This window comes from Silanimonas lenta DSM 16282 (genome assembly GCF_000429065.1).
Classification (GTDB): domain Bacteria; phylum Pseudomonadota; class Gammaproteobacteria; order Xanthomonadales; family Xanthomonadaceae; genus Silanimonas; species Silanimonas lenta.
Window position 1 is genome coordinate 1 of record NZ_AUBD01000005.1, and the last position, 53,575, is coordinate 53,575.

The 53,575-nt window shown below is 72.4% G+C and carries 52 protein-coding genes and 3 pseudogenes; 25 read left to right on the forward strand and 30 right to left on the reverse strand.

The genetic code is table 11. The annotated features are described in order from the left end of the window. The 4 genes and pseudogenes from G408_RS0102585 to hslO all read right to left on the reverse strand — a co-directional run. A pseudogene (locus G408_RS0102585) lies at positions 1-286 on the reverse strand (transposase); the annotation flags it as partial. Between the two features lie 69 nt (positions 287-355). Then, a pseudogene (locus tag G408_RS15215) lies at positions 356-1,032 on the reverse strand (transposase); the annotation flags it as partial. A gap of 188 nt (positions 1,033-1,220) precedes the next feature. Next, a complete protein-coding gene (locus tag G408_RS12805) occupies positions 1,221-2,162 on the reverse strand; it encodes a hypothetical protein (RefSeq protein WP_051282538.1) in 942 nt (313 codons plus the stop codon). A gap of 84 nt (positions 2,163-2,246) precedes the next feature. Then, positions 2,247-3,137 (reverse strand): Hsp33 family molecular chaperone HslO, encoded by an 891-nt coding sequence (gene hslO / locus G408_RS0102605; protein ID WP_028769820.1) that lies wholly within the window; start codon positions 3,135-3,137, stop codon positions 2,247-2,249. Between the two features lie 106 nt (positions 3,138-3,243). Between hslO and mtgA the strand changes: the two genes are divergently transcribed. Continuing rightward, positions 3,244-3,993 (forward strand): monofunctional biosynthetic peptidoglycan transglycosylase, encoded by a 750-nt coding sequence (gene mtgA, locus G408_RS12810; protein WP_051282539.1) that lies wholly within the window; start codon positions 3,244-3,246, stop codon positions 3,991-3,993. On the opposite strand, the gene G408_RS0102615 is transcribed toward mtgA, so the two are convergent. Genes G408_RS0102615 through G408_RS0102625 form a run of 3 tightly spaced genes read right to left on the reverse strand, consistent with a single transcriptional unit; the run spans position 3,945 to position 5,353 of the window. Beyond that, positions 3,945-4,637 carry an aquaporin gene (locus tag G408_RS0102615; protein ID WP_028769821.1) on the reverse strand — a complete coding sequence of 231 codons (693 nt, stop codon included), beginning with the start codon at positions 4,635-4,637 and terminating at the stop codon, positions 3,945-3,947. The genes mtgA and G408_RS0102615 overlap by 49 nt on opposite strands. Next, positions 4,634-5,017, reverse strand: a complete 384-nt coding sequence (locus tag G408_RS0102620) for an arsenate reductase ArsC (RefSeq protein WP_028769822.1) — start codon at positions 5,015-5,017, stop codon at positions 4,634-4,636. The genes G408_RS0102615 and G408_RS0102620 overlap by 4 nt, the downstream gene beginning before the upstream one ends. Positions 5,018-5,035: 18 nt before the next feature. Continuing rightward, positions 5,036-5,353: an ArsR/SmtB family transcription factor gene (locus G408_RS0102625; protein ID WP_028769823.1), complete on the reverse strand. Its 318-nt coding sequence runs from the start codon at positions 5,351-5,353 to the stop codon at positions 5,036-5,038. Positions 5,354-5,415: 62 nt separating this feature from the next. Between G408_RS0102625 and G408_RS12815 the strand changes: the two genes are divergently transcribed. Together G408_RS12815 and G408_RS0102635 are read left to right on the forward strand one after the other, a co-directional pair. Further along, positions 5,416-6,399: a glycosyltransferase family 2 protein gene (locus tag G408_RS12815; RefSeq protein ID WP_051282540.1), complete on the forward strand. Its 984-nt coding sequence runs from the start codon at positions 5,416-5,418 to the stop codon at positions 6,397-6,399. Positions 6,400-6,452: 53 nt separating this feature from the next. Beyond that, positions 6,453-6,881, forward strand: a complete 429-nt coding sequence (locus G408_RS0102635; protein WP_028769824.1) for a CBS domain-containing protein — start codon at positions 6,453-6,455, stop codon at positions 6,879-6,881. A gap of 34 nt (positions 6,882-6,915) precedes the next feature. Here the strand turns inward: G408_RS0102635 and G408_RS0102640 are convergent, their stop codons facing one another. Together G408_RS0102640 and G408_RS14680 are read right to left on the reverse strand one after the other, a co-directional pair. After that, positions 6,916-7,920 carry a TIGR00266 family protein gene (locus tag G408_RS0102640; RefSeq protein WP_028769825.1) on the reverse strand — a complete coding sequence of 335 codons (1,005 nt, stop codon included), beginning with the start codon at positions 7,918-7,920 and terminating at the stop codon, positions 6,916-6,918. 31 nt (positions 7,921-7,951) lie between these two features. Next, complete coding sequence (locus tag G408_RS14680) at positions 7,952-8,650, reverse strand: DUF533 domain-containing protein (protein WP_051282541.1); 699 nt, start codon at positions 8,648-8,650, stop codon at positions 7,952-7,954. A 169-nt stretch (positions 8,651-8,819) separates the two neighbouring features. Between G408_RS14680 and G408_RS0102650 the strand changes: the two genes are divergently transcribed. Genes G408_RS0102650 through G408_RS12825 form a run of 6 tightly spaced genes read left to right on the forward strand, consistent with a single transcriptional unit; the run spans position 8,820 to position 14,506 of the window. Next, entirely contained in the window at positions 8,820-9,206 is a 387-nt protein-coding gene (locus tag G408_RS0102650) for a diacylglycerol kinase (RefSeq protein ID WP_028769826.1), read from the forward strand. Then, complete coding sequence (locus tag G408_RS0102655; RefSeq protein ID WP_028769827.1) at positions 9,203-10,405, forward strand: class I SAM-dependent rRNA methyltransferase; 1,203 nt, start codon at positions 9,203-9,205, stop codon at positions 10,403-10,405. The genes G408_RS0102650 and G408_RS0102655 overlap by 4 nt, the downstream gene beginning before the upstream one ends. A 16-nt stretch (positions 10,406-10,421) precedes the next feature. Beyond that, positions 10,422-12,254 (forward strand): EAL domain-containing protein, encoded by a 1,833-nt coding sequence (locus G408_RS0102660; RefSeq protein ID WP_028769828.1) that lies wholly within the window; start codon positions 10,422-10,424, stop codon positions 12,252-12,254. A 13-nt stretch (positions 12,255-12,267) separates the two neighbouring features. Continuing rightward, complete coding sequence (gene lgt / locus G408_RS0102665; RefSeq protein WP_028769829.1) at positions 12,268-13,143, forward strand: prolipoprotein diacylglyceryl transferase; 876 nt, start codon at positions 12,268-12,270, stop codon at positions 13,141-13,143. Next, complete coding sequence (locus G408_RS0102670; RefSeq protein ID WP_028769830.1) at positions 13,143-13,937, forward strand: thymidylate synthase; 795 nt, start codon at positions 13,143-13,145, stop codon at positions 13,935-13,937. Before lgt ends, G408_RS0102670 begins: the two co-directional genes overlap by 1 nt. A 23-nt stretch (positions 13,938-13,960) precedes the next feature. After that, positions 13,961-14,506 (forward strand): dihydrofolate reductase, encoded by a 546-nt coding sequence (locus G408_RS12825; RefSeq protein WP_211226644.1) that lies wholly within the window; start codon positions 13,961-13,963, stop codon positions 14,504-14,506. On the opposite strand, the pseudogene G408_RS12830 reads toward G408_RS12825, so the two are convergent. The 6 genes and pseudogenes from G408_RS12830 to lptD all read right to left on the reverse strand — a co-directional run. Next, positions 14,427-15,349: pseudogene (locus G408_RS12830) on the reverse strand (symmetrical bis(5'-nucleosyl)-tetraphosphatase); the annotation flags it as partial. The gene G408_RS12825 and the pseudogene G408_RS12830 overlap by 80 nt on opposite strands. Then, positions 15,349-15,729, reverse strand: coding sequence for a Co2+/Mg2+ efflux protein ApaG (apaG, locus tag G408_RS0102690; RefSeq protein WP_028769831.1), 381 nt, complete (start codon positions 15,727-15,729; stop codon positions 15,349-15,351). The gene apaG and the pseudogene G408_RS12830, both read right to left, overlap by 1 nt. Before the next feature lie 14 nt (positions 15,730-15,743). Further along, the gene (gene rsmA, locus G408_RS0102695; RefSeq protein WP_028769832.1) at positions 15,744-16,574 is read right to left on the reverse strand and encodes a 16S rRNA (adenine(1518)-N(6)/adenine(1519)-N(6))-dimethyltransferase RsmA; all 831 of its coding nucleotides are present in this window, start codon (positions 16,572-16,574) and stop codon (positions 15,744-15,746) included. Further along, positions 16,571-17,566: a 4-hydroxythreonine-4-phosphate dehydrogenase PdxA gene (pdxA, locus tag G408_RS12835; RefSeq protein ID WP_051282595.1), complete on the reverse strand. Its 996-nt coding sequence runs from the start codon at positions 17,564-17,566 to the stop codon at positions 16,571-16,573. The genes rsmA and pdxA overlap by 4 nt, the downstream gene beginning before the upstream one ends. A gap of 12 nt (positions 17,567-17,578) precedes the next feature. Next, on the reverse strand, positions 17,579-18,892 hold the full coding sequence (locus G408_RS0102705; protein WP_028769833.1) for a peptidylprolyl isomerase: 1,314 nt from the start codon (positions 18,890-18,892) through the stop codon (positions 17,579-17,581). Positions 18,893-18,930: 38 nt separating this feature from the next. Continuing rightward, positions 18,931-21,162 carry an LPS assembly protein LptD gene (gene lptD / locus G408_RS12840; protein ID WP_051282543.1) on the reverse strand — a complete coding sequence of 744 codons (2,232 nt, stop codon included), beginning with the start codon at positions 21,160-21,162 and terminating at the stop codon, positions 18,931-18,933. Between the two features lie 72 nt (positions 21,163-21,234). On the opposite strand from lptD, the gene msrB reads away from it, so the two are divergent. After that, positions 21,235-21,645 (forward strand): peptide-methionine (R)-S-oxide reductase MsrB, encoded by a 411-nt coding sequence (gene msrB / locus G408_RS0102715; protein ID WP_051282544.1) that lies wholly within the window; start codon positions 21,235-21,237, stop codon positions 21,643-21,645. A gap of 27 nt (positions 21,646-21,672) precedes the next feature. Here the strand turns inward: msrB and G408_RS0102720 are convergent, their stop codons facing one another. Genes G408_RS0102720 through G408_RS0102730 form a run of 3 tightly spaced genes read right to left on the reverse strand, consistent with a single transcriptional unit; the run spans position 21,673 to position 23,730 of the window. Continuing rightward, positions 21,673-22,584 (reverse strand): histone deacetylase family protein, encoded by a 912-nt coding sequence (locus tag G408_RS0102720; protein WP_028769835.1) that lies wholly within the window; start codon positions 22,582-22,584, stop codon positions 21,673-21,675. Continuing rightward, positions 22,584-23,135 carry a cob(I)yrinic acid a,c-diamide adenosyltransferase gene (locus G408_RS0102725; protein ID WP_028769836.1) on the reverse strand — a complete coding sequence of 184 codons (552 nt, stop codon included), beginning with the start codon at positions 23,133-23,135 and terminating at the stop codon, positions 22,584-22,586. Before G408_RS0102725 ends, G408_RS0102720 begins: the two co-directional genes overlap by 1 nt. Positions 23,136-23,142: 7 nt before the next feature. Then, positions 23,143-23,730, reverse strand: coding sequence for a hypothetical protein (locus G408_RS0102730; RefSeq protein WP_051282545.1), 588 nt, complete (start codon positions 23,728-23,730; stop codon positions 23,143-23,145). Between the two features lie 100 nt (positions 23,731-23,830). Between G408_RS0102730 and G408_RS0102735 the strand changes: the two genes are divergently transcribed. Further along, the gene (locus tag G408_RS0102735) at positions 23,831-25,033 is read left to right on the forward strand and encodes an FAD-dependent monooxygenase (RefSeq protein WP_037412038.1); all 1,203 of its coding nucleotides are present in this window, start codon (positions 23,831-23,833) and stop codon (positions 25,031-25,033) included. Next, positions 25,030-26,202: an FAD-dependent monooxygenase gene (locus tag G408_RS0102740; RefSeq protein ID WP_028769839.1), complete on the forward strand. Its 1,173-nt coding sequence runs from the start codon at positions 25,030-25,032 to the stop codon at positions 26,200-26,202. Before G408_RS0102735 ends, G408_RS0102740 begins: the two co-directional genes overlap by 4 nt. Before the next feature lie 16 nt (positions 26,203-26,218). On the opposite strand, the gene rlmM is transcribed toward G408_RS0102740, so the two are convergent. The 4 genes from rlmM to G408_RS0102760 are packed head-to-tail and all read right to left on the reverse strand — an operon-like array spanning position 26,219 to position 30,097. Continuing rightward, complete coding sequence (gene rlmM, locus G408_RS0102745; RefSeq protein ID WP_028769840.1) at positions 26,219-27,307, reverse strand: 23S rRNA (cytidine(2498)-2'-O)-methyltransferase RlmM; 1,089 nt, start codon at positions 27,305-27,307, stop codon at positions 26,219-26,221. Between the two features lie 11 nt (positions 27,308-27,318). Then, the gene (locus tag G408_RS0102750; protein ID WP_028769841.1) at positions 27,319-27,876 is read right to left on the reverse strand and encodes a nucleoside deaminase; all 558 of its coding nucleotides are present in this window, start codon (positions 27,874-27,876) and stop codon (positions 27,319-27,321) included. Then, complete coding sequence (locus G408_RS0102755; RefSeq protein ID WP_037412039.1) at positions 27,876-28,319, reverse strand: hypothetical protein; 444 nt, start codon at positions 28,317-28,319, stop codon at positions 27,876-27,878. The genes G408_RS0102750 and G408_RS0102755 overlap by 1 nt, the downstream gene beginning before the upstream one ends. Before the next feature lie 29 nt (positions 28,320-28,348). Beyond that, positions 28,349-30,097 (reverse strand): glutamine--tRNA ligase/YqeY domain fusion protein, encoded by a 1,749-nt coding sequence (locus G408_RS0102760; RefSeq protein WP_028769843.1) that lies wholly within the window; start codon positions 30,095-30,097, stop codon positions 28,349-28,351. A 189-nt stretch (positions 30,098-30,286) separates the two neighbouring features. Here G408_RS0102760 and G408_RS0102765 point away from each other — a divergent pair, with 189 nt between their 5' ends. From G408_RS0102765 to G408_RS12845, 3 genes are read left to right on the forward strand one after another with little or no spacing between them, the layout of a single operon-like run. Then, entirely contained in the window at positions 30,287-32,494 is a 2,208-nt protein-coding gene (locus G408_RS0102765; RefSeq protein WP_028769844.1) for a 7TM-DISM domain-containing protein, read from the forward strand. A 51-nt stretch (positions 32,495-32,545) separates the two neighbouring features. Beyond that, positions 32,546-33,187: a glutathione S-transferase family protein gene (locus G408_RS0102770; RefSeq protein ID WP_037412040.1), complete on the forward strand. Its 642-nt coding sequence runs from the start codon at positions 32,546-32,548 to the stop codon at positions 33,185-33,187. Further along, a complete protein-coding gene (locus G408_RS12845; protein ID WP_051282546.1) occupies positions 33,177-34,082 on the forward strand; it encodes a DMT family transporter in 906 nt (301 codons plus the stop codon). The genes G408_RS0102770 and G408_RS12845 overlap by 11 nt, the downstream gene beginning before the upstream one ends. On the opposite strand, the gene G408_RS14685 is transcribed toward G408_RS12845, so the two are convergent. Together G408_RS14685 and G408_RS0102785 are read right to left on the reverse strand one after the other, a co-directional pair. Further along, positions 34,052-34,771: a hypothetical protein gene (locus G408_RS14685; RefSeq protein WP_051282547.1), complete on the reverse strand. Its 720-nt coding sequence runs from the start codon at positions 34,769-34,771 to the stop codon at positions 34,052-34,054. The genes G408_RS12845 and G408_RS14685 overlap by 31 nt on opposite strands. Then, a complete protein-coding gene (locus tag G408_RS0102785) occupies positions 34,768-35,682 on the reverse strand; it encodes a LysR substrate-binding domain-containing protein (RefSeq protein WP_028769846.1) in 915 nt (304 codons plus the stop codon). The genes G408_RS14685 and G408_RS0102785 overlap by 4 nt, the downstream gene beginning before the upstream one ends. Before the next feature lie 167 nt (positions 35,683-35,849). On the opposite strand from G408_RS0102785, the gene ahpC reads away from it, so the two are divergent. From ahpC to G408_RS0102820, 7 genes are all read left to right on the forward strand, one after another. After that, positions 35,850-36,413 carry an alkyl hydroperoxide reductase subunit C gene (ahpC, locus tag G408_RS0102790; protein ID WP_028769847.1) on the forward strand — a complete coding sequence of 188 codons (564 nt, stop codon included), beginning with the start codon at positions 35,850-35,852 and terminating at the stop codon, positions 36,411-36,413. Between the two features lie 153 nt (positions 36,414-36,566). Beyond that, positions 36,567-38,162 carry an alkyl hydroperoxide reductase subunit F gene (gene ahpF / locus G408_RS0102795; protein ID WP_028769848.1) on the forward strand — a complete coding sequence of 532 codons (1,596 nt, stop codon included), beginning with the start codon at positions 36,567-36,569 and terminating at the stop codon, positions 38,160-38,162. Between the two features lie 87 nt (positions 38,163-38,249). Next, complete coding sequence (locus G408_RS12855) at positions 38,250-38,810, forward strand: Pycsar system effector family protein (RefSeq protein ID WP_051282548.1); 561 nt, start codon at positions 38,250-38,252, stop codon at positions 38,808-38,810. Next, the gene (prmC, locus tag G408_RS0102805; RefSeq protein WP_037412041.1) at positions 38,807-39,667 is read left to right on the forward strand and encodes a peptide chain release factor N(5)-glutamine methyltransferase; all 861 of its coding nucleotides are present in this window, start codon (positions 38,807-38,809) and stop codon (positions 39,665-39,667) included. The genes G408_RS12855 and prmC overlap by 4 nt, the downstream gene beginning before the upstream one ends. A gap of 33 nt (positions 39,668-39,700) precedes the next feature. Then, positions 39,701-40,918: a cation:proton antiporter gene (locus G408_RS0102810; protein WP_028769850.1), complete on the forward strand. Its 1,218-nt coding sequence runs from the start codon at positions 39,701-39,703 to the stop codon at positions 40,916-40,918. A 99-nt stretch (positions 40,919-41,017) separates the two neighbouring features. Then, positions 41,018-42,373: a metal-dependent hydrolase family protein gene (locus tag G408_RS12860; protein ID WP_211226639.1), complete on the forward strand. Its 1,356-nt coding sequence runs from the start codon at positions 41,018-41,020 to the stop codon at positions 42,371-42,373. Continuing rightward, positions 42,363-43,142 (forward strand): hypothetical protein, encoded by a 780-nt coding sequence (locus tag G408_RS0102820; protein WP_028769851.1) that lies wholly within the window; start codon positions 42,363-42,365, stop codon positions 43,140-43,142. Before G408_RS12860 ends, G408_RS0102820 begins: the two co-directional genes overlap by 11 nt. Positions 43,143-43,189: 47 nt before the next feature. Here the strand turns inward: G408_RS0102820 and dxs are convergent, their stop codons facing one another. The 3 genes from dxs to G408_RS12865 form a co-directional block, all read right to left on the reverse strand. Continuing rightward, a complete protein-coding gene (dxs, locus tag G408_RS0102825; RefSeq protein ID WP_037412043.1) occupies positions 43,190-45,097 on the reverse strand; it encodes a 1-deoxy-D-xylulose-5-phosphate synthase in 1,908 nt (635 codons plus the stop codon). 143 nt (positions 45,098-45,240) lie between these two features. Then, a complete protein-coding gene (locus tag G408_RS0102830; RefSeq protein ID WP_028769853.1) occupies positions 45,241-46,167 on the reverse strand; it encodes a hypothetical protein in 927 nt (308 codons plus the stop codon). A 120-nt stretch (positions 46,168-46,287) separates the two neighbouring features. Continuing rightward, on the reverse strand, positions 46,288-46,944 hold the full coding sequence (locus G408_RS12865; RefSeq protein WP_037412045.1) for an HNH endonuclease: 657 nt from the start codon (positions 46,942-46,944) through the stop codon (positions 46,288-46,290). Positions 46,945-47,036: 92 nt separating this feature from the next. Here G408_RS12865 and pip point away from each other — a divergent pair, with 92 nt between their 5' ends. Continuing rightward, positions 47,037-47,984 (forward strand): prolyl aminopeptidase, encoded by a 948-nt coding sequence (pip, locus tag G408_RS0102840; RefSeq protein ID WP_028769855.1) that lies wholly within the window; start codon positions 47,037-47,039, stop codon positions 47,982-47,984. A 3-nt stretch (positions 47,985-47,987) separates the two neighbouring features. Here pip and G408_RS0102845 read toward each other — a convergent pair whose 3' ends face one another. Genes G408_RS0102845 through G408_RS0102855 form a run of 3 tightly spaced genes read right to left on the reverse strand, consistent with a single transcriptional unit; the run spans position 47,988 to position 50,007 of the window. Beyond that, positions 47,988-48,545, reverse strand: coding sequence for an NUDIX hydrolase (locus tag G408_RS0102845; RefSeq protein ID WP_028769856.1), 558 nt, complete (start codon positions 48,543-48,545; stop codon positions 47,988-47,990). Further along, the gene (locus tag G408_RS0102850; RefSeq protein ID WP_051282549.1) at positions 48,542-49,444 is read right to left on the reverse strand and encodes a 5'-3' exonuclease; all 903 of its coding nucleotides are present in this window, start codon (positions 49,442-49,444) and stop codon (positions 48,542-48,544) included. Before G408_RS0102850 ends, G408_RS0102845 begins: the two co-directional genes overlap by 4 nt. Beyond that, positions 49,441-50,007 (reverse strand): nitroreductase family protein, encoded by a 567-nt coding sequence (locus G408_RS0102855; protein ID WP_028769858.1) that lies wholly within the window; start codon positions 50,005-50,007, stop codon positions 49,441-49,443. The genes G408_RS0102850 and G408_RS0102855 overlap by 4 nt, the downstream gene beginning before the upstream one ends. Positions 50,008-50,121: 114 nt before the next feature. Here G408_RS0102855 and G408_RS12870 point away from each other — a divergent pair, with 114 nt between their 5' ends. Both G408_RS12870 and G408_RS0102865 read left to right on the forward strand, forming a co-directional pair. Beyond that, positions 50,122-52,350, forward strand: coding sequence for a DUF1631 family protein (locus G408_RS12870; protein WP_051282550.1), 2,229 nt, complete (start codon positions 50,122-50,124; stop codon positions 52,348-52,350). Positions 52,351-52,445: 95 nt separating this feature from the next. Beyond that, entirely contained in the window at positions 52,446-53,531 is a 1,086-nt protein-coding gene (locus tag G408_RS0102865; RefSeq protein WP_028769859.1) for an NAD(P) transhydrogenase subunit alpha, read from the forward strand. Positions 53,532-53,575 lie beyond the last annotated feature (44 nt).

Below are 53,575 nucleotides of genomic sequence, written 5' to 3' on the forward strand. Positions count from 1 at the left end.
AGTGCGCGCCGTGCCGGCGCGCTCACCACTTTTTTGCGGTGATCTCCTTCATGACCTCGATCTCGAGGTCGCGCTCGGCCAGCAGCTTCTTGAGGCGGGCGTTTTCCTGCTGCAGGGTGCGCAGCTGCTTCACATCCGCCGCCTCCAGTTGCCCGTAGCGCTTCCGCCACAGGTACAGGGTCTGCTCGCTGACGCCGTGCTTCCTGGCCACTTCCGCCACGGGGGATCGGTCGGCCTCCCGCAGGATCTTGACCATCTGCTCTTCGGTGAATCGGGACTTACGCATGGGCTCCTCGTCTTCGTCGGGAGCCATCCTCTCAACTTTCAACTGGACCGAAAATCGCCAGGCAGGTCACAGGCACTTCAGTCGGCGCCCGTTGGCCAGCGCGTCGCTGACGAAATCCATGCTCCAGACCGCGTTGGGCGCCGTCGCAGACGCCAATGGCTGGCGCTCGCTGGACGGCCTGCGAGCCTTCTTGCGACGGCGCACGGCTAGGTTCGCTTCGCGATAGAGGCGGTAGACCTTCTTGTGGTTCACGGTCGGATACTCCGGGCGCAGCAGGTCGTGCAGGCGGCGATAGCCGAACCTGCGGCGCACCTGCGCCAGTTCGATGATGCGCGCCGACAGCGCCTGCGTCGCAGGCACCGGCTCGGGCGGATGGCGGAAGGCATCGCGGGACAGCCCCGCAAGGCGGCAGGCCCGGCGCTCGCTCAACGTCGTGAGTTCGAGCATGCGCCGGACCGCCTCGCGCTTGCGTTGCGGGGCTAGCGTTTTACCCCGAAGCCAACCTTGAGCGCTTCGATGTCCAGGTGCGCTTCAGCCAGCAGCCGCTTCAGGTGGTTGTTCTCCGACTCCAGCTCCTTCAGGCGCTTGGCGTCTTCGGCCTCCATACCGCCGTACTTGGCCCGCCAGGCGTAGAAGCTGGCCGGACTGAAGCCGTGTTGCCGGCCAAACTCCGACACCGCCATGCCGGCCTCGGCCTGCTTGATGAACCCGATGATCTGTTCCGTGGTGAAACGACTCTTGCGCATGTCCGTCCTCTCTGGGTGACGGACTTTACCTAGATTCGAGTGGTACGGCTCAGTGGGGGCAGGTCAACAACGAGCACCGACCCCATGACGCCCTCGGCGGAATGACCCCTGCCGAGTACCGCAATCACCAAGAGGCAAGAGACTCTACTTTCGAACTGTCCGCTTGACGGGAGAGGTTACGAGGTCACTCAGAGATCCTGCTGGTAGCGCACGTAGGGCACGCGGCCCTCTTCGCGCTCGTCGCCGGTCCGCGGGGTGATCGGGTTCTCGCCGGTGCTGAGCAGGTTCTGCGCGCCGACGGTGAGGCGGGCCGACCAGGGGGTGCGCCAGGTCACGCCAAGACCGAGGGTGCCATAGGCCTCCGGGTCGCCGGGCACGCGCACCACGCGGCCCACGACTTCGCCGCCAAGATCGCCATAGCCGCCGCCCACGGAGAGGGTGCGGCTGTTCCAGCTCGGGGCCACGCTGCCCGGCAGCACGGCATCCGCCGGCATCAGGCGGGCGCGGGCGATGGTGCCGCCCACCCGGACCCAGCCCTGCTGGCCGAGGCGCAGTTCGCCGACGATGCCGAGGTCCTGCTGCTCGATCCCGAGGCCGGGGGCGCCAGCGAGCGGCAGCAGTTCCGGCATGTGCAGGGCCACGTTGGTGCCCGGCAGCAGGCCTTCGGTATGGCTGCGGCGCAGGGCGCTGTAGCCGGTCCACTCGCTGCGGCCGATGCGCACGCTGGCCTGGGCGCCGAGCTGACCGGCAGGCTGCGCCGGACGGCCGAGCTGGGCGACCAGGCACTGCTCGCTCAGGCGGTCGACGCTGCCGCCGCCCTGGCCGCAGAGCAGGCCGAGGCCGGGATCGAGGCGGGCGGTCAGGGAGCCGCTCGCCAGGCCGTCACGGGCGCTCCAGCGCAGGCCCAGGGCCGGAGGGTTCCCGGCCTGCGCGGGCAGGCCGGCGGTATCGATCCAGAGTACGGCCTCGAGCTTGCCGCTGTGGCTGTTCCACACCGGCACCGGCAGCGCGGAGGCGGCCTCGGTGGCCGGCGCCTCGGGCGCCGCGCCGGCGCCGCCGGCGCGCGCCAGCACGCCCGGGGCCGGGAGGGCGAGGGCGGCGGCGATGGCGAGAGCGAGCAGGGGGCGCATGGAGCGTCGGAGTGCAGACGGCGCCGGGAGTTCCCGGTTCGCCGAGTGTAGCATCTTTTTACGATGTCTTAACCCGGTGGCGGGCTACTGCAGCCCCGGGCTTCCACTGGCGTTGGGCCGGGCGCCCGGGGCGAACAGGGCCTGCATCCGGGCCGTGTCCAGCCGGTAGTCGCGGCCGCAGAACTCGCAGTGGACCTGGGCCTCGCCCTCGTGGAGGGCGGCCAGGGCCTCGGCCTCGCCCAGGCCCCGGAACATCTCCTCCACCCGGGCCATCGAGCAGGAGCAATGGAAGGCGAGGGGCTGCTGCGAGAGCACCCGCACGCCGTCCTCGTGGAACAGGCGCCAGAGCAGATCGGTGTCGGGGCCGGCCAGCAGCTCCGGGGCGTGCAGGGTGTCGAACAGGGCCTCGACCCGCCGCCAGGCGTCCTCGTCGCCGGTCTCGCCCGGCAGCTTCTGCAGCATCAGGCCGGCGGCGCGCTCGCCGTTGGCGGCCAGCAGCAGGGCGGTGGGCAGCTGCTCGGACTGGCGGAAATAGGCTTCGAAGGCGGCGCGCAGGCTGTCGGCCTCCAGGCCCACCATGCCCTGGTAGCGCTGCATCTCGCGCTGGCCCGGGGGCAGGGTCTCGATGGTGATCGCAAGCATCGCGCCCTCGCCGAAGTCGCGCGGGCCGAGGGCGTCCGGCACCGCCTCGGCGTGGCGGGCGAGGCCGCGCAGGGTGCCCATCGAGGTGCATTCCACGAACAGGCTGCGCAGGGCGCCGCTGCCGCGAAGCTGCAGGCTCAGGCGCCCGTCCACCTTCACGTGGCCGCAGAACAGGGCGGCGGCGGCGGCCGTCTCGCCGAGCAGCCGGGCCACGGCCGGCGGGTAGGGGGCGCGGCCGGCGATCTCGCGCCAGGTGCCGTCGAGGCTCACCAGCACCCCGCGGACGCCGGTGTGCTCGATGAGGAAGCGGGTGAGGGTGTCGGTGCTTCGCATGGGGGCGTGGACAGCGCGGCGCGCGGGCGCCACGCTTCGCGGTCGGATCAAGGGAGGTGGCGATGGTAGCGCGAGGCGGGGAAACCCTGCCCGAACGGGGGCCGGCATGAAGGGCGGGCGCCGCCGTGGCGGGTTGGCCCGGCTGCGGCGCCTGCTCTGGCAGTTGCCCCTGCTGTTCGTGGCCACCACCGTGCTGCAGGTGCTGGCGCTGCGCTTCGTCGATCCGCCGGTGAGCGGCATGATGCTGGAGCGGCGCTGGGAGGCCTGGCGCGGCGACGAGGCGGGATTCCGTCTGGACTACCGCTGGGTGGGTTGGGAGCGGCTCTCGCCGCAACTGCCGATCGCCCTGGTGGCGGCCGAGGACCAGCGCTTCCCCGAACACCGCGGCTTCGACCTCGAGGCCATCGAGCGCGCCATCGAGCACAACGCGCAGGGTCGCCGGGTGCGCGGGGCCAGCACCATCAGCCAGCAGGTGGCGAAGAACCTGTTCCTGTGGAGCGGACGCAGCTGGCTGCGCAAGGGGCTGGAGGCCTGGTACACCGGGCTCGTCGAGCTGCTGTGGCCGAAGCGGCGCATCTTGGAGGTGTATGCCAATGTCGCCGAGTTCGGTGATGGGGTGTATGGCGCCGAGGCGGCGGCCCGGCGCTTCTTCGAAAAGCCGGCGGCGGCGCTCACGGCATCGGAGAGCGCCCGCCTTGCCGCGGTGCTGCCGAGCCCGCGGCGCTACCGCGCGGACGCTCCCGGCCCGTACGTGCTGCGGCGGCAGCGCTGGATCGAGGCGCAGGCCCGCAACCTCGGCGGGCCGGATTACCTCGCGCCCTGCTGCGGGGTGCCCGGCGGCGCGGGCAGCAGGTAGCCCGCCACGGCCAGGGCCAGGAGCGCGCCGGCGAGCTGGGCCAGCACGAAGCCCGGCACGTCGGCGGGCTGGATGCCGGCGAAGCTGCGGGTGAGGCTGCGCGCCACGGTGACCGCCGGGTTGGCGAAGGAGGTGCTGGCGGTGAACCAGTAGGCGGCGAAGAGGTAGGCCGCCACGAGGCCGGGGATGGCCGCCGGGCGGTGGCGCAGGGCGAGGAGGATCGTGAGCAGCAGGCCGGCGGTGGCCACGCCCTCGCTCAGCCATTGCGAAGGGCCGCTGCGTACCCGGGTGCCCGGCTGGAGGAGCTCGAGGTCGAACATGGCATGCGCCAGCAGCACGCCGGCCACCGCGCCCGCCACCTGCGCCGGCACATAGGCGGCGAAGTGCCGCCAGGGCAGGTCGCCGCGCAGGGCCATCACCAGCGAGACCGCCGGATTGAAATGTGCGCCGGAGAGCGGCCCGAGCACGCTGATCAGCACCACGAGGATCCCTGCGGTGGCGGCGGCATTGGCCAGCAGGGCGATGCCGTCGTTCCCGTCCGAGAGCGCCACGCCCATGATGCCGCTGCCCACCACGGTGGCGAGCAGGGCGAGGCTGCCCAGGGCCTCGGCGGCCAGGGCGCGGGGAAGGTTCGCCGCGCTCACAGCCGGGCCAACAGTTCGCGCACCTTGGCCTCGATGGTGTCGCGCACGGCGCGATAGCCCTCGTCGTCCATGTGCTTGGGATCGGGCAGGGCCCAGTCCTCGCGGATCCGCGCCGGTACCCAAGGGCAGGAATCGCCGCAGCCCATGGTGATGACGGCATCGAACTCGCCCCCGATCTCGTCGAGCGACTTGGAGTCGTGTGCGGCGAGGTCGTAGCCGCGCTCGGCCATGAAGCGGATGGCCTTGGGGTTGATCAGGCCCGAGGGCTTCGATCCGGCGCTCAGGGCCTCCACCCCGGGGCCGCCGTGCAGGCGGGCGAAGGCCTCAGCCATCTGGGAGCGGTTGGCGTTTTCCACGCAGACGAACAGCACGCGTTTCATTGGCTTTGGGGCTCAGTGTCAGTAGCAGGCGGGGGCACGCGGGGCGCAGGGCTGGCCGCCGCAGCAGTTTTCGGTGAGGTAGGCGAGGAGAGCATCCATGCGCCCGAGGGCGGCATGGACGCGGATCGAGCGGCCCTCGCGGGCGTCGTGCACCAGGCCGGCGCGGCGCAGCACGTTGAGGTGGCCGGTGAGGGTGGCGGGCGGCAGGCCCAGGGCCTCGCGCAGTTCCCCCACCGATAGTCCGCCGTGCCCGGCCTGCACCAGGGCGCGGAAGGCCGCCAGACGGTGGGGCTGGGCGAGGGCGGCAAGGGCGGCGACGGCGTCGGACTGGTTCATTTCGATGATTCTGGAATTAACGAATCGTGAAGGCAAGCCCCGTGGCTGGCTATGCTCGGCGGATGCACGACGCCCATGACGCGAATAAGGCGCCGCCGGCCAGTCCGGCGGCCGTCGACCTGGTGCTGCTGGTGGCCGCCCGCGACGAGGCGGCCAGCCTGCCGCTGCTGCACCCTCGCCTGCTGGCCGTGGCCGAGGGCCTGGGGCCGGGCGTGCGCCTGCTCTACGTGGACGACGGCAGCCGCGATGCCACCTGGGATCTGCTGCAGGGCTTCGTCGCCGGGGCGCCGGACCGGGTGGGGGCGTTGCGCCTGAGCCGAAACTTCGGCAAGGAGCTGGCGTTGACCGCCGGCCTCGACCATGTGCCCGAGGGCGCTGCGGTGGTGGTGCTGGACGCCGATGGCCAGGACCCGCCGGAACTGGTGCCGGCCCTCGTGGCGCGCTGGAGGGCCGGGGCCGAGGTGGTGTATGGCCGGCGCACCCGGCGCGAGGGCGAGCCCTGGCTCAAGCGCGCCACGGCGGCGGCCTTCTACCGTGTCATCAATGCCCTCTCCGACACCCCGATCCCGCGCGACACCGGCGATTTCCGCCTGCTCGGCCCGCGCGCCGTGGCCGCCCTGCGCGGCCTGCGCGAGCGCCAGCGCTTCATGAAGGGCCTGTTCGCCTGGGTGGGCTTCCGCGCCGAGGCCTTCGACTACGAGCGCGCCCCCCGGCTTGCCGGCACCAGCAAGTTCAACTACTGGCGGCTGTGGAACCTGGCGCTGGAGGGCATCACCGGCTTTTCCACGGTGCCGCTGCGCGTGGCGACCTACGTCGGCCTCGTCAGTGCCGCGGGTGCCTTCGTCTACGGCCTGTGGATCATCCTGAAGACCTTGCTCTGGGGCGACCCGGTGGCCGGCTGGCCGAGCCTGATGGTGGCGGTGGCCTTCCTCGGCGGCCTGCAGCTGATGGCGCTCGGCATCATCGGCGAGTACCTCGGGCGGCTCTACCTCGAGGCCAAGCAGCGGCCGCTCTACCTCGTCGACGAGGCGCGCCTGCCCCCTTGAGGCCGCAGGCGGCGGGGGTATGATCGGGACCAGGCACACACCGGAGCCGGGCAATGCGCAGCGTGCGTCAGATCCTCGATGGCAAGGACACTCCGCTGGTCACCGTCTCGCCGCAGGACTCGGTGCTCGAGGCCCTCAAGCGCATGGCCGAGAGCAGTGTCGGCGCGGTGCTGGTGATGGACGGCGGCGAACTCGTCGGGATCATGACCGAGCGCGACTACGCCCGGAAAGTGGTGCTGCAGGGCCGGGCCTCGGCCAGCACGCCGGTGTCGGCCATCATGACCTCGCCGGTGCGCACCGTGACGCCCTCGCAGCGGGCCCGCGAGTGCATGCAGCTGATGACCGAGCTGCGCTTCCGCCACCTGCCGGTGGTGGAGGACGGGGTGCTGCTCGGGGTGGTGTCGATCGGCGACCTGCTCAAGACCGTGATCGAGGAGCAGGCCGAGGAGATCGACCAGCTCCAGGCCTACATCGCCAGCTGAGACCGGCGGCGCGCGCCGCCGGCCCTGCCCGGCGTCAGAAGCGGTTGTCGCCGTCGAGGATGCGGCCAAGGCCGCCGAGCACCGAGCCTTCCTCGCGTCCGGGCTTCAGCGCCGCCTGCAGCATGCGGCCGGCGAGCCTGGAGAAGGGCAGCGACTGGATCCAGACCTTGCCGGGGCCGGTGAGGGTGGCGAGGAACACGCCCTCGCCGCCGAACAGCATGGACTTCACCGAGCCGACGCTCTTGATGTCGAAGCTCACGGTGTCGGTGTAGGCCACCACGCAGCCGGTATCGATGTCGAGGCGCTCGCCGGGACCGAGCTGGCGCTCGAGGATGCTGCCGCCGGCATGTACGAAGACCAGGCCGTCGCCCTCGAGCTTCTGCATGATGAAGCCCTCGCCGCCGAACAGCGCGGTCATCACCTTGCGCTGGAAGTGGATGCCGATGCTGACTCCGCGCGCCGCGGCAAGGAAGCTGTCCTTCTGGCAGATGATGCGGCCGCCGTAGTTCGCGAGCGTCATCGGCACGATGGTGCCGGGGTAAGGCGAGGCGAAGGCCACCTTTGCCTTGCCTGTGCTGCCGCCGTGGGTGAACACGGTGGTGAACAGCGATTCGCCGGTGATCACCCGCTTGCCGGCGCCGAGCAGCTTGTCCATGAAGCCGCCGCCGCCATCGCGGCCGTCGCCGAACACGGTTTCCATCCGCACCACGGCGTCCTTGTACATCATGGCCCCGGCCTCGGCCACGGCGGATTCGCCGGGATCGAGCTCGATCTCGACGAACTGCATGTCCTCGCCGTAGATGCGGTAGTCGATGGCATCGGCACGCTGGCCGGCGATGCCGCCGAGCGGCGGCGGAGTGGTGACGTTGCCGGCCACCGATTCGGCGCGCAGTTCGGCGCAGGCGGCGATCGGCACCCATTCGGCGAAGCCGGCGCGCCAGCAGTGGCCGTTGGGATTGAGGCTGGCCTGCTGGCGGGCCGCGGCCTCGTCGAGCGGGCCCATGGTCTGGCCGTTGTAGCTGAGATACCACTGATGCATGGGGGAACTCCGGGGGGTGGGGGAGAGGGCTTCAGAGGCCGAGCTCGGTGTGCAGGCGCTCGCGGGCGGCGGCATCCAGGCCAAGGCCGTGGGCCAGGGCGTCGAGGTGCTGGCGCTCGGCCTCGGTCTCGCGGCCGATGGCGATCAGCGAGGCCACATAGACCTGCTCGCGCTGGGCAGGACGGGTACGGGCGAGCAGCTGCGGCAGGGTGAGCGGCGCGGCCAGCTCCCCTTCCAGAGCATCCAGATCCTCCCGGTCGAGGCCGGCCTCGCGGGCGCTGCCGAGGATGCGTTCGCGCTCCTCGGCGTCGATCAGGCCATCGGCGGCGGCGGCGCAGATCATGGCGCGCAGCAGGTGCATGGCCTCCTCGCCGGCGCCGGCGGCCACGGCGGGGGCGCCCGGAGGCGGCGGAGGTGCGCCGGGGGCGGGGCTGGCTTGGGCCGGGGTTCCGGGCGGGGGCGGAGGCGGGGGTGGACTGGCGGGCGGCCGGGGGGCGCCGACGGCCGGGGCATTCGCATTGCTGCTGCGGTAGTGTTCGTAGGCGGCGATGGCCACGCCGAGCAGGCCGAGTCCGACCTTCGCCTTGGTGGCGGTGGACATGCCGCCCACCGTGCCGCCGAGCAGGCCGCCAAGACCGCTGGCTTTCTTCGCTGGTCGGCGCTTGCCGCCCAGGCTGCCGCCCAGGGCTTCCCTCATCATCTGCTGCAGCAGGCGTTCGGGGTTCAGCATGGGATCTCCTCGGGTCCATGGGGGATGCCAACGATGCGGCGGGCAGCCTTGCAGAGCGCGTGAGGATGGCGCAGTGCCGGAAGTCCTGCCGACCCGGCCGGGTGGCCTGTGTCAGACTTTGCCGCCCCAGGCCCGTTTCCGGCATCGCCCCCAAGGATTTCCCGCGCCCATGGCCGACAGCATCGACAGCCACGCCCCGCGCAGCCCTTTCCGGGTCTGGCGGGCCTTCCAGTGGTCGATGCAGGGGCTTTCGGCGACCTGGCGCTTGGAGAGCTCGTTTCGGCTCGAGGTCTACCTCTTCCTGCTGCTGGCGCCGCTGGCGCTGTGGTTGGGGGAGAACGGCGTGGAGCGGGCGATCCTCGTCGGCAGCCTGATGCTGGTGCTGATCGTCGAGGTGGTGAACTCGGCGGTGGAGGCGGTGGTCGACCGCTTCGGCAGCGAGTGGCACGAGATGGCCAAGCGGGCCAAGGACATGGGCTCGGCGGCGGTCTTCCTCTGCGACATGAACGTGCTGGCCTGCTGGGGCCTGATCCTGCTGCCGCGGGTGCTGGCATGAGCGGCGGGACGCAGCTCGTGCCGCTCATCCTGCGCCGGGGCGAGGAACGCCGCCTGCGCGCCGGCCACCTCTGGGTGTTCAGCAACGAGGTGGACGTGGGCCGTACCCCGCTGTCGGCCCTCGCGCCGGGGCAGCCGGTGCAGTTGCTCGACCACGCCGGCAAGATCCTGGGCAGCGGCTATGCGCATCCGAACACCCTGATCGCCGCCCGGCTCGTCGACCGCGGTGGCCACGCCCTCGACCGCTCCCTGTTCGTGCACCGGCTGAACGTGGCTCTGGCCCTGCGCGAGCGCCGCTACGCCGAGCCCTACTACCGGCTGGTGTTCGGCGAGGCCGACGGCCTGCCGGGCCTGACGGTGGACCGCTTCGGCGAGGTGCTGGTGGCCCAGGCCACCACGGCCGGCATGGATCGCCTGCAGGAGGAGATCAGCGAGGCCCTCGACAGGGTGCTGAAGCCGCGCAGCCTGGTGTGGAAGAACGACAGCAGCGCCCGGACAGTGGAGGGCCTCGACAGCAGCGTGCAGGTGCGCGGCCTGCCGGTGGAGGGGCCGGTCGAGGTGCGTGAGGCCGGGCTGGTGTTCGCTGCCGACGTGCTGGAAGGCCAGAAGACCGGCTGGTTCTACGACCAGCGCAGCAACCGCGACCGCCTCGCGCCCTGGTTCGCGGGCCGCTCGGTGCTCGATCTCTTCAGTTTCGCCGGTGGCTGGGGTCTGCGCGCCCTGGCGGCGGGCGCCGGCCGGGCCGAGTGTGTCGATGCCTCGGCCCGGGCGATCGAGGCGGTGCGCGCGAATGCCGCGCGCAATGGCCTGGCCGACCGCGTCGAGGCGCAGGTCGCGGATGCCTTCGAATTCCTCCGCGATGCCCGTGCCGGGCGCCGGCGCTGGGATGTGGTCATCGTCGATCCGCCCGCCTTCATCAAGCGGCGGAAGGACTTCAAGGAAGGGGCGCTGGCCTACCGCCGGGTGTTCGAGGCGGCGATGCAGGTGCTGGCGAAGGATGGCCTGCTGGTGGCCTGCTCCTGCAGCCACCACTTCCCCCGCGCCGCCCTCGTCGAGGCCGTGCAGGCCGGGGCGCGGCACCTCGACCGCCAGGCCCAGCTGCTGGAATTCCTCGCCCAGGGGCCGGACCACCCCATCCATCCGGCCATCCCGGAAACCGAATATCTCAAGGGCGCGCTGTTCCGCGTGCTGCCGGCCTGAGCGCGATACTGCCGTCATGGCCTCTGCTCCTCCGCCCCCCGCTTCTCCGCCCGCCGAGTTCACCGGGGCCCTGAAGCGCCTGCACCAGTGGGCCCAGGACGATGCTCCGGAGGCCCTGGGCCGGATCCTCGCCGAAACCGCCCGCCTGCTCGGGGTGGCGCGGGCCGGCCTGTGGCAGTGGCTGCCCGGGCGCCAGGGCCTGCGTTGCATGGTGGCCTTCGAGCAGGGCAGGGTCGATCTCGACCCCGCCATCGAGGTGCCGGTGGCCATGGCCCCGGCCTACTTCCGCGCCATCGAGGACCTGATGGTGCTGGCGGCCGAGGATGCCTGCGCCGATCCGCGTACCTGCGAGCTCGCCGAGGGCTATCTGCGGCCGCTCGGCATCGGCGCCCTGCTCGACGTGCCGATCTGCGAGTTCGGCGAGATCGTGGGCGTGCTCTGCCTCGAGCACGTGGGCCCGCCGCGTCGCTGGACCGGGCCGGAGCAGGTCTTCCTGGCCTCGTTGAGCGGCATCCTCTCGCAACGCCACGACCGCCTGCGCATGGCCGCCAACGAGGACGAGCGCCGCCGTGAGCTGCTGTTCGATGCCGCTACCGGCCTGCCCGGGCGCAGCCTGTTCGTCGACCGCCTTTCGCAGGCGGTGGCCGGGCTGCACGAGGGCGAGGATCTGGCGGTGATCGCCCTCGACCTCGAACGCCTGCGCAGCCTGGCCCACCGCTACGGCGGCGATTTCGCCGATGCGGTGATGGCCGAGGCGGCCGCGCGGATTGGCCAACTGGTACCGGCGGCGCATCTCGGCCGGGTGGCCGACGATACCTTCGCCCTCTGGGTGGTGGGCGAGCGCGTGCAGGGCCTGGCGGTGCGCATGGCCGGCCGGCTGCAGCGTGCCATCGCCCTGCCGATGGGGGCGCCGGATGGCGACAGCATCGAGTTCAGCACCGCTGTGGGCATCGTGCCCGGGGCGCGTGGCGAGCGCGATGCCGACCGCCTGCTGCGCGATGCGCTCACCGCCGCCTTCGGTGCCGCACGCAAGGGGCGCGGGCGGGTGGAGGTGGTCTGGCCCGAGGTGCGCGAGGAACTGGAGAGCGCCCTGCTGCTCGAGCGCGAGGTACGGCGTGCCGCCGATGCCCGCGAGTTCCAGTTCCACCTGCAGCCCATCGTCTCGCTGGCCGATGGTCGCGCGGTGGGCGCCGAGGCCCTGATGCGCTGGAACCGCGACGGCCGCCCGGTGTCGCCGGCCGAGTTCGTGCCACGCCTGGAGGAGAGCGGGCTGATCGTGCCGGTGCACATGGCCCTCCTGCGCGAGCTGTTCGACTGGGCACGCCGCCACCGCCTGCGCGAGCGCCGTCCGGACTTCCGCCTGCACGTGAACTTCTCGCCGGTGCAGCTGCAGTCGCCGGTGCTGGTGGCCGAGCTGCGCGATACCGTGCGTGCCTACGGCGTGGAGGGCCTGCTGGTCTGCGAGGTGACCGAGAACACCCTGTTCGCCGCCGGCGAGGATGCCGCCACCACCCTGCGCTATCTCGCCGACATGGGCTTCCCGGTGTCGCTGGACGATTTCGGCACCGGATTTGCCTCGCTCTCGCACCTGATCGACCTGCCGCTCGCCGGCCTCAAGATCGACCGTAGCTTCTGCCTGCGCGCCGACGGTGATCCCAGGGCGCGGGCAGTGGTGGCCGGCCTGCTCGATCTCGCCCGCCACCTCGATCTCGAAGTGGTGGCCGAGGGCGTGGAGACCGCGGCGCAGCGCGAACTCCTGAAGACCCTCGGTACCGAACTCGCTCAGGGCTACCTCTTCGACCCGGCCCTGCCACCCGAGGCCTTCGCCGCGCGCTGGCTGGCCCCCTGAACCGGACGACTGCATGAGCTATCTGCACGACATCGATCCCATCGCCCTCGAACTGCCCTTCTGGCCCTACGGCATCCACTGGTATGGCCTGATGTACGTGCTGGGCTTCGCTGCCGCCTGGTGGCTGGGCCGGCGGCGCCTGCGCGCCGGGCGGCTGCCGGGCATCGACGAGAATGCCTTCGGCGATCTCCTGTTCTACGGCATGCTTGGCGTGCTGCTCGGCGGGCGCATCGGCTACGTGCTGTTCTACGACCTGCCTTCCTTCCTCGCCGACCCGCTGATGCTGTTCAACGTGCGTGGCGGCGGCATGAGCTTCCACGGCGGTCTGATCGGCGTGATGCTGGCCGGCGCCTGGTGGTGCCGGAAGCACGCCATGCACTGGTTCGACACCCTGGATTTCGTGGCGCCGCTGGTGCCGCTCGGCCTCGGCTTTGGCCGCATCGGCAACTGGATCGGCGGCGAGCTCTGGGGGCGGCTCACCAGCGGCCCCTTCGGCGTGGTGTTCCCGCGCGCGCCGCTCGGCGACTACAGCGGCATGTCGATCGAGCAGCTGCGCGTGCTGCATGCCACCGGCGCGCTGGATGCCTATGCCCGCTACCCCTCGCAGCTGCTGCAGGCCTTCCTCGAGGGCCTGGTGCTGTTCCTCGCACTGTGGTGGTTCAGCAGCCGGCCGCGGCCGCGCTATGCCGTCTCCGGCCTGTTCGCCCTGCTGTACGGCCTGTTCCGCATCGTCGCCGAGTTCTTCCGCCAGCCCGACCCGCAGTACGGCTACCTGGCCTTCGGCTGGCTCACCATGGGCATGGTGCTGAGCCTGCCGCTGGTGGCCCTCGGCCTGGTGCTGCTCTGGCGCTCGCGGACCGCGCCGGTGCTGGGGAAGGAGGGCGCGTGATGCAGGCGTACCACGATCTGCTGGCGCATGTTCTGGCGAACGGCGCGGTCAAGACCGACCGCACCGGCACCGGCACCCGCAGCGTGTTCGGGGCGCAGATGCGCTTCGACCTCGGCGCCGGTTTCCCGCTCGTCACCACCAAGAAGGTGCACTGGAAATCGGTGGTGCACGAGCTGCTCTGGTTCCTGCGCGGCGAGACCAACATCGCCTATCTCAAGGAGAACGGGGTCAGCATCTGGGACGAGTGGGCCGACGAGCGCGGCGAGCTCGGGCCGGTGTACGGCAAGCAGTGGCGCAGCTGGGCGGCGCCGGATGGCCGGACGATCGACCAGATCAGCGAGGTGGTGGAGCAGATCCGCCGCACCCCGGATTCGCGCCGTCTGGTGGTGAGCGCCTGGAACGTGGCCGACCTGCCGCACATGGCCCTGATGCCCTGCCATGCCCTGTTCCAGTTCTACGTGGCCGAGGGCCGGCTGAGCTGCCAGCTCTACCAGCGCTCGGCCGACCTGTTCCTCGGCGTGCCCTTCAACATCGCCAGCTATGCCCTGCTCACCCAGATGATCGCCCACTGCTGCGATCTTGGCCTCGGCGATTTCGTCTGGACCGGCGGCGACTGCCATATCTACTCGAACCATGTCGACCAGGTGCGCGAGCAGCTCTCGCGTGCGCACCGCGCCCTGCCCACGGTGCGCCTGAACCCGGCGGTGCGCGAACTGCTGGCCTTCCGCTACGAGGACATCGAACTCGTCGGCTACGACCCGCACCCGGCCATCAAGGCCCCGGTGGCGGTGTGAGTGGCCCTGCCTCGCCCGCAGGCATCGACATCGCCCTGGTCGCCGCGCTGGACCGGGATTTCGCCATCGGCCGCGGCAACGCCCTGCCCTGGTCGCTGCCCGACGATCTCAGGCGGTTCAAGGCGCTGACGCTGGGCCATCCCCTGCTCATGGGCCGGAAAACCGCCGAATCGCTGGGCCGGGCCCTGCCCGGGCGGCGCAATCTCGTGCTGACGCGCAGCGGCCGCGTGCCCTTCGCGGGCATGGAGCCGGTGCCGTCGATGGATGCGGCGCTGCGTACCGTGGCGGCCATGGGCGCCACCGTTCCGGAGGTGGCCGCGGGAGCCTCGACCCGCGGTCCTACCCTGATGGTGATCGGCGGCGGCGAGGTCTATGCCCAGGCCCTGCCGCTGGCACGCCGTCTGCACCTCACCTGGGTGGAGACCCGGGTAGAAGACGCCGATGCCTGGTTCCCGCGCTTCGACGCCTCCGAATGGACCATGACCGACAGCGAGGCGCATCCGGCCGACGCCCGGCATGCCTTCGCCTTCCGTTTCGCCGATTACGTTCGGCGGACCGGGGCGGGCTGATCAGTCCTGCGCCGCCGGCGGGCCGGAGACCATCCGGCCGGGCACCTGGTGCACCCGCGGTTCCGGGCCGAGTTCGAGGGCGGTGAGCCGGCCACCCCAGACCGCGCCGGTATCGATGCCATGCACGCCCACGCCCTGGAACAGGCCGAGGGTGCTCCAGTGGCCGAAGACGATCGGCAGTTCGCGCTCGACGTGGCCGGGCACCGAGAACCAGGGGTAGAGCCCGGCTTTCTGGGTGCCGGGCCGGCCCTTCTCGTCGAAGGCGATGCGCCCGCCGGGCGTGCAGTAGCGCATGCGGGTGAACACATTGATGATCGCCCGCCAGCGGTCGATGCCCTCCAGCTTGGGCGACCAGTTCGGCTTGTCGCCATACATGTTCTTGAGCAGCCGCGCCCCGGCCTCGCCGCGCAGCTTCTCTTCCACCTCGCGGGCGCGGGCCTCGGCGATCTTGATCGTCCACTTCGGGGCGAGGCCGGCATGCACCATGGCGAAGCCGAGGCTGCGGTCCACGTGCATCAGCTTTTGCCGGCGCAGCCAGTCGAGCAGCACCGGGGCTTCGTCGTCGAACAGTACCCGCTGCAGGTCGGGGTTCACCCGGCGCTGTTCCTCCGGGCGGCGGCCGGCGATGGCGAGCAGCGAGAGATCGTGATTGCCCAGCGTGACCACGATGTGCTCGCGCAGGCCATGGAGCAGCTTCAGCGTCTCCAGCGACTGCCCGCCGCGGTTCACGAGGTCGCCGCAGAACCACAGGGTGTCCTTCGCCGGGTCGAAGTGGATGGCGTCGAGCAGGCGCAGCAGGACGTCATGGCAGCCCTGCAGGTCGCCGATCGCATAGGTCGCCATCAGTGCAGGGTCCGCGGGATGCTGAGCGCGAAGGGCGCGATCTCGGCATCGAACTCGGTGCCGTCGTCGGCCAGCATCTGGTAGCTGCCGCGCATCTGCCCGCAGAAGGTCTCGAGCACCGCCCCCGAGGTGTATTCGAACTCGGCGCCGGGCTTCAGCCAAGGCTGCTGGCCGACCACGCCCTCGCCGCGCACTTCCTGCACCTTGCCGTTGGCATCGGTGATCAGCCAGTGGCGCGAGAGCAGGCGCGCGGCCACTTCGCCGACATTGGCGATGCGGATGGTGTAGGCGAAGACGTAGCGGCCCTCCTCGGGGGCGCTCTGCTCGTCGAGGAAGCGGGTGGCCACGGCCACCGAGATGGCATAGCGGGAGTTCGGCATAGCGCCGATTCTACTTAAAGCGGCGCGGCTTCCGGCGGCGAGAGCCCTGCTTCGGAAAGCTGGTTGCTCAGGGTGATGAAGGCCTGCACCGGTACCTGCTCGGCGCGCGCGCCAGGATCGATGCCGGCGGCGCGGATGGCCTCGGGCCCGCAGACCGGGGCGAGGGCATTGCGCAGGGTCTTGCGCCGCTGCGAGAAAGCCGCCGCCACGGTGCGGGCGAAGTGCCGGGCGTCCTTCACGCCCACCTCGGCAGGCGGACGCGGCACCAGCCGCACCACGGCCGAATCCACCTTCGGTGGCGGCGTGAAGGCGCCGGGCGGCACGTCGAACAGCGGCGTGACCCGGCACACCGCCTGCAGCATCACCGAGAGCCGGCCGTAGGTCTTGCTGCCCGGGGCGGCGGCCATGCGGTCCACCACCTCCTTCTGCAGCATGAAATGCATGTCCTTCACCGCCTCCGCATGCTCCATGACGTGGAACAGGATCGGCGTGGAGATGTTGTAGGGCAGGTTGCCGACGAGGCGCAGCGGGCCTTCCACGTCGTGGCCCTGGCCCAGCCTGCCGAAATCCACCTGCAGCACGTCGCGGTGGACGATGGTGAGCCGGCCGTGCTTCGCGCCCTCGATGGCGAGTGGCCCGATCAGGTCGCGGTCGAACTCGATCACCGTGAGCTCGCCGTGGGCGCGCAGCAACGGGAAGGTGAGGGCCCCGGCGCCGGGGCCGATCTCGACCAGGAACTCGCCGGGCTTGGGATCGATGGCCCGGACGATCTTCTCGACCACACCGGGGCTGGAGAGGAAATGCTGGCCGAGCTGTTTCTTGTGGCGGTGGGCCTCGAGGCTCATGCGGGCCTTCCTTCATCGTGGGGTAGCCTGCCGGCGCGCCGGGCGGCCAGCCGGGCGCAGAGTGCCACCGCATGGCGCAGGCTGGAGGCGTCGGCAAGGCCGCGGCCGGCCAGTTCGAGGGCGGTGCCGTGGTCCACGGCCACCCGCGGAAAGGGCAGGCCGAGGGTGAGGTTCACGGCTTCCTCGAAGCCGCTCGCCTTCAGCACCGGCAGGCCCTGGTCGTGGTACATCGCCACCACGGCGTCGAAGGCCCCGCGCTGCTGCGGCAGGAAGGCGGTGTCGGCGGGCAGCGGGCCTTCGAGCCGCAGGCCCTCGCCGCGCAGGCGTTCCAGCACCGGGATGATCACCTCGATCTCCTCGCGCCCCAGTTCCCCCGACTCCCCCGCATGCGGGTTCAGGCCCAGCACGCGAAGGCGGGGTTCCGGCAGGCCGAAGTCCCGGCGCAGGGCGGCGTCGGTGATGCGCAGTACCCGCTCCAGCAGGGCGGGGGTGAGGGCCCCGGGTACGGCGCGCAGCGGCAGGTGGGTGGTGGCCAGCGCCACCCGCAGCCGCGGGCTGGCCAGCATCATCACTACCTCGCTGCTCGCCACTTCGGCCAGCAGTTCGGTGGTGCCGGTGTAGGGAATGCCGCCGCGGTTGATGCTGGCCTTGTGCACCGGCCCGGTGACGAGGCCGTCGACCGTCCCCGCCAGGGCATCGGCCGCGGCGCTGCGCAGGGCGCCGACCACGGCCGCGGCATTGCCGGGGTCGGCATGGCCGAAGCGTGTGGCATGGGGATTGGCGTGCTCGACGAGGGGCAGTTCGCCTGGGGCGCTTTCCTCGCCGGGGCCGAGGAGGCGCAGCGGCAGGCCGAGGGCGCGGGCGGCAGCGAGCAGGGTCTCACCGTCGCCATAGGCCACGAGCCGCGCGGGCCAGGCGTCCTGGGCGATACGGACACAGAGCTCGGGGCCGACGCCGGCCGGCTCGCCGGGCACCAGCGCGAGCCGCGGCAGGCTGGCCACGGTTCAGGCGCCGAGCCGCGACTCGACGTAGGCGTCGGCGCGCAGCTGGCGCAGGAAGCGCTCGAACTCGTCCTGCGCCTTGCGCTCGCCGATGATCTGGCGCGCGCGGTCGCGACGGTTCTCCTCGCTCACGTCCTGCTGGCGGCTGGCCACCCGGCGCAGCAGGTGCCAGCCGGCCTCGGTGCGGAAGGGCTCGGAGAGTTGGCCGTCGGCGAGGGCGGAGAGCTGGGCGGCGATGGCCGGGCCGAAGCTGCCTTCGGCGAACCAGTCGAGGCGGCCGCCTCGGTTGCGGCTGAAGGTGTCGTTGGAGAACTCGCGCGCCAGCTTGGCGAAATCCTCGCCGGCGAGGATGCGCGCACGCAGCTCTTCGATGCGGCGGCGGGCGGTTTCCTCGCCGACGAGGTCGTTCACCGCGATCATCAGGTGGTCGGCCTGATACTCGGTGATGGTCTGGGCGCCGGCCTGGCGCTTCTCCACGAGTTGCACCATCTGAAAGCCGCTCGGGCCGCGCAGGGGCTCGGTGTACTGGCCCGGCTGCAGGGACTGGATGATCTCGGCGAAGCGCGGCGGGATCGAGGACAGCTCGCGCCAGCCCAGATCACCGCCCTCGAGGGCGTTGCGGTCGTCGGAATAGCGGATGGCGGCGGCGCGGAAGTCCATCTCGCCGCGCTCGATCAGGCTGCGGATGCCGCGGATCTTCTGCTCGGCGATGGCGACCTGCTCCGGCGTGGCGCCGTCGGGCAGGGCGACGAGGATGTTGGCCAGCCGGTACTCGGTGCTGTCGAAATCGCGCTGCGCGAGCAGCTGGTCGATCTCCGACTCGCTCACTACCACCCGGCTCTGCACCACGCGCTGCTGCAGGCGGCGGATCTGCAGTTCCTCGCGCACGCTGCGGCGGTAGTCCTCGAAGCTCAGGCCCTGGGCCTCGATCGAGGCGCGCAGCTGCTCGACGGTGCCGCCAGAGCGCTGGGCGATGCCCTGGATGGTCTGGTTGAGCTCGGTATCGCCGATGCGGATGCCCGAGCCCTCGGCGCGTGCCACCTGCAGGCGTAGCAGCACCAGGCGCTCCAGCACCTGGCGGCGCAGCACGTCCTCGGGCGGCAGCTGGTTCTCGCGGCCCTGGTACTGCAGGCGCACGTTGGCCACCGCCTGTTCCAGTTCGGAGCGCAGGATCACGTCCTCGTCCACCACGGCCACGATGCCGTCGATCGGGCCGGCGCTGGCCCCGGTGCCGCCGAGCAGCTGGGCAGGGGCGGGGGCCGGGAGGAAGGCGGCGAGGCTGGCGGCCAGCAGGCCGGCGAGGAAGGGCTTCGACATGGGGCGGAAACGGGCTCTGGCGCGCGGCTGCGCAGGATCTAGGGCGTATAGCCGAGGATACCATCGGACAACAGGCGCTCTGAATCGCGCCCGAAGCGGCCGAGGCCGTTCAGTTCGATCTCCACGTAGATGCCGAGGTTGCGCTCGGCGTTCAGGTCGCGGATGTAGTCGCGGGCGAGGACCCGCACTGCCATGCAGCAGCTGCGCCATTCCACGCCCCCCAGGGCCTCGAGGGTGCGGCGCTCGCGCAGCGACCAGACCCAGCGCCCCACGGTGCGCCAGTGGGCGTCGATCGGGGCGGTGAAGCTCAAGTCGGCCTGCTCCAGCAGATCCTTGCGATAGCGGTAGCTGGCGTTCAGCACGCCGCGATCGGCAAAGCGCCACTGGCTGCGCAGCGCCGAGAGCTCGGTGCCACGGCTGCCCGGATGCCACTGCTGGGCCAGCGAGAGGCTCCAGCGGTCGGAGACCCGCCAGTCGGCCTCGCCGACATAGGCCGAGCCGCCCCCCTCCGGCAGCGGCTCGCCGGGCAGCCGCACGCGCGGCGTGTCGAGATAGAGCACGCGGCCCAGGCTGAGCGAGAGGCGCTCGCGGCCGTCCTCGCCATCGAGCAGGCGGCTGGTGATGGCCAGCGTGGCCTGGTTGGCATCGGCCTGGCGGTCGGCGCCCGAGTAGCGGTTCTGCCGGAACAGGCCCGGCCAGCTGAAGGTGAGCGGCTGGGTATCGAACAGCGGCAGGGCGTCCTGGTCGCGGTAGGGCACCCGCAGGTAGTAGAGGCGCGGCTCCAGGGTCTGGATGGCCTCGCGGCCGAACAGGGTGAGCGGGCGCTCGAAGGCAAGGCCGAGATCGAGGCTGGCAACCGGCAGGCTGCGGCTCGGGCTGCGGTCGATGGCCGGGGCCAGCGGGTCGCGCTCCAGGGAGTAGCCGGTGTAGCGCCAGGCCAGTTCCGGCCGGAAGAACCAGGCCGGGCCACCGAAGTCGAGGCGGAGGCCGGGCATCAGGTCGAGGCGCTGGCCGCCGGGGCGGTCCTCATGCTCGAAGCGCACGGCCTCGGCATGGAGGCCGAGCTCCAGCCAGGGCAGGAGCGGCTGCTGCCAGTGCGAGCGCAGGCGCGGCAGGCGGGCGAAGGGCTCGCTGCCGGGCGCCACCACCGGGTTGGCTGCCTGCCAGCGATCCAGCGAGAGCGAGGTGCTCCAGTGCCGGCCGCGGCCGTCCAGGCTCATCTGGCTCGGCAGCAGGGTGAGGGCGTTGCGGCCGAGATCGTCGCCGAAGTCGCGCAGGTACTCGCGGTCGCTGACGTGCTGCAGCAGGGCCTGGGCCGACCAGTGCGGACCGAGGCGGGTGGTGTGCTGCCAGCGGAAGAGGCCGCGGTCGCGTCCGGCGAGTTCGTCGTCCGGCAACCAGGTGCCCTCCAGCATGCCGGCGCTGGCAAGCCCGAGGTAACGGAACTCGGTGCCCAGCATCAGGCCGCGGCGCGACATCCAGCGCGGGGTGATCGTGGCGTCGTAGTTCGGTGCGAGATTGAGATAGACCGGCTGGGCGTAGTCGATGCCGTTGCGGTCGCGGTAGCCGAGCCGGGGGTAGAGCAGGCCGCTGCGGCGGGCATCGCTGGTGGGGAAGCTGAGCCAGGGCAGCCACATCACCGGCACGCCGCCCAGGCGCAGGCTGGCGCCCTGGGCCACGCCGCGCCCGGCAGCGTCGTCGACCTCGATGGTGGCGGCGCGCAGTTCCCACTGCCGCTGTCCGGGCGGGCAGGTGGAGTAGCTGGCATCGGCGAAGGTGCTGCGCTCGCCCTCGCGCACCACGGCCACGGCCACGCCATTGCCTTCGGTGCCCTGGCTCAGCTGGTAGGTGACATCGCGCAGGCGCACGGTGTCGTTGGCCTCGTCGCCGTCGGCGCCTTCGGCGGTGAGCCGCAGGCCCTCGTCCTCGAAGCGCACCGGGGCGAGGCTGGTCCAGGTGCCGGCCTCGTGCTCGTAGCGCAGGCCTTCGGTGCCCAGCCACTGGTCGGCACGCAGCAGCTCCACGCGGCCGCTGAAGGTCGTGACCCTGGCCTCCGAGACATCGAGACGGTCGGCGAGGATCCGCGCCGGGGTATCGGCGCGGCGCGCGCGCGGGGCATCGGGAGGCAGGGTGCGCAGGGTCTCGAGGGCAGGGGGCGCCTTGCACAGGGCCCAGGCCGGGCCGGTGTCGCGGACCTCGGAGGCCCGGGCCGGCAGGGCCAGGGCGAAGGCCAGGGCACAGGCGAGGGGGTGCAGGGGGAATCGGGGCACGGACGGGCCTCTCACGCAGTGGGCGCTAAGCTTGCGGGAAATCCCGCGCCGCGGGGAGCCCCGCCCAAGACCATGCAAGGCCCCGAACCCGAGGTCCCTCTGCCGGCCAGCGAGCAGGAATGGCGTGCCCGCCTGAGTCCCGAGCAGTACGCGGTCTGCCGCTGTTCGGCCACCGAGCCGCCGTTCAGCGGCGCTTACTGGGACCACCACGAGGACGGGGTCTACCACTGCGTGGCCTGCGGCGCGGCGCTGTTCGATTCGACGGCGAAGTTCGACTCCGGCAGCGGCTGGCCGAGCTATACCCGGCCGGTGGAGCGCAGCGCCGTGGGGGCGAGGGAAGACCATTCGCATGGCATGCACCGCATCGAGGTGCACTGCGCGCGCTGCGCCTCGCACCTCGGCCATGTCTTCCCGGACGGCCCGCCACCTACCGGCCTGCGCTACTGCATCAATTCGGCGGCGCTCGACTTCCGGCCGCGCTGAGCCCGGGCGGCGTGCCCTGAACCTTCCTCAGGCGGCCTGCAGGCCGCGCAGATGGGCCACGCTGCACTCGCGCAGGGCAGTGAGGCTGTAGCCGCCCTCGAGCACCGAGACGAGGCGGCCGCCGCAGTGGCGGCGGGCCAGCGCGGCCAGCTCGGCCGAGAGCCAGCGGTAGTCCTCGGGGCCGAGCTCGAGATCGGCCAGCGGGTCGAGACGGTGGCCGTCGAAACCGGCCGAGACGAGGATCAGCTGCGGGGCGAAGCGGTCGATGGCCGGCAGCAGGCGCTCGCGCCAAGCCTCGCGGAAGGCGAGGCCGGGGCAGCGCGGCGGCAGCGGAGCGTTCAGCACCCGCGCGCCCTGGTCCTCGAGGCCGGTGCCGGGGTAGAGCGGAGCCTGGTGCGAGCTGACGTACTGCAGGCGCGGTTCGCGCAGGGCGATGTCCTCGGTGCCGTTGCCGTGGTGCACGTCGAAATCCACCACCGCCACCCGGGCGAGGCCATGGGCCTCCAGGGCATGCACCGCGCCCACCGCCACGCCATTGAGCAGGCAGAAGCCCATCGGGGTGTCGCGGGTGGCATGGTGCCCGGGGGGGCGCACGGCGCAGAAGGCCTGGCCCACCTCGCCGCCCAGCACCGCATCCACCGCCGCCACCACGGCGCCGGCGGCGCGCAGCGCGGCCTCGGCCGAGTCGGCCGACATCAGGGTGTCCTCGTCGAGGCGGTGCGGCCAGGCCTCGGGGCGGGCGTCCAGCACCCGGGCGAGCAGGGCCGGGGAATGGGCGCGCGCGAGCTGCTCGCGGCGCGCGGCCGGGGCCTCGCGCCAGTCGAGGTCGGGGAAGGCGGCGCGCAGGGCTTCGAGCACCGCCGCCAGCCGCGCCGGGCTCTCCGGGTGGCCGGGGCCGGGCTGGTGGGCGAGGCAGGCGGGGTGGGTGTAGACGCGCATCAGCGCCGGCGTTCGTGGTTCCAGAGCACTTCGCCATGGCCGCTGGCACGGGCCAGCACGCGGCAGAGCACGAAGAGCAGGTCGGAGAGCCGGTTGAGGTAGCGGATGGCCTGCGGCCGCACCGCGTCGTGGTGCGAGAGCGTCACCACCTCGCGCTCGGCGCGGCGGACGATGGTGCGGGCGAGGTGGCCATGCGCCGCGGCGAGGCCGCCGCCGGGCAGGATGAAATCCTTGAGCGGCGGCAGGTCGGCGTTGAATCGGTCCAGCACCTGCTCCAGACGCTCGATGTCGGCGTCCTGGATGGCGGCATGGCCGGGGATGCACAGCTCGCCGCCGAGGTCGAAGAGCTGGTGCTGCACCGCCACCAGCACCTCGCGCACGGGCTCCGGGATCTCGCAGGCGAGGATGAGGCCGATGGCGCTGTTGGCCTCGTCCACCGTGCCGTAGGCCGCGACCCGGGCGGAGTCCTTGGCCACCCGCGAGCCGTCGCCGAGGCCGGTGCTGCCGTCGTCGCCGGTACGGGTGTAGATCTTCGAGAGCCGGTTGCCCATGCGGTCTTCAGCGCGGGGCGTGGCCGGCCGGGGCGAGGCGGGCGAAGGCCGGCGCGAGGGCGAGATGCAGGGCGGCGCCGATGCCCACCCAGGCGAAGGCCACCGTGAGGTAGGCCGGCCACCAGTCGGCGTAGTTCTTGGCCCAGCCGGCGAGGCTCGGCTCGGCCACGCTGCTGCTGAACCAGTAGAAGCCGCCCTGGGCGAACAGGTGGCAGAGGCTGGCGCCCACGAACAGGGCCAGGGCGAGGCGGCCCAGAAGGCTCCAGCGCGGCGCGAGCCCCCGGGCGGCGGCCCACTGGCCGGCCAGGGTGAGCGCCGCATGCGCCGGCAGCAGGAACCAGTAGCCCGGCGAGACGCAGTAGTGGTTCCAGAAATCCACGCCGCTCGCCGAGATGACCTGCCAGTCCACCGCCACGGCCAGCGCCATCAGGGCCGGGAAGGCCCAGCGCTGGTGGCCCGCCAGGTAGACGCCGGAGGCGAAGAACACCGCCCAGGAGGCATCGGGCACGGCGCCGAAGTGGTGGGCGCGGGTGGCGGCCATCACGAGGGCGAGGAAGGCGAACACGGCGAGTGCGTGTCGGAGGGCAAGGCGCATGGGCGGCAGTCGGAGCGAACGGATGACAGAGGACGAAGTCTAGCCCAAGGGGGCGCGGGCTGCGCCCGGGCGGCGGGCGCCGGGGCGTATCCTAGGCGGCATGGAAACGCGCGAGTTCGACGTGGTGATCGTGGGTGGCGGGCTGGTGGGGGCGAGCCTCGCCTGCCTGCTGGTGCCGCAGGGGCGCTCGGTCGCCCTGGTGGATGCGGGCAGCGGGCCGGTGCCGCTCACGGCCGACCCGCGCAAGCTGGCGCTCGCGGCCGCCAGCCTCGACACCCTCGCCGCCCTGGGCGTGCTCTCCCGGCTGCCGGTTCCGCCCACCCCCATCCGCCGCCTGCACGTGAGCCGGGAAGGCGATTTCGGCCAGCTGCGCTGCGAGGCCGCCGAACTGGGGCGCGAAGCCTTCGGCGGCGTGGTGCTGGCGGGCGAGCTCGGTGCGGCCCTCGAGCAGGCGCTCACCGCCCTGCCGGGGCTGGTCCGGGTGCGCGGCCGTGCCGAAGCGGATGGGGTGGACGGCGGCGGGCGCCGCCTGCGGGTGCTGCCCGAGGGCCGACCCGCCGAGACCTGGCAGGCCAGGCTGGTGGTGGCCGCCGATGGCAGCGCCTCTCCCCTGCGCGGGGCGGCCGGCATCGAGGTGGCGCGCCATGACTACGGCCAGACCCTCATCGTCACTTCGGCCCGGCTGTCCGCCGCTCCCGAGGGCACGGCCTTCGAGCGCTTCACCGACCACGGGCCCTGCGCCCTGCTGCCGATGGCCGGGGGTCGCCACGGCGCGCTCTGCGGCGTGGCCACGGCCGAGGCCGCGGCGGTGCTGGCGCTGGACGACGCCGGGTATGCGGCCTACTTCCAGCGCCGCTTCGGCTGGCGCGCCGGGCGCGTGCTCGAGGTGGGCGCGCGCAGCGCCTGGCCGCTGCACCGGGTGGTGGCCGCGCGGCTGGTGGCCGAGCGGCTGGTGCTGGTGGGCAATGCCGCGCAGACCCTGCACCCGATCGGCGCCCAGGGCTTCAACCTCGGCCTGCGCGATGCCCTCACCCTGGCGGGCCTGCTGCGCGGCGCCGCGGACCCCGGCGCGGACGCCCTTCTGGCCGCCTATGCCGAGGCCCGCCGCGAGGACCGCGAGGCCACCCTGGCCCTGAGCGATGGCCTGGCCCGGGCCACGGCCGGCACGGGCCCCCTGCACCGGCTTGGCCGCAGCCTCGGCTTTGCCGCCCTGAACCTCGATGCCGGCCTGCGCGCCCGCTTCCTCACCGGCGCCATGGGCTACCGCCCCGGGGTGCCGCGTGCCGCCGAGGTGCTGGCATGAGCCGCGAGCGCCTCGATGCCCTGGTGGTGGGCGGCGGCATCGTCGGCGCCGCCCTGGCCCTCGGCCTGCGCCAGCGCGGCCTTGCGGTGGCGCTGGTGGAGGTGAAGGCGCCCGCGCCCTGGCAGGCGGCGCGGCCCGACCTCCGGGTCTATGCCATCGCCCCGGACAGCGAGGCCCTGCTCGCCCGGCTCGGGGTCTGGGAGGCGGTGCGCGGGGCGCGGGCCCAGGCCTACACCGGCATGCAGGTCTGGGATGCCGGCGGCGGGCGCCCGCTGCGTTTCGACACCGGGGCGCTGGGCGTGCCCCGGCTCGGCCACATCGTCGAGCATGGCCTGCTGGTGGACCGGCTGTGGGCGGCGCTGGCCGCGGCTGGCGTGCCCTGCGCCACCGGCGCGGCCCTGGAGGCGATCGAGGAGGGCGAGAGCGGCGTGGTCGCGGTGCTGGCCGATGGCCGCCGCCTCGCCGCTGCCCGGCTGTTCGGCGCCGACGGCCTGCACTCGCGGGTGCGCGCCCTGCGCGGCATCGGCACCCGCGAGCACGACTACCGCGCCCGCGGCCTCGTGGCCTACCTCCGCCCCGGAAAGCCGCACCGCGACACCTGCTGGCAGCGCTTCCTGCCCACCGGCCCGCTGGCCCTGCTGCCCTGTGCCGAAGGGCGGATCTCGATCGTCTGGTCGCTGCCGGACGCGGAGGCCGAGCGCCTGCTCACCCTCGCGCCCGGGCGCTTCGAGGCCGAGCTCGGCCGCGCCAGCGACCGGGTGCTGGGCCCGCTCACCCTCGACAGCGAGCGCGTGGCCTTCCCGCTCCGGCGGCTGCTCGCCGAACGCATGCTCGATGGGCGCGTGGCCCTGCTCGGCGATGCCGCCCACGGCGTGCACCCGCTGGCCGGGCAGGGGGTGAACCTCGGCCTGCGCGACGTGGCCGGCCTGCTCGACGGCATCGATGCGGCGAAGGCTAAACGCCGCGAAGCGCTCTCCGACACCGTGCTGCAGCGCTGGGCGCCGCAGCGCGTGAGCGAGAACACCGTGGCGGCCCATGCCTTCGAGGCCATCCACCGCGTCTACGGCAACGATGCGCCGCTGCCCACCGCCCTGCGCGGCTGGGTGCTGGCAGCGGCCAATCTGCCGCCCGTCAACCGCCTGCTCTGGCGCCGGGCGGCGGGCCTGTAGCGGCGCTGGGGGGCGCTCAGCGCCGCGCGAACACCGTGATCTCCTCGCGGTCGTGGTAGAGCTGGCGCGCCCGCAGGGCCTTCAGCTCGCCGGCCTCGGCGCGGAACAGGTCGAGGCAGTACCGGGTTTCCTCCCAGCGCTTCTTCATCGGCAGCTTGAGATTGAAGACGGCGTTGCGGCACCAGCCTTCGCGGAACCACTGCGCCATGCGCCCGGCCACCCGGCGTGGCTGCTCCACCATGTCGCAGACCATCCAGTCCAGCGGACGGGCGGGCTGCCAGCGGAAGCCGTCGGCGCGCAGGTGCTCCACCTGTGGGTGGCCGAGCACCGGCTCCTTCAGCGGGCCGTTGTCGACCGCGCTGACCCGCAGGCCGGCGCGCACCAGCACCCAGGTCCAGCCGCCGGGAGCGGCGCCGAGATCGGCGGCGCGCATGCCTTCGCGCAGCAGCTGAGTACGCTCCTCGGCGGTGAGCAGGGTGTGGATCGCCTCGTCCAGCTTGGCCGCGCTGCGGCTGGGGGCGTGGGGGGGCTGGCGCAGGCGCGGGATGCCGCCGGGCCAGGGGCTGCGGTCGCCGGGGCGTGAGCTGGCAAGGTCGAGCGCAGTGCCCGAATGCAGCAGCACGTGCAGCCGCGGCTTCCGTGCATCGTCGGAGGCGGCGAGCCAGCCGGCCTTGCGCAGGGCCGGGCGCAGGGCATTGCCGAAGCCCCGCGCCAGCCCGGCGAGCGCGCGGCCCGCGTCGCTGTCGCTGTGCTCGACCACCAGTTCGCCGAAATGGGCGCCGCCCGGGGCGGCCACGACCGCTTCGCGCACGGTGTCGAGTGCCTCGAGCAGCGGGCTGATGCGGTCGCCCGGATCGAGGCCCTCGAGGCGGGCAAGGCCGAGCAGCTTCTGGCGGGCGAAGATCAGTCCATCGAAGGGCAGGGCGGCATCGAGGGCGGCCGCCTCGGGCGAGACGAAGCGCACGAGGCCGCTGCCGCGCTCGGTCATGGCATGGCCCCAGTGGCCGGCCGCGGCGGCGCGGTGGCCGAACTCGGCGGCCAGCTCCGGCTCGAAGCCGGGGCGCACCAGGCCCAGCAGGGCGGGCTCGATGCGGGTCCGCGCCATTGCCGCGCAGTTCAGTAGACCACGCCGCCGCGGGCATACTCGGCGAGCACGGCGCGGGCCTCGTCACGGCGCAGGTCGGTGATCACCTCGATGCCGCGCTTCACGAGCTCGCCGCGCCAGTCGGCCGGCAGCGGGCCCTCGTCGAAGCCGGCCAGCGACTCCACGTCTTCGGCGCGGGCGCCGATCAGCAGGCGGTCGATGCCGGCCCAGACGCTGGCCCCGTAGCACATGCAGCAGGGCTGGGAGGAGGTGGCGAGGGTGACCGGGCCGCCCGCGGCGTTCAGCCGGTACTGCTGCAGGCGTTGCTGGCTGGTGGCGAAGGCCATCATCTCGGCATGGGCGATGGAGCTGCTGTGCGGCACCACCCGGTTCACGCCCACGCCAAGCAGCCGGCCTTCGGCGTTGAACAGGGCAGCGCCGAAGGGGCCGCCGCTGCCATGCCGCACGTTGAGTGCCGAGAGCCGGATCGCCAGCGCCATCTTGGCGTCGTCGTCGCGGTAGTCGGCGGCCGGGTCCACGGCCTCGTGCACCCAGGCCGGCAGGGTGAGGTGCACCTGGGCGTAGAGCATCAGCGCAGCACCTCGCCGCCTTCGGCAGGCGCGGCGGCGCAGCGGCCCTGCACGCACTGGCAGGCGGCGATCTCGGGGAAGCCGCAGACCGCCATCCGGCCCTGTTTCTCGCACTCGGCCTTCACCTGCTCGGGGAAGGTGGGGCTGTCCTTGTTCACGCAGGCCGGGTAGTAGCCGCAGCAGTTGCCCACGTCCTTCACCGCGCAGTCGGCGTCGGTGCGGCAGGTGTAATCCACCTCGCCGGCCGCGGCGGCGCCCACCGGATCCGGCCGCAGCAGGGGCTCGCCCGGGGCATCGCCGGACGCGGCGCGTTCCGCCGCGGCTGCCGGCGGCACGGCATTCCCGCTGGACTGCGCGGCGCCGCAGGCGGTGAGGGCGGCCAGGGCGAACAGCAGCGCCCAGGGGACCAGGAGACGAGCGAGCGATCGGGTGGAAGCGTGCATGGCGGGCCCGGCAGGGGGGGAGAGGGGGGTCAGGCCGGCTTCCCGGCCCAGCTGTCGCGCAGCGTGACGGTGCGGTTGAACACCGGGCGCTCCGGGCGGTGGTCGTGGCGGTCGGCGGTGAAATAGCCCAGGCGCTCGAACTGCACCGTGGCCTCGTTGCCGAGGGCCGCGGCGGCGGGTTCGACGAAACCCTGCACCACGCGGATCGAGTCCGGGTTGAGGTGGTCGCGGTAGGTCTTGCCCTCGCTGTCCTCGTCCGGGTTCTCCACCGAGAACAGGCGGTCGTAGAGGCGGATCTCCGCCGGCACGCCGGCCTCGGCGCAGACCCAGTGGATGGTGCCCTTCACTTTGCGGTTGGCGCCTTCCCGACCGGGGCGGCTTTCGGGGTCGAGCGTGCAGCGCAGTTCGACGACGGCAGCGCCGTTCTTCACCACTTCCTCGCACTTCAGGATGCCGGCGCCGCGCAGCCGTACCTCGCCGCCGGGCACGAGTCGATGGAAGCCCTTCACCGGCGTTTCCATGAAGTCCTCGCGCTCGATCCAGAGCGTGCGCGAGAACGGCACCTCGCGTTCGCCCTTCGCCGCGTCCTTCGGATGGTTGGCAAAGCGCAGGGTCTCGCGATGGCCCTCGGCCAGGTTGGTGATGGTGACCTTCAGCGGCTCGACCACCGCCATCCGGCGCTCGGCCTTCGCATCGAGCACGTCGCGGATGCAGCCCTCGAACACCGAGAAGTCGATCACCGAGTTCTGCTTGGAGATGCCCACGCGCTCGGCGAACAGGTGCAGGGCCTCGGGCGGCACGCCGCGACGGCGGATGCCCTGCAGGGTGGGCATGCGCGGGTCGTCCCAGCCGGCCACCAGCTTCTCGTTCACGAGGGCGAGCAGCTTGCGCTTGCTCATCACCGTGTAATTGATGTTGAGGCGCGAGAACTCGATCTGCCGAGGCCTTGCGGCTTCGTTCGGCAGGCCCCGGTCGGTGAGCGGCTTCAGCAGTTCGGGGCGTTCGTGCAGGCGCACGTTGTCGACCACCCAGTCGTAGAGGGGGCGGTGGTCCTCGAACTCCAGGGTGCACAGCGAGTGGGTGATGCCCTCGATGGCATCGGAGAGCGCGTGCGCGTAGTCGTACATCGGATAGATGCACCACGCCTTGCCCGTGTTCTGGTGCGGCAGGTGCTTGATCCGGTACAGCGCCGGGTCGCGCAGGTTGATGTTGCCCGAGGCCATGTCGATCTTCGCCCGCAGGGTGCAGGCTCCATCGGGGAACTCGCCGGCGCGCATGCGGCGGAAGAGATCAAGGTTCTCCTCCACGCTGCGGCCGCGGAACGGCGATTCGCGCCCGGGCTCGGTGAGGGTGCCGCGGTACTGGCGCACCTCCTCGGCCGAGAGATCGCAGACGAAGGCCTTGCCCTCGCGGATGAGCTGCTCGGCGGCGAGGTAGAGCACCTCGAAGTAGTCGGAGGCATGGCGCAGCTCGTGCCACTCGAAGCCCAGCCAGCGCACGTCCTCCTTGATGGCCTCGACGTACTCCACGTCCTCCTTCTCGGGGTTGGTGTCGTCGAAGCGCAGGTTGCAGTGCCCGCCGAACTCGGCGGCGATGCCGAAGTTGAGGCAGATGCTCTTCGAATGCCCGAGATGCAGGTAGCCGTTGGGCTCGGGCGGAAAGCGGGTATTGATGTGCGTGTGCTTCCCGCTGGCGAGGTCCTCGCGGACGATGTTGCGGATGAAGTCGCTGCGCGCCGGGACGGATTCGCCCGCAGCCGGGGTGGAAGGTTCGCTCATGGAGGCAACGCGGTCTCGGAGGAGGGATGCGCGGCAGGGCCGGGCAGGGGGCAGAAGTGTAGCGTGCGGGCGGGCCGGGGCAGGGTCGCCCACGCCCGGAGCCGGCGGCGAGCTTCGTCAAACGCCGTCAAACGCCACCCGCTTGGGCTAGAGTGGAGGGCCGCCAGGATGGCCGACCCCGGGCTTCGCATGCACCTGCGCCTCACCACCATTGCGCTCGCCGCCCTCGCCCTGCTGCTGCTCGCGGCCGTGGCGGTAGCCCCGGCCACCCGCGTGGATCTGGCCCGCAGCAGCCTGCCCCTGCAGGTGGCGCATACCGCGGCACCGCCCGCCGTGCCGCTCGCCGACATCCTCGTCGGCCGTTACCAGCCCGGCTTCTATCCGGCACTGGAGGGCGTGGTGCGGGCCAGCCCGCGGCCCGACCGGGTGGTATGGCTGCGGCTGCGCGCCGAGTTCCCGTCGCCTGCCGAGGGTGTGCGCTGGTATGTGCGGCTCGAGCGCGCCGCCATCGACCGGGTGGCGGTGCTGCTGCCCTCCGCGCCCGGGGTGGAGGTGGCCGAGAGCCGCTATTTCCGGCTCGGCGAGTGGGATGCCCGCTGGCCGGACGGCTTCGTGATGCCCCTGCCCCCGGGCCTTGCCGGGCCACAGGCGGTCTACCTGCGGGTGGAGGGCAGCGCCGATGCCGACCTCCGGCCGCAGCTGATCGATGGCAGCGTGCTGGCCGAGCGCGAAGCAGCGTCGCAGCGCCTGTTCCTGCTGGTGTACGGCGTGCTCGTGGCGGCCTTCCTGCTCAGCTTCGCCCCGCCGCTCAGGCGGGCCGGCGCCGGCGGCCTTGGCATGGCCCTGCTCAGCCTGGCCTCCCTGCTGGTGGTGGCCCTGGTGAACGACCAGCTGCCGCCGCCCCTGCGCGCCCTGCTCGAGCCCTGGCTGGTGGGCGGCGGAGCGGTGTATGCGGCCACCCTCCTGCTCGCCGGCCTGCTGCTGGTGGTGGTGCGCCGCCAGTCCGGCCTGAAGGCGGTGTCGGGCACCCTGGCGACCTGGTACCTGCGCATCGGCCTCGTCCTGGTGGCGGTGGCTGGTCTTTGCGTGCAGGTGCCGCGCGAGTACACCGATCTCCTGCGCCGGGTGGCCGAGCTGGTGTGGTCGCAGGCCTGGCTGCTGGTACTGGTGGCTTTCGCCCTCGACCGGCGACGCCTGCGCTGGCTGCCCACCCTGCTCATGCTGCTGCTGATCGCAGCGCTGGTGGTGCGCGCCCTGGCGGCGAGTGGCCTGGTGCCGCCCTCGGCCCTCGCGCTCTATGGCTACCAGCTGCTGATCGCCGTGTTCCTGCTTTCGATGGTGCTGCTGCCCTGGCTGCGCGGCCTGCCGGTGGAGGCGCCGAAAGCTCCCGCCCCGCCGCCCGAGGTGCCCGAGCCGCAGCGCTGGGCGATGGCGGAGGCGAGGATGGTGTCGGCCATCGACGGCGCCCTGCGCTATGGCGGAGGCGCCGAGGCCGAGTGGGTGGTGGCGCGCCGCCTGATCGAGACGCTCAAGGGCCTGCTCGGCGCGGAATCGGTGGCCGTGGCCACGAGCCAGCTGCATGGGGGCGACGAGGTGCTGGCCGAGCCGGCGGCCAAGGCCTCGGCCTACACCCTGCTGCTCGGCGAGCGCGCCCGGGTGCTGCGTTCGCTGCTGCGCCTCGGCACGCCGCAGCAGCTGGTGCTTCCCCTCGGCATCGAGGGGCCGAGCCAGGTGGCGATGGTGCCCTACCACCTCGGCCCCAGCAGCTGGACCGCGGTATTCGTCGAGCGCCGCGGCAAGGGCTTCGAGCCCGGTGAGCTGCTGCGCATCGAGGCCCTGGTGGCGGCGGCGCGCACGGTGGCGGCCAGTGCCCTGGAGGCGCGCGAGGCCGCGCGGCGCGCCGATCTCGACCCGACCCTCGCCGTGCTGAACGCCGAGGCCCTGCAGCGCGAGCTGCGCCAGGCCTTCGAGCGCTGCCGTGATGCCGGCGAGCCGATCGCCCTGCTGCGCGTGCCGCTGGCTGGCGAGGGCGGCTTCGACACCCGGGCCCGGACTTTCCTGCTCGCCATGGAGGCGCTGGACGGCCTGCCGCCGCACTTGCTCGGCCGCCCCGGGCCCGACGAGCTCTGGGTGGTGCTGCCCGGCAGCGATGTGCCGGCGGCGCGCGGCTTCGCCGAGGCCCTGCACCGCCTGCTCTCGCCCCCGGAACCGCCGCCCTCGGGCCTGCTGCCCGCCGGCCAGCGGCCGATGGTGGCGGAGTGGATCATCGGCATCGGCGCCATCGCCCCCGGCGAGCGGGTGCCGCGGCCGATGATCGAGCGCGCCGGGGAAGCCATTGGTCGTGCCCGCGTGCCCGGAGCCCCGGCGGTGCAGGCCGCGGTGCCGATCGAGCACTGAAGCCGCCGTTTCCGCCCTACCATCCGCATTCCCCGGTTCTCCGCTCCCTGCATGCGCCTCGTCATCGGCAACAAGAACTACTCCTCCTGGTCGCTCCGGCCCTGGCTGCTGATGCGGCAGTTCGGCCTTCCCTTCGAGGAACGGCTGCTGCCGCTCGATACCCCGGAATTCCGCGAGCGCATACCGGCGCTCTCGCCCTCCGGCCGGGTGCCGGTGCTGCACGACGGCGGACGGGTCATCTGGGATTCGCTGGCGATCTGCGAGTACGTGAACGAGGTGCATCTCGGCGGGCGCGGCTGGCCGGCTGATCCGGGACGCCGGGCGCTGGCGCGCAGCGCCGCCGCGGAGATGCATTCCGGCTTCGCCGCCCTGCGCGCGCAGCTGCCGATGAACTGCCGGCGCCAGCCCTCGGGGCGGTGCTGGGACGCCGCCGCCGAGGCCGACATCCGGCGCGTGCAGGCGCTCTGGGCCGACCTGCGCCGCGAGGCCGGGGAGGGGCCCTTCCTGCTCGGCGACTTCGGCATCGTCGATGCCATGTTCGCCCCGGTGGTGATCCGTTTCCGCAGCTATGGCGTGCCGCTCTCGGCCACCGCGGCCGCCTGGTGCGAGACCATGGCGGCCCTGCCGGCGATGCAGGCGTGGATCGAGGCCGGCGTGCGCGAGCCCTGGCGCGTGGGCGCGGATGAGCGCTGACCGCGCCGCCCTGCTGGCCATGGCCGGCGGCGCCAGCCTGATCAGCCTCACCGGCATCCTCGTCCGCTACGCCCAGGTGCCGCCCACCGTGGCCGGCTTCTGGCGCATGGCCTTCGGCGGCCTGATGCTGCTCGGCCTGCTGCTCGCCATGGGGCGCTGGCGCCCCCTGCCGCGGCGGGCCTGGGCCTTCTGCCTCTGGCCGGCGCTCGCCTTCGCCGCCGACCTCTGGCTCTGGCACCGCAGCATCCATGCCATCGGCCCGGGGCTTGCCACCCTGCTGGCCAATACCCAGGTGTTCTTCATGGTGGCCGCCGGCGCGCTGTTCTTCGGCGAGCGCCTCTACGGGCGCTTCCTCGCCGGCGTGCTGCTGGCCTTCGGCGGCCTCGTGCTGATCCTCGGCGAGGGCTGGGCGGCGCTGTCGGCGGCGTCCAAGGCGGGGGTCTGGTTCGGGCTTGCCACCGGGCTTGCCTACGCCGCCTACAACCTCGGCCTGAAGCGGGCGCAGCGCGAGGCGCCCCTGGCCGCCGAGCCGGTGCTGGTGGTCTCCAGCCTGCAGTGCGCGGGTCTGCTCGGCCTCGCGGGGCTGGCCGAGGGCGCCTCTTTCGCCATCCCCGACGGTCGCAGCCTCGCCGCCCTGCTGGCCCTCGGCCTGATCGGCCAGTGCCTCGGCTGGGTGCTGATCGGCCGCGCCCTGCCGCGCCTGCCGGTGGCCTCGGTGGGCCTGCTGCTGCTCTTGCAGCCGCTGCTCGCCTTCGTGCTCGACGTGCTGTTGTTCGCCCGCCCCACCGCCGTGCATGAGTGGATCGGGGTGGCGATGTCGCTCTCGGGCATCTTCCTCGCCGGCCTGCGGCCGGCCGCCGCGCCTCAGGGCAGCGTGGCCACCTCGCAGACATAGACGATCTCGCAGGCCCCATCGCCGCTGTCCTCGCGGCTCAGCGAGGTGCGCCAGACGAAGCCGTCCTCGCCGTCCACGTCGACCAGCCAGCCGGCCAGCCGTACCCGCTGGCCGGCTCCGATCCGCAGCAGCGCCCGCTCCACCGCCTTATCGGCCGGGATCAGGTGCAGGTTGCTGCTGCTGCGGATGATCTCCGGCAGCGGGATGGGCGGGCCTTCCGGCCCCCAGCGGTAGTGGTACCAGCGGCCGGACTGGCGGATGGCGAGCGGGCCGTGCACGGCCGGATCGGCCATGCGGCCCCAGCCCAGGGCGAAGTCCACCGGCGAGAGCGCGGCTCCGCGGTCGAAGCGGTAGCGCTCGGTGCCCAGCACGGTGGCCTGCACGGCGAAGGCGGCGCGCGGCGTGAGCCGATGCTGGTCGATCGGGAAGGGCGCGGGCAGGGCCCCGCCGTCCCGCTGCACGGGGGCGTCCGAGGCCGGCAGGCGGGGCAGGGCGCAGACCGCCGACGCGGCCGGAAGGCCGGCGATGCCGGGCGACGCCGTGCCGCTTTCCGGGGGCGACGGCGCCCGCTGTTCCTTCGCCTTCGACCACACCAGGGCCCCGGCCACGGCGAGCAGCAGCAGGGCGAGGGCCGCTGGGCCACGCACGAAGCCGCCCTGGGGGCGGGACAGGGCGGCGGGCGCACTCATGCGGCCAGCCGGAACAGCTCCGGCGGAAGCCGCGCCAGCTCCGCGGCGAAGCTGCGCAGGAAGGCGGTGCGCGCCGAGCTGCGGCGCCAGAACAGGGCCACCCGGCGCTTCGGCGGCGGGTCGGCGAAGGGCAGCAGGCGCAGATTGGGCTGGGGCGGCACCGGGGGGGTCACCGCCAGCACCGGCAGCAGGGTGATGCCCACTCCGGCCGCCACCATCTGCCGCAGGGTTTCCAGCGAGGTGGCGCGGAAACCGTCCTTCTCGTTCGCCCCGGCGAGCTGGCAGACATCGAGCGCCTGCTCGCGCAGGCAGTGGCCGTCCTCCAGCAGCAGCAGATGCTCGTTGCGCAGTTCCTCGAGGCGCAGCGGGCGGCGTCCGGCGGCGGCGAGCACGTGGCGCTCCGGCACCGCGAGCACGAAGGGTTCGTCGAACAGCAGGGCGTGCTCCAGTCCTTCGTCGTCCACCGGCAGGGCGAGGATGGCGGCATCGAGGCGGCCCTCGCGCAGCTGCCCGAGCAGCAGCTCGGTTTTTTCCTCCACCAGCAGCAGTTCGAGGCGCGGGAAACGCTCGCGCAGCGGTCCTACCACATGCGGCAGCAGGTAGGGCCCGAGGGTGGGGAAGAGGCCGAGCCGCAGGGTGCCGGCCTCCGGATCGTGGGAGCGGCGGGCGATCTCGCGCATCTGTTCCACTTCCGCCATCACCCGGCGGGCGCGCTGCGCGATCTCGGCCCCGGCCTCGGTGAGCATCACCTTGCGCGGTGCCCGCTCCACCAAGGTCACCCCCAGCTCCTCCTCCAGCTTGCGGATCTGGGTGGAGAGGGTGGGCTGGCTCACATGGCAGGCCTCGGCGGCGCGGCCGAAATGCCGCAGCTCGGCCAGGGCGAGGAGGTAGCGCAGGTCGCGGAGGTTCATTTTGATAGCTTAAGACTATCGAAACGATGGAATCAATCCATTTCCATCGAAACCTTCACTCCGGTAGATTGGCGCCATCGAACGGCAATGCAGCGGGTGGAGGCTTCCGCCCACGGCCGCTGCGTGCCCTCGCTTTTTCCTCCCCAACCGACGCTAGGAGTCGATCCATGTCGCTGATCAACACCACCGTGCAGCCCTTCAAGGCCACCGCCTTCCACAACGGCAAGTTCGTGACCGTGACCGAGGAGAGCCTCAAGGGCGAGTGGTCCGTGCTGGTGTTCATGCCGGCCGCCTTCACCTTCAACTGCCCGACCGAGGTCGAGGACGCCGCCGAGAACTACGCCGAGTTCCAGAAGCTGGGCGCCGAGGTCTATGTCATCACCACCGACACCCACTTCTCGCACAAGGTGTGGCACGAGACCTCGCCGGCCGTGGGCAAGGCCAAGTTCCCGCTGGTGGGCGACCCCACCCACACCCTGACCCGCATGTTCGGCGTGCACATCGAGGAAGAGGGCCTGGCCCTGCGCGGCACCTTCATCGTGAACCCGGAGGGCGTGATCAAGACCGCCGAGATCCACGACAACGCCATCGCCCGCGACATGAAGGAGACCCTGCGCAAGCTGAAGGCCGCGCAGTTCGTCGCCAAGAACCCGGGCCAGGTCTGCCCGGCGAAGTGGAACGAGGGCGCCAAGACCATCGCTCCCTCGCTGGACCTCGTCGGCAAGATCTGAGCCGGACGAACCCCGGCCGCCGCCCCTGCGGCGGCGGCCCGGGTGCTTGCCCAAGCCGCGCCGCGCGGTTTCGGCAAGCACCCTTCCCCTGACCCCGCACGGCCCGCCCTGCGCGCGCCGCGCGCCTGCCTGCCCTGCACACGGAGTTTCCCCATGCTGGACGACAGCCTGAAGACCCAGCTCGCGGCCTATCTCGAACGCCTGCAGCACCCGGTCGAACTGCTGGCCTCGCTCGATGGCAGTGAAGCCTCGACCGAGCTGCGGCAGCTGCTCGACACCCTGGCCTCGCTCTCGCCGAAGATCAGCCTCGGCGAGCAGGCCGACGAGCGCACGCCCTCCTTCCTGATCCGCCGCGCCGGTGCGCCGGAGGTGGCGGTGCGCTTCGCCGGCATCCCGCTGGGCCACGAGTTCACCTCGCTGGTGCTGGCCCTGCTGCAGGTGGGCGGCCACCCGCCCAAGGTCGAGCAGGAACTGCTCGATGCCGCCCGCGCCCTCGATGCCGACCTGCACTTCGAGACCTACTACTCGCTCTCCTGCCAGAACTGCCCCGACGTGGTGCAGGCGCTGAACCTGCTCGCGGTGCTGAACCCGCGGGTGAGCCATGTCGCCATCGATGGCGCGCTGTTCCAGCAGGAAGTGGAGGCCCGCGAGGTGATGGCGGTGCCGGCGGTGTTCCTCAATGGCGAGCCCTTCGGCTCCGGCCGCATGGAGCTGGCGCAGGTGCTGGCGAAGCTCGACGTCAATGCCGAGGCGCGCGCCGCCGAGAAGCTGCGCGCCAAGGCGCCCTTCGACGTGCTGGTGGTGGGCGGTGGCCCGGCCGGCGCCGCGGCGGCCATCTACGCGGCGCGCAAGGGCATCCGTACCGGCCTCGTGGCCGAGCGCTTCGGCGGCCAGGTGCTGGACACGCTCGCGATCGAGAACCTGGTGGCGGTGGCCGAGACCGAAGGCCCGAAGCTGGCCGCGGCCCTCGAGCAGAACGTGCGCCACTACGAAGTGGACGTGATGAACCTGCAGCGCGCGGAAGGCCTGGTGCCGGCAGGCGAGGACGGCCTCCTCGAGGTGAAGCTCGCCAGCGGCGTCTCGCTGAAGGCCCGCAGCCTCGTGCTGGCCCCGGGCGCGCGCTGGCGCACCATGGACGTGCCGGGCGAGGAGATCTACCGCAACCGGGGCGTGGCCTTCTGCCCGCACTGCGACGGCCCGCTGTTCAAGGGCAAGCGGGTGGCGGTGATCGGCGGCGGCAACTCCGGCGTCGAGGCGGCGATCGATCTTGCCGGCATCGTCGCCCACGTCACCCTGCTCGAGTTCGATGCCCGGCTGCGTGCCGACGAGGTGCTGCAGCGCAAGCTGCGCTCGCTGCCCAATGTGCGGGTGATCACCCAGGCCCAGACCACCGAGGTGACGGGTGACGGCCAGCGGGTGAACGGTCTCGTCTACCGCGACCGCGCCAGCGGCGAGAGCCATCGCCTCGAGCTGGAGGGCGTGTTCGTGCAGATCGGCCTGCTGCCCAACACCGAGTGGCTGAAGGGCAGCCTGGCGCTGTCGCCGCGCGGCGAGATCGTGATCGACGAGCGCGGCCAGACCTCCCTGCCCGGGGTGTTCGCCGCCGGCGACGCCACCACCGTGCCCTACAAGCAGATCGTCATCTCGATGGGAGCCGGCGCCACCGCCGCGCTCTCGGCCTTCGACTACCTGATCCGCCAGGGCAGCCCGGCCGCGGCCGGGGCTGCGGTGGCGACCAGCGGCGGCTGAGCCGGCCCGTCCGGCGCCCGGAAGGGCGCCGGGAGCCGGGGCTTTCACGGCGCTATCATCCTGCCGTCATGAGGGGAGGGCGGGCGCATGGAACCGAAGGCGATGCCGGCACCGGGGCCGTTTGGCACGATCCCGGAACGCAATACCAGCGACAACCTGCTGCGCACCACGCAGCAGCACCACGTGCACCTGTCGGCCATGGCCGACACCAAGGCGAACATCGTCATCACCGTCTCCTCGGTGGTGCTCACCCTGAGCCTCGGCCGCCTCGGTGACCCCGACCTCAAGCACGCCATGGGTGTGCTGGCGGTGTTCACCCTGCTGGCCCTGTTCCTCGCGGTGATCGCCGTGCTGCCGAAGTATCGCCCCCTGCGCCTGCCCGCGCCGGATGCGCCCCTGCCGCCGCAGTTCAACCTGCTGTTCTTCGGCCACTTCGCCGAGCTCTCCCGTGAGCGCTTCCTCGCGGAGGTGGAACGGGCGGTTCGCCCCGACGGCAGCGTGTACGCCACGATGGCGAAGGACATCTATTCGCTGGGCTGGTACCTCTCGCACCACAAGTACCGCTACCTGCGCGGTGCCTACCTGAGCTTCCTCGCCGGCTTCGTCGGCGCCTGCGCGGTGCAGCTCGCCCGCCTGCTGTTCGCGTGAGCGAGCCGGTTTCCGTCCTGCTGCGGCGGGCCGCCGCCGGGCTCGCTGCCGCGGGGGGACTCGATCCGGCCGAGGCCCGGGGCGAGGCCGAACTCCTGCTCGCCCACGTGCTGCAAAGGCCGCGCAGCTGGCTGTTCGCCCATGCCGATGCCCCCGTCGAGACCGGGCTTGCGGCCCGCTTCGAAGCCCTGCTGGAGCGCCGCAAGCGGGGCGAGCCGGTGGCGCATCTCACCGGCCGCCGCGGCTTCTGGGCCTTCGAGCTGCGGGTGGATGCGAGCACGCTGATCCCGCGGCCCGAGACCGAACGCCTGGTGGAACTGGCGCTGGAGCGCCTGCCCGCCGGCCGGCCGCTGCGCCTGCTCGACCTCGGCACCGGCACCGGCGCCATCGCCCTCGCGCTCGCCCACGAGCGGCCACTGGCGCGGGTGTGGGCGGTGGAGCGCAGCCCCGAGGCCCTGGCCCTGGCGCGCCAGAACACGGTGGCGCTCGGTCTCGCGGAGCGGGTCGAGTTGCGTGTTGGCGACTGGTTCGCGCCGGTGGCGGGCGAGCGCTTCGACCTCATCGCCAGCAACCCGCCCTACATCGAGGCGGAAGATCCCCATCTCGAGGCCGGCGATCTGCGCTTCGAGCCGCGCACGGCCCTGGCCGCCGGCCCGGACGGGCTCGCCGACCTGCGGCGCATCGTGGCCGCCGCGCCGCAGCACCTCGTCCCCGGCGGCTGGCTGCTGCTCGAGCACGGCTGGCGGCAGGGCGCGGCCCTGCGTACCCTGCTCGCCGCCGCCGGCTTCACCGACATCGCCACCGCCCCCGATCTCGAGGGGCGGGAGCGGGTCTCGCTCGGCCGCCTTCCCGACTGATTCGTTCCCCGTTTCCACGCCACGCGCCGCGCCATGCCCGAGACGCTCCATCCCAAGACCGCCTACCTCCTCGTGATGCTCGGCATCTTCGCGCTGCCCTGGCTGGTCTGGCGGCTGGCCCGTACCGAGGACATCGCGCCCCTGGTGGTGGTGCAGATCGTGGCCGGCATCCTGCTCGGCCCGGGCATCGCCGGTGCCCTGTTCCCGGCCCTGCATGCCCAGCTCTTCCAGCCCGCGGTGGTGGCGAACCTCAATGGCCTTGCCTGGTGGGCGGTGATCATCTTCCTCTGGCTCGCCGGCATCGAGCTCGACCTGAAGTCGGCCTGGGCCGGGCGGCGCGAGACCGCGATCACCGCCGGCTTCGCCCTCGCCACGCCGCTGCTGGTGGGCGCCGTCGCGGCCTGGGGGTTGTTGCAGTGGATGCCGGGCCTGCTCGGGCCGAAGGCCAGCGAACTGCAGTTCATCGCCGCCCTCGGCATGGGCGCGGCGGTGACCGCCCTGCCGATCCTGATGCTGCTGATGGAGAAGCTCGGCATCCTGCGCACCCCGCTCGGCCAGCGGGTGCTGCGCTATTCCAGCCTCGACGACATCGCCATCTGGGTGGTGCTGGCCCTGATCCTCGTCGATACCGACCGCCTGCTGCACCAGGTCCTGTTCCTCGCCGGCTTCGGCCTGCTGGCCCCCCTCGTGCGCCGCGGCCTGCGCGGCGTGGGCGAGCTCGACCGCTGGGCACTGGGCCTGATGTGGCTGCTGGCCTGCGCCCTGGCCTCGGATGCCGCCGGCCTGCACTTCATGGTGGGGGCCTTCCTTGCCGGCGTGATCATCGACCGGCAGTGGTTCGTGGAGGAGCGCTTCGACCTCGTGCGCAACACCGTGCTGGTGTTCATGATGCCGGTGTTCTTCCTCAGCACCGGGCTGCGCACGGAGTGGGGCGTGGGGGGCGCGGCGGTGCTGGTGGCAGCGGCAGTGATGCTCGCGGCCTCGGTGGCGGGCAAGCGCCTCGGCGTGGCGATCGCCGGGCGCCTTCTGGGCTGGGCCCCGGGCGAAGCCCATCTCATCGGCTGGCTCCTGCAGACCAAGGGCCTGATCGAGATCGTGTTCGCCACCATCCTGCTCGACAAGGGCGTGATCTCGGCCGATGCCTTCACCGCCCTGCTGCTGATGGCGGTGGCCAGCACCATGCTCACCATCCCGATGCTGCGCCGGCGCCTGGGCAGGCAGGGGGTGCCGGAGGCGCTACGCGAGGCGTAATCCGGCCTTCACCTACTACGCCTTGAACCGTAGCAGCGCCCGGGCCTAGAGTCGGGGCGCGGTGGCCGCGGCCCGCGGCCCGGTGCAAGGGGAAAACCGATGCGGGGGTTCTGGCGCGTGTTCGCGGGGCTCATGGCCTGCGCCCTGATGCTGTCCTGTCCGGCGGGGGCACAGCCCGGCACCCCGGGCGATACGGCAGAAGGCCTGCTGTTCCGCCAGGTGCGGGTGTTCGACGGCAAGGGCACCGCGCTCTCGCCGCCCAGCGACGTGCTGGTGCAGGGCACTCGCATCGCCCGCGTTTCCCGTACGCCGCTGGAGGCACCGGCCGGCGTGCGCGTGGTCGAGGGCGGCGGCCGCACCCTGATGCCCGGCCTGATCGATGCCCACTGGCATTCGATGCTGGTGGCCCCGGACCTGATGCTGGCGATGACCGCCGACATCGGCTTCCTCAACCTGCTCGCCGCCGACGTGGCCAAGGCGACCCTGGCCCAGGGCGTGACCACGGTGCGCGACGTGGGTGGCCCCTCCTTCGGCCTGAAGCGCGCCATCGACGTCGGGCTGGTGCCCGGGCCGCGGATCTACCCCTCCGGGGCGATGCTCTCGCAGACCGGCGGGCACGGCGACTTCCGCCTGCCGCACGAGGTGCCGCGCACCGGGATGACGAACCTGAGCCGGGCCGAGCTGCTCGGGGCGGCCGTGATCGCCGATGGCCCGGACGCGGTGCGGGTGCGCACCCGCGAGCAGCTCATGCTGGGCGCCACCCAGATCAAGCTGATGGCGGGCGGCGGCGTGAGTTCCTTCTACGACCCGCTCGACGTCACCCAGTACACGGTGGAGGAGATGCGCGCCGCGGTGGAGGCGGCGGAGAACTGGGGCACCTACGTGATGGTGCATGCCTACACCTCGAAGGCGGTGCGCGCCGCCATCGAGGCCGGGGTGAAGTGCATCGAACATGGCCAGCTGGTGGACGAGCCCACGGTGCGGCTGATGGCCGAGAAGGGCGTCTGGTGGAGCCTGCAGCCCTTCCTGCTCGACGAGGACGCCAACCCGAAGAACGACGAGGCCGGGCGGCTCAAGCAGCAGCTGGTCTCGCAGGGCACGGAGCGCGCCTTCGCGCTGGCGCGCAAGCACGGCGTCAAGGTGGCCTTCGGCACCGACACCCTGTTCAACCGCCGCGGCGTGTCCCGCATCGGCGCGCAGCTCGCCAAGCTGGCGCGCTGGTATCCGCCCGGCGAGGTGCTGCGCATCGCCACCGGAGCGAACGCCGAGCTGCTGGCCCTCTCCGGCGAGCGCAATCCCTATCCCGGTCCGATCGGCGTGGTGGCGGAAGGGGCGATGGCCGACCTGATCCTGGTGGAGGGCGACCCGGTGGCCGACATCGGCCTCATCGCCGATCCGCAGCGAAACTTCGCGATGATCGTGAAAGACGGAAAGGTGGTGAAGGATGCGCGCTGATTCCCTGATCCGGCCGGCGCTGCTTGCCGCCCTGTGCCTGATGGGCGCGGGGCTGGCGCAGGCGGGCGACTGGCAGTACCGCGCCGCGCCCTACCTGTGGGGCACGGCCATCGACGGCGGCCTGCGCCATCGTGGCCTCGACCTCGAGGTGAGGCCGCGGGCCTCCTTCAGCGAGGTGTTCGATTCGCTCGACGCCGCCGCCATGGGCGCCTTCGAGGCGAGCCGTGACGGACGCGGCTGGCTGGTCGATGTGCTGCATGCGGAAGTCTCGCCCCGCGTGGGCGTGCCGGTGCCGGGCACGGGCCTCGCCTTCCCGGTGGACGTGCGAGCCCGCAGCACCACGCTGCTGCTGGCCGGGCACTGGCGCTGGCGCGAGGGCGACTGGGGGCATCTCGACGCCGTGGCGGGCCTGCGCCATTTCTCCACCCGCACCCGCTTCCGCTATGAACTGCCGGGCGCGATCGCCGGGGCCCTGCCGATCCCGCCGGCCTATGCCGGCGCGCAGTCGGAGCGCTGGGTGGACGTGCAGCTCGGGCTCAAGGGCCGGCGCCAGTTCGGCAATGGCCTGTTCCTCGGCGGCTGGGCGCTGGCCGGGGCGGGGGGCGCGAAGCACACCACTGACCTGATGCTGCATGTGGGCGGGCCGGTCTCCGCCGAGCTTGCGTGGATGCTGGGCTACCGCTGGCTCGACACGCGGAAGGAAGCGGGCGGCTTCCGCTTCGATGCCCGCCTGCATGGCCCGGGCCTGGGCCTGGAGTGGCGCTGGTAACCCGGGCCGGGCGCGGTCTCGTCGCCGCACCCGAGGCCGAGGCGGCTTTAGCCCGCCGCGGCGCGAAGCCCGCCGCCGGTGGCGAGTTCCGGCCAGCGTGCCAGCAGGGCGGCGCGCACCGAGGCCGCGTCCAGCCCGGCCTCGGCCAGCAGTTCCTCGCGCGAGGCGTGGTCCTGGAAGCGGTCGGGCAGGCCGAGCAGCAGGGTGGGCTTCAGCACGCCGGCTTCGGCGAACAGTTCCAGCACCGCGGAACCGGCGCCGCCCATCACCACATTGTCCTCGAGGGTGGCGAAGCCCTCGTGGCTGGCCGCCAGCTCCAGCAGCAGGGCGCGGTCCAGCGGCTTGACGAAGCGCATGTTGACCACGGTGAGGCCAAGCTCGGCCCCCACCGCCTCGGCCACCGGCACGAGGGCGCCGAAGGCCAGCAGGGCGATGCGGCTGCCGCGCCGGCGCAGCTCGGCCTTGCCGATCGGCAGGGTATCGAGGCTGGCGGGCACGGCCACGCCGGGGCCGGTGCCGCGCGGGTAGCGCACGGCGGCCGGGCCGGGGTAGCGCAGGCCGGTCGTGAGCATGGCGCGGCATTCGGCCTCGTCGGCCGGGGCCATCACCACCATGTTCGGCACGCAGCGCAGGAAGCTGAGATCGAGGTTGCCGGCATGGGTGGCGCCATCCGGCCCGACCACGCCGCCGCGGTCGATGGCGAACAGCACGTCGAGGTCCTGGATGGCCACGTCGTGCACCAGCTGGTCGTAGCCGCGCTGCAGGAAGGTGGAGTAGATCGCCACCACCGGCTTGGCGCCCTCGCAGGCCATGCCGGCGGCCAGGGTCACCGCATGCTGCTCGGCGATCGCCACGTCGAAATAGCGCTCCGGGTACTCCCGGCTGAAGCGCACCAGGCCCGAGCCCTCGCGCATCGCCGGGGTGATGCCCATCAGCCGCGGCTCGGCGGCGGCGGCATCGCAGAGCCAGTCGGAGAACACATCAGTGTAGGTGGGTTTCTTCGCCCCGCCCTTGTTCACCACGCCCTGGCCGGGGTCGAAGGGGCCCACCGCGTGGTAGCCGATCTGGTCGTCCTCGGCGCGCTCGTAGCCCTTGCCCTTGGTGGTGATGACGTGCAGCAGCTGCGGGCCCTTGCGGCCCTTGAGCATCTTCAGCGCCTGCAGCAGGGCCGGCAGGTCGTGGCCGTCGATCGGGCCGGTGTAGTGGAAGCCCATCTCCTCGAACAGGGTGGAGGGCACGAACATGCCCTTGGCATGCTCCTCCCAGCGGCGCATGAAGCGGGCGGCCGGGCTGGTGCGCTTGTCGCCGAGGATCTTCTTGCCGCCCTCGCGCACCGCGTTGAGCGTGCTGGAAGCCATCAGCTTGCCCAGCATCCGGGTCAGGCCGCCCACGTTCTCCGAGATCGACATGCGGTTGTCGTTCAGCACCACCAGCACGTCGGGCTCCGGGTCCATGCCGCCGGCGTGGTTCAGGGCCTCATAGGCCATGCCGGCGGTCATCGCCCCATCGCCGATCACCGCCACCACGCGGCGCGGGTCACCGGCGCGCTGCAGGGCAGTGGCCATGCCCAGGGCGGCCGAAATGCTGGTGCTGCTGTGGCCGACGCCGAAGGTGTCGTACTCGCTTTCGCTGCGCTTCGGGAAGGGCGCCACGCCGCCCTTCTTCTTCACCGAGGTGATGCGCGCTCCACGGCCGGTGAGGATCTTGTGCGGGTAGGTCTGGTGGCCGACATCCCAGACGAGGCGGTCGTTCGGGGTGTCGTAGACCCAGTGCAGGGCCACGGTGAGCTCGATGACCCCGAGGCCGGCACCGAAGTGCCCGCCGCTCTGGCCCACCGATTCGATCAGGTACTCGCGCAGTTCGGCGGCCACGGCCGGCAGTTCGGCCTCCGGGAACTGGCGCAGGTCGGCAGGGTAGGTGATGCGGGAAAGGCGCGGGTAACGCTGGGCGTCCATCGGCGGCTGGGGCAAATGCGGACGGCGATTGTCCGCCCCGGGGGGGAGGGGGGGCAAGCCGAGCCCCGGGCGGGGTTCAGGCAGGACCGGGCCACGCAGGGTCCGCCCGGGGCGCGGCGCGGGCGCAGCCGGGGCAAGGGGGCTCAGCGCACGCTGGCGTGGCCGGCGGCGAGTGCCGCGTTCACGTAGTCGGCCACCTCGGCCTCGCTGGCCCCCGAGGCCGCGGCGATTTCCTCCACCGTGGCCGGAGCCTTGAGCATCACCGTGGCGATCCGGAAATGCTTCGGGAACTCACGCTCCACCTGCGGCCAGCGGTCGAGCTGGAAGCGGGTGCCCGCTGCATGCCCCTGAAGCCGGCCCTCGCCGCCACCCAGGGCCAGCAGCCAGGCGAGGCGGGCCAGGGGTTGCGGCTCGCCGGCCCGGGCCAGCGCTTCGGCCGCGGTCTCCGCTGTGAGCGGGGAGAGCGCGATTCGGGCCGGGTCGAGCGTGGCGTAGGGCAGCAGGGCCTTGAGCGAGCGGCCGGGAGCGAACTGCTGGCGGTCGAGGTCCACCACCAGCTCGGGAAGACCGGGGGCCCGGGCCGAGAAGGCGCCGCTGCCGGCCGCGAGCCGCGCGGCGAGGCGGGGTGCGGCGGAAGGCGCCGGGGGAGCGGACACCGGTGCGGCGGGAGGGGGTTCGACCGGGCGTGGGGGGAGCGCCTCGGCCTCCCGCGGCGGCGGAGCGGGGGGCGATGCCGGCACCGCCGGGGCCTTCGCGCTGCCGTTCCCCGGTGCCGCGCCGGCGGAGCCGATCGTTGCGAGCACGGCGGCCAGGCCGGTGGCCGTTAGCGGGGCTTCCAGCCGGTAGGTGGTATCGGCGCGCAGGGCCTGGGTAAGGCCGATGGTCAGGACGCCGGGGGCGAAGCCGCGCATCCAGGCCATCTGGCCGTACATCGAATCGAGATCGACCAGCACCACGTCGGCCGCGGCCTCCTCGGCGATGCTCCAGCCGGGCAGGCCCAGGCCCTCGAAGAGCCGGCGGGCCTTGGCCTCATCGTCGCGGTCGAAGCCGGAGAAGCTCAGTCGGGGCATGGCAGCGCCTGTGGCAAGGGGAGCGGCCGAGTATCGGAACTGCCCGCGCGCGGGGTCAATCCGGCGCAGGCCTGCCGCGGCCATGCTGTGGGCGGCGTCACAGGAGGGTCCTGGCCCGGCTCAGCCCGAGGGGCGCTGGCGTTTCGGCAGATGCGCTTTCAGGAAAGCCATCTGGTCGGCGAGGATGTGCCGGTTGGAGAGGATCAGGTGCTCCACCCAGCTCGGCCGGAAGGGCACCGCGAGCAGCGGCATGCCGGCCTGCTGCGGCGTGCGCCCGCCTTTCTTCGAGTTGCAGTGGATGCAGGCGGCCACCACGTTCTCCCACACATCCCTGCCGCCCTTCGAGGTGGGCACCACATGGTCGCGGGTGAGGGCGGTGCGGCGGCCGTCGGCGCCGCAGTAGAGGCAGAGCCACTGGTCGCGGGCGAACAGGGCGGCGTTGGTGAGGGGCGGCGTCGGGTCGGGGATCCGCGAGCGGGCATGGCCGCGGGCGGCGATGATCGGGGCGATCTCGAGCACGCTGCGGCGCCCGGTCCAGCGGTTCACGCCGCCGTGCAGCACGAGGCAGGGCTCGCCCAGGGTCCAGGCCACGGCATCACGGGCGTAGAGGCAGGCCGCGTCCTGCCAGCTCATCCAGTTGAGGATGCGGCCGTGGGCATCGAGCGCCAGCAGGCGCGGTGGAGGGCCTGCGGGGAAGCGCGAGGGGGCAGACCCCCGTGCCGGGGCGCCATCGACCCTGGCCAGCGCAAGTGCCGGAAGCGGCGTGGCGGGCTCCATCGGAACTCGAGCATACCCCGGAATTGTGACGGCGCAAGCACGGCCGGGTGCCCATCCTCGTAGACTGCGCGCCTTCGCAGCTGGAGACCGGCATGGGCATCCTCTACCCCGACATCGACCCTTTCGACCTCGGCATGCTGCAGGTGGATGCCCGGCACCGCCTGTACTACGAACAGTGCGGCAACCCGGCGGGCAAGCCGGTGGTGCTGCTGCACGGCGGTCCCGGGGCCGGCTGCGGGCCGAAGATGCGCCGCTTCCACGATCCGAAGCATTACCGCATCGTGCTCTTCGACCAGCGCGGGGCCGGGCGTTCCACCCCGCATGCCGATCTCGTCGACAACACCACCTGGCATCTCGTGGCCGACATCGAGCGCCTGCGCGAACACCTCGGCATCGAGCGCTGGCAGGTGTTCGGCGGCAGCTGGGGCTCCACGCTGGCACTGGCCTACGCCCAGACCCATCCGGAGCGCGTCACCGAACTGGTGCTGCGCGGCATCTTCATGCTGCGCCGCTGGGAGCTGGAGTGGTTCTACCAGGAGGGCGCCTCGCGACTGTTCCCGGATGCCTGGGAGGCCTACCTGAAGCCGATCCCAGAGGTGGAGCGCCACGACCTCATCTCCGCCTACCACCGCCGCCTCACGTCCGAGGACCCGGCCACGCGGCTCGCCGCCGCCCGCGCCTGGAGCGTGTGGGAGGCCGCCACCAGCTTCCTGCACCAGGACCCCGGCTTCATCAGTGGGCACGAGGAGGAGGCCTTCGCGCTCGCCTTCGCCCGCATCGAGTCGCACTACTTCGTCAATGGCGGCTTCTTCGAGTGCGACGACCAGCTGCTGCGCGACGTGCCCCGCATCCGCCATCTCCCGGCCACCATCGTCCATGGCCGCTACGACGTGGTCTGCCCGGTGCAGAACGCCTGGGACCTGAAGCGGGTCTGGCCGGAGGCGGAGCTCGTCATCGCGCCGTCCTCGGGGCACTCGGCCTTCGAGCCGGAGATCGCCAGCGCCCTCGTCGACGCCACCGACCGCTACCGCGGGCGCTGAGGCTCAGGCGAGCGGGCTGCCGTCCGGGTTGCGGTCCACCAGCCACAGCCCGGCCCAGAGCTTCGGGTCCATGGCATAGCCTTCGGCCATCTTCGCCGCCAGCCAGCGCGGGGCCTCGTCCACCGGCACCTCGTGCACGGTGATGTCCTCGGTTTCGTCGCCGCCGCCGGCATGTACTTTCTCAAGCCCGGTGGCGCGGCAGAAGGCGATGCGCTCGTTGCTCATGCCGGAGCTGGTGGGCCCCTCCATCAGCACCTCCACCCGCTGGGCGCGCCAGCCGGTTTCCTCGAGCAGCTCGCGGGCGGCGGCGGCCTCCAGGGTGTCCTCGCCGTCCTGGTCGCCCACCAGACCCGCCGGCATCTCGATGGTGCGCTGGCCGAGCGGCACCCGGTACTGCTCGACGAAGAGCAGGGTGCGCGCCGGAGTGACCGCCACGATGATCACGGCCTTGCCCTCGGCGTGGGTGCGTTCGGCGTATTCCCAGGTGCCGCGCACGCGGATGCGCAGCCAGCGGCCCTCCCAGGCGACGGTGTCCTTGCTGTCGGAGTCGTGACGGCTCATGCCGGGAGTGTCGCGCATTCGATGAGACGGCGGCGTGTCATCGGCCCGATTCGCAGGCGTTCGCAGAGCCGGTCCAGGGCCTCGCGGTCGGGATCGCGGCGGGCGCCGTCGAAGCCCTCGGGCAGGGGCGCGTCGCGCACGATGGTCGCCAGCCGGCGCGAGAGCAGGGCTGCCTCGCGGTGTTCGCGCAGGCGCGCGGCATGGCCGGCGGCGCCGCGCAGCTTCAGCAGCGGCACTTCGTCGAGGCGCTCCAGCAGGGCGTCGAGCGAGCCGTAGAGGCCGAGCAGGGTGGCGGCGGTCTTGGGGCCGATGCCGGGCACCCCCGGGATGTTGTCGATGGCATCGCCAGTCAGGCCGAGGTAGTCGGGCACCTGGTGGGCGTGGATGCCGAAGCGCGGCCTCACTCCGGCGCAGTCCCAGCGCTCGTTCCGGGCGAAATCCCACTGCCAGTCGCCCTCGTCGAGCAGCTGCGCCATGTCCTTGTCGGCCGAGACGATCACCACGCGGCGTCCGCCGCGCCGCGCCTGCTCCGCGGCGCTGCCGATCAGGTCGTCGGCCTCGTAGTGGCCATGCGCCAGCACCGGCAGGCCGAGCGCCTCGCCGAGCGCCTTGCAGTGGCCGAACTGGCGCTTCAGTTCCTCCGGGGCCGGTTCGCGGTTGGCCTTGTAGGCCGGGTAGACCTCGTTCCGGAAACAGCGGTCCTGCGCCTCGTCGAAGGCCAGCGCGAGATGGCGGGCGCGGCTGCGGGCCAGCAGGTCGCAAAGGAAGCGGGCGAAGCCGTGCACCGCATTCACCGGCCAGCCCTCCTCGTCGGCCACGTCGGCCGGGGTGCCGTGCCAGGCGCGGAACACGTAGAGGCTGGCATCGACGAGATGCTGGGCCTCCGGCGCGGGGCTCATGGCCGGAATACCGAGAGCTTGTCGGCCAGGGCCGGGCGCAGCCGTTCCGGCGCTTCGCCCTGCGGGGTGCCGATGTGGATGAAACCGAGCAGCTGCTCCTCGGGCGCGAGGCCGAGGCCGGCCAGGATCTCGCGGTCGTAGGCGGCCCAGCCGGTGAGCCACTGGGCGCCGAAGCCCATGCCCTGCGCGGCGAGCAGCAGGGCGAAGCACACCGCGCCGCCGGAGAGGAGCTGCTCGACCACCGGCACCTTGTGACCGGCCACCGGCGTGGCCACCACGGCGACGATGGTGGGGGCGAAGCAGAAACGCTCGCGGTCCTTCTCGAGGGCGGCGGCCGGGGCGTTCGGGTCGATCTCGCGTGCCCGGGCGACGAGCCGCTCGCCGAGCACATGGCGGGCCTCGCCCTCGATCAGCACGAAGCGCCAGGGGGCGAGCTTGCCGTGGTCGGGCACCCGCATGGCGGCGGTGAGCAGGGCCTCGAGCTGGGCCCGGTCGGGACCGGGGGCGGCAAGCAGGCGGCTCGGCACCGAGCGGCGCTGCGTCAAGGGCGCAAGGACATCCATGAGCGCAGTGTAACGGCGGGCCGCCACGATGCCCCAAGTGCCGGATGCGTCACGGTTTGCAAGTGTCAACGGGGCCACTATGCTGCCCAGCCTCCCCGCGTTCCGCCCGCCGCGATGAACCCCGCGAACAGCCGCCCGCCGACCTACGACGAACTCCTGCGCCACACGCGCCGCTTCGTGGTGGACCAGCTCTCGTCCCTGGTGCTCGCCGTGCTGGGCAAGGCCGATGACTGGATCTTCGATCTCGCCCAGAAGGAAGGCGAGGGCGCCGATCCCTTCGCCCGTTCGCCCAGGCTGGAGGCCATGAACAGCCTGCGCGCCACCCGCGCCACCATCGAGCGCCAGTTCGCGCGCCAGTACGAGGCCCTGTTCGACGAGCTCATCGAGCCCCGGCCGCTGGCCGTGGACGGCGCCAGTCTCAGCCTGGTGGGCGAGGAAGAGCTGGAGCAGCAGCTCGCCTCCGACCTGATCGTGGAGGCCCTGCAGCGCGCCCACGGCCACACCCTCGACGCCCTGGCCCGCGGCATGGCGAAGCTCATGGGCACGGAATCGCTGGCGCCGCGGCAGAACCCCTTGAGCGCCCTGAACTTCGGCCATGGCCTGCACCGGGCGCTCAAGGGCATCGAGCTGCCGAACATGCTGCAGGTGGTGCTCTACAAGTACTACGAGCGCGAGCTGCTGCAGCGCTTCCCCGAGATCATCGAGCCGCTCTCGCAGCGCTTCGCCGCCGCCGGCCTGGTGCCGCGCGGCGGTCCCGGGGTGGTGCCGCGGGCCGCTGCGCCCTCGCGCCCGGCCGGCACGCCCACGGCCGGCATGGCCTCCGCCCACGCGGCCGAGGCGGGCCATGGCACGGCGGCGCCCGGGGGCGGCTGGCAGGGCCATGCCGCCGCTGTGCCCGAGGATGCCAATGTCTTCGCCCTCCTGCGCGAGATGCTGCGTGCCCTGCGCCCGGCGCAGGCCGTGGCCGACGGCGTGGCCGCGGGGGGCGGCGAGCATGGCGGGCGCCGGCCGCTCGCCACCAACGAAATGCTCTCCGTGCTCTCGCTGATGCAGGCCGAGGTGCCGCCCTCGGTGCTCGAGACCATGGAGCGCCACGAAGCCTCGCTTTCGGTGCTGCTGAAGCGCGACCTGCTGCAGAGCGCCAGCCGCATCGGCCTCTCGCCCGAGCAGGTGCGGATCAGCCCGGACGAGGAGGATGCCGTCGATCTCGTGGGCATGCTCTTCGACGTCCTGTTCGATGAGCACGATTTCGAGCAGCGCGCCCGCAATCTGGTGAGCCGGCTCGTGGTGCCCTACGTGAAGGTGGCCCTGCTCGACAGGCGGATGTTCATGTACCGCACCCACCCGGCGCGGCGCCTGCTCAATGCCGTCACCGAGGCCTGCGAGGGCAATGCCGGCCAGAGTGCCCAGGAGCGCGAGATGCTCGGCAAGGCCGAGCAGGTGGTGGATACCCTGGTCTCCGAGTTCAACGAGGACGTGGCGATCTTCGAGACCCTGGAGGCCGAGCTGCGCGGCTTCCTCGAGCAGCAGCGCAAGCGCATCGAGCTTGCCGAGAAGCGTGCCGCCGAGGCCCAGCGCGGCCAGGAGCGCCTCGAGCACGCCCGGCTGCAGGCCGGTGGCGAGCTTGCCAGCCGCATCGACGGCCGCAGGGTGCCGGCGGCCCTGCGCGAGTTCCTGGCCCGCAGCTGGTCGCACCACCTTTCGCTGGTGGCCCTGCGCGACGGCACCGAATCGGATGCCTGGAACGGCGCCCTCGCGCTGGCCGACAAGCTGCTCGACCTGCTGCCCGGCGGCCGGGCGGCCGGCGTGAGCGTGGGCACTGCCATGCAGGGCCTCGGGGCCGACATCGTGGCCGTGCTCGCCAGTTCCGGCGTGCAGGGCGAGGCGGCCGATACCGTGATCAAGGCGCTGGCCGACGGCATCGAGGCGCAGCGCCGGGGCGACGCCCAGGCGGCCCAGCAGGCCGCGGCCGTGCTGCGCGTGGCCCCCGAGCCGCCGCCGGTGCCGCAGCCGCCGCGGCTCAAGGTGGTGGCCGGTACCGAGGTGGCGCCCGCGTTCGATCCGGACGATCTCGTCCAGTTGCGCCAGCTCAAGGTGGGCGACTGGATCGCCCTTGCCGGCGAGGACGAGAAGTTCGCCCCGGCCAAGCTGGCCTGGATCTCGCCGATCTCCAACCGCCTGATGTTCGTCAACCGCCGCGGCGTGCGCATGCTGGTGGCCTCGGTGGAGGAGCTCGGCGTGCTGAAGAAGCAGGGCAAGCTGCAGCTGCGCGACGCCCAGGGCGGTGCCTTCGAGGATGCCCTGCAGCGCATGGTCGGGCGGCTGAAGCAGGACATCGCCTGAGGGCATGAGCTGCTGCCGGCTTGGCCGCGCCAGGGGGCCTACTTCCGGCCGCGGCTTCGGCTAGCATCGGGGCATCCGTTCAGGGGAGAACGTCGATGCCCGTCACCGTGGTCTGTCTCAAGGAAACCGCCGCCGGCGAGCGGCGGGTGGCGCTCAGTCCGGAAACCGCGAAGAAGCTCGCGGCACTCGGCGCGGCGCCGGCGATCGAATGCGGGGCGGGGGAGGCCTCCGGTTTCCCCGATGCGGCCTATGCCGGCACCCGCGTGCTCGAGCGTGAAGCCGCCCTGGCGGCGGCCGATCTCCTGCTCTGCGTGCAGTCGCCGGACGCCGCCACCCTGTCGAAGCTCAAGCCCGGGGCGGTGGTGGTGGGCATGCTCGCCGCCCATGCCCCGGGTGAGCGCGAGGCAGTGCTGAAGGCCCGCGGCATCACCGCCTTCTCGATGGAAAAGCTGCCGCGCACCACCCGCGCGCAGTCGATGGACGTGCTGAGCTCGCAGGCCGGCATGGCGGGCTACAAGGCCGTGCTGCTCGGCGCCCAGCTCGCGCCGCGCTTCTTCCCGATGCTGAGCACCGCCGCCGGCACCATCCGCCCGTCCAGGGTGCTGGTCGTCGGGGCCGGCGTGGCCGGCCTGCAGGCCATCGCCACCGCGCGTCGCCTCGGGGCGCAGGTGGAAGGCTTCGATGTGCGGCCGGAGACCCGGGAGCAGATCGAATCGCTGGGCGGCAGGTTCCTCGATCTCGGGGTCTCGGCCGCCGGCAGCGGCGGCTATGCCCGCGAACTCACCGCCGAGGAGCGCGCCCTGCAGCAACAGCGCCTCGCCGAGCACCTGAAGGGCATCGACGTGGTGGTCTGCACCGCCGCGGTGCCCGGCCGCCCGGCGCCGAAGATCATCACCGCCGCGATGGTGGAGGGGATGAAACCGGGCGCCGTGGTGGTGGACATGGCCGCCGAGACCGGGGGCAACTGCGAGCTCACCCGTCCCGGCGAGACCTTCCAGCATGGCGCCGTCACCGTGGCAGGGCCGCTCAACCTGCCGAGCAGCGGGGCGGTGCATGCCAGCGAGATGTACGCCCGCAACCTTCTCAACTTCGTCTCGCTGTTCCTGAAGGAGGGCGCCATCGCCTTCGACTGGAGCGACGAACTGGTGGAGAAGACCTGCTGGGTGAGGCCCGCCGGCTGAGAGCAGGCGGCAGGCGCCAGCGGCGTGGCTGCGGCGCAGGGGAA

Bases quoted from the DNA above. Each gene is read 5' to 3' on its own strand.
- G408_RS12805 (WP_051282538.1), bottom strand. From the start codon at position 2,162: ATGCGCCCCCTGCTCGCTCTCGCCATCGCCGCCGCCCTCGCCCTCCCG.
- hslO (WP_028769820.1), bottom strand. From the start codon at position 3,137: ATGCGAAGCACCGACACCCTCACCCGCTTCCTCATCGAGCACACCGGC.
- mtgA (WP_051282539.1), top strand. From the start codon at position 3,244: ATGAAGGGCGGGCGCCGCCGTGGCGGGTTGGCCCGGCTGCGGCGCCTG.
- G408_RS0102620 (WP_028769822.1), bottom strand. From the start codon at position 5,017: ATGAAACGCGTGCTGTTCGTCTGCGTGGAAAACGCCAACCGCTCCCAG.
- G408_RS0102625 (WP_028769823.1), bottom strand. From the start codon at position 5,353: ATGAACCAGTCCGACGCCGTCGCCGCCCTTGCCGCCCTCGCCCAGCCC.
- G408_RS12815 (WP_051282540.1), top strand. From the start codon at position 5,416: ATGCACGACGCCCATGACGCGAATAAGGCGCCGCCGGCCAGTCCGGCG.
- G408_RS0102635 (WP_028769824.1), top strand. From the start codon at position 6,453: ATGCGCAGCGTGCGTCAGATCCTCGATGGCAAGGACACTCCGCTGGTC.
- G408_RS0102640 (WP_028769825.1), bottom strand. From the start codon at position 7,920: ATGCATCAGTGGTATCTCAGCTACAACGGCCAGACCATGGGCCCGCTC.
- G408_RS14680 (WP_051282541.1), bottom strand. From the start codon at position 8,650: ATGCTGAACCCCGAACGCCTGCTGCAGCAGATGATGAGGGAAGCCCTG.
- G408_RS0102650 (WP_028769826.1), top strand. From the start codon at position 8,820: ATGGCCGACAGCATCGACAGCCACGCCCCGCGCAGCCCTTTCCGGGTC.
- G408_RS0102655 (WP_028769827.1), top strand. From the start codon at position 9,203: ATGAGCGGCGGGACGCAGCTCGTGCCGCTCATCCTGCGCCGGGGCGAG.
- G408_RS0102660 (WP_028769828.1), top strand. From the start codon at position 10,422: ATGGCCTCTGCTCCTCCGCCCCCCGCTTCTCCGCCCGCCGAGTTCACC.
- lgt (WP_028769829.1), top strand. From the start codon at position 12,268: ATGAGCTATCTGCACGACATCGATCCCATCGCCCTCGAACTGCCCTTC.
- G408_RS0102670 (WP_028769830.1), top strand. From the start codon at position 13,143: ATGCAGGCGTACCACGATCTGCTGGCGCATGTTCTGGCGAACGGCGCG.
- apaG (WP_028769831.1), bottom strand. From the start codon at position 15,729: ATGCCGAACTCCCGCTATGCCATCTCGGTGGCCGTGGCCACCCGCTTC.
- rsmA (WP_028769832.1), bottom strand. From the start codon at position 16,574: ATGAGCCTCGAGGCCCACCGCCACAAGAAACAGCTCGGCCAGCATTTC.
- G408_RS0102705 (WP_028769833.1), bottom strand. From the start codon at position 18,892: ATGTCGAAGCCCTTCCTCGCCGGCCTGCTGGCCGCCAGCCTCGCCGCC.
- msrB (WP_051282544.1), top strand. From the start codon at position 21,235: ATGCAAGGCCCCGAACCCGAGGTCCCTCTGCCGGCCAGCGAGCAGGAA.
- G408_RS0102720 (WP_028769835.1), bottom strand. From the start codon at position 22,584: ATGCGCGTCTACACCCACCCCGCCTGCCTCGCCCACCAGCCCGGCCCC.
- G408_RS0102725 (WP_028769836.1), bottom strand. From the start codon at position 23,135: ATGGGCAACCGGCTCTCGAAGATCTACACCCGTACCGGCGACGACGGC.
- G408_RS0102730 (WP_051282545.1), bottom strand. From the start codon at position 23,730: ATGCGCCTTGCCCTCCGACACGCACTCGCCGTGTTCGCCTTCCTCGCC.
- G408_RS0102735 (WP_037412038.1), top strand. From the start codon at position 23,831: ATGGAAACGCGCGAGTTCGACGTGGTGATCGTGGGTGGCGGGCTGGTG.
- G408_RS0102740 (WP_028769839.1), top strand. From the start codon at position 25,030: ATGAGCCGCGAGCGCCTCGATGCCCTGGTGGTGGGCGGCGGCATCGTC.
- rlmM (WP_028769840.1), bottom strand. From the start codon at position 27,307: ATGGCGCGGACCCGCATCGAGCCCGCCCTGCTGGGCCTGGTGCGCCCC.
- G408_RS0102750 (WP_028769841.1), bottom strand. From the start codon at position 27,876: ATGCTCTACGCCCAGGTGCACCTCACCCTGCCGGCCTGGGTGCACGAG.
- G408_RS0102755 (WP_037412039.1), bottom strand. From the start codon at position 28,319: ATGCACGCTTCCACCCGATCGCTCGCTCGTCTCCTGGTCCCCTGGGCG.
- G408_RS0102760 (WP_028769843.1), bottom strand. From the start codon at position 30,097: ATGAGCGAACCTTCCACCCCGGCTGCGGGCGAATCCGTCCCGGCGCGC.
- G408_RS0102765 (WP_028769844.1), top strand. From the start codon at position 30,287: ATGCACCTGCGCCTCACCACCATTGCGCTCGCCGCCCTCGCCCTGCTG.
- G408_RS0102770 (WP_037412040.1), top strand. From the start codon at position 32,546: ATGCGCCTCGTCATCGGCAACAAGAACTACTCCTCCTGGTCGCTCCGG.
- G408_RS12845 (WP_051282546.1), top strand. From the start codon at position 33,177: ATGAGCGCTGACCGCGCCGCCCTGCTGGCCATGGCCGGCGGCGCCAGC.
- G408_RS14685 (WP_051282547.1), bottom strand. From the start codon at position 34,771: ATGAGTGCGCCCGCCGCCCTGTCCCGCCCCCAGGGCGGCTTCGTGCGT.
- G408_RS0102785 (WP_028769846.1), bottom strand. From the start codon at position 35,682: ATGAACCTCCGCGACCTGCGCTACCTCCTCGCCCTGGCCGAGCTGCGG.
- ahpC (WP_028769847.1), top strand. From the start codon at position 35,850: ATGTCGCTGATCAACACCACCGTGCAGCCCTTCAAGGCCACCGCCTTC.
- ahpF (WP_028769848.1), top strand. From the start codon at position 36,567: ATGCTGGACGACAGCCTGAAGACCCAGCTCGCGGCCTATCTCGAACGC.
- G408_RS12855 (WP_051282548.1), top strand. From the start codon at position 38,250: ATGGAACCGAAGGCGATGCCGGCACCGGGGCCGTTTGGCACGATCCCG.
- G408_RS0102810 (WP_028769850.1), top strand. From the start codon at position 39,701: ATGCCCGAGACGCTCCATCCCAAGACCGCCTACCTCCTCGTGATGCTC.
- G408_RS12860 (WP_211226639.1), top strand. From the start codon at position 41,018: ATGCGGGGGTTCTGGCGCGTGTTCGCGGGGCTCATGGCCTGCGCCCTG.
- G408_RS0102820 (WP_028769851.1), top strand. From the start codon at position 42,363: ATGCGCGCTGATTCCCTGATCCGGCCGGCGCTGCTTGCCGCCCTGTGC.
- dxs (WP_037412043.1), bottom strand. From the start codon at position 45,097: ATGGACGCCCAGCGTTACCCGCGCCTTTCCCGCATCACCTACCCTGCC.
- G408_RS0102830 (WP_028769853.1), bottom strand. From the start codon at position 46,167: ATGCCCCGACTGAGCTTCTCCGGCTTCGACCGCGACGATGAGGCCAAG.
- G408_RS12865 (WP_037412045.1), bottom strand. From the start codon at position 46,944: ATGGAGCCCGCCACGCCGCTTCCGGCACTTGCGCTGGCCAGGGTCGAT.
- pip (WP_028769855.1), top strand. From the start codon at position 47,037: ATGGGCATCCTCTACCCCGACATCGACCCTTTCGACCTCGGCATGCTG.
- G408_RS0102845 (WP_028769856.1), bottom strand. From the start codon at position 48,545: ATGAGCCGTCACGACTCCGACAGCAAGGACACCGTCGCCTGGGAGGGC.
- G408_RS0102850 (WP_051282549.1), bottom strand. From the start codon at position 49,444: ATGAGCCCCGCGCCGGAGGCCCAGCATCTCGTCGATGCCAGCCTCTAC.
- G408_RS0102855 (WP_028769858.1), bottom strand. From the start codon at position 50,007: ATGGATGTCCTTGCGCCCTTGACGCAGCGCCGCTCGGTGCCGAGCCGC.
- G408_RS12870 (WP_051282550.1), top strand. From the start codon at position 50,122: ATGAACCCCGCGAACAGCCGCCCGCCGACCTACGACGAACTCCTGCGC.
- G408_RS0102865 (WP_028769859.1), top strand. From the start codon at position 52,446: ATGCCCGTCACCGTGGTCTGTCTCAAGGAAACCGCCGCCGGCGAGCGG.